We start from the raw sequence: 57,671 nt of genomic DNA, 5'->3' as shown, positions 1-57,671 counted from the left end.
ATCACGTCTTATTATTAGGATGAGCCCATATTCCGGTCTTATTATTTATACGCACTAAAACCTAATGGATATCAACTTACTTATCGGCTATGAATTATTTAGGACATTTCTATTTAGCGAATCTAACCCATAGCTCCTACTGCGGTGCATTGTTAGGGGATTTCATTAAAGGGCGACAATGGCAACATTTTCCGCGTTCCCTACAAGTCGGCATTCTGTATCATCGTAAGTTGGATCAATGGATTGATCACTATAGCCTGCAATTACAACTCACCGAACTATTTAGCCCAGAGATCAGACGTTTTGCTCCGATTGGACTCGATTTATTTTGGGATTACTGTCTGGCCAATCAGTGGACCACTTGGCACCCGCAAGCCTTATCGGAATTTAGTCTGCAAGTGTATCAACAACTATCGACCCACCAGCTTCCGGATAATGCCCAGATCATCAGCCAAAAAATGCGGGACTTTGACTGGTTACAGTTTTACCAACACGACGTATTCATTGAGCGGGCTTTAAGATTTATTGCCAAACGACTAAAAAAACCCGATGAATTATCACAGCTTGGACAGGAAATCTGGCAATGTCAGGAGCAACTCAATGCCGCATTTCCACAAATCATGCAACAGTTGTTCAAACAGCTTCCTGACTGGAAAAACGCTGTTGCGAATCAAATTTTATTCCCCTTATCGAACTCTGCTAACGACACTTTTTTTCAGCCCCACTTGAAACGTTAAAACATTTGGAATCTCTCTGAGTCAGAATAAGCGTTCTAGCCCTCTTTACTTTATAGCCGCCATCTGGCGCACAAATTCAAGCATTTTTCTAAAAAAGACCTACATTCCCCATCACTTTGCAGAGGTTCTGGATAGCCTGCGAATCAGTCCCACATATTTACTTATTAATCAATAACTCAGATTGTATGACATTTTTATGACAATCGATGTTTCGGCATAGGATTGTCTTTTTAATTCCCATAAAATCAAAAGCAGCGTTATAAAAATCAGTATGTTAACTAATCGTGATTTTGTCACAATTTCGGAGTAGGCTAGCTTGATGAACAGCCGAGGATTCCAGATAAATACATTGAAACTGCTTTCATGATTTTCGGTTATTTTTTAAGGATAGCACCCCACTCGGAGCTCATATTAAGGGAGTATTTATGAATGATGAAAAGCTCTTTTTAGAAAAAGAGCTAAGTTGGTTGTCATTTAATGAACGGGTACTTCAGGAGGCGCAGGATAAAACAGTGCCCTTGATTGAGCGTATCCGTTTTTTAGGGATTTTCTCTAGTAATCAGGATGAATTTTTTAAAGTTCGAGTGGCCGATGTTAAACGCCGGATCCTCTTAAACCGCTACAGCAATGATGATGATGGCTCAAAACACTTACTGAATAAGATTCAGACGAAAACCGCCCAATTGGACAGTACCTTCGACGAAACCTATCGGGAAGTGATTATAGCGCTGGCTAGACGGAACATTTTTTTAATTAACGAAACTCAATTAAGTTTATTTCATCAAAAATGGCTGACCGGATATTTTCAAAATAAAATTTTACGCCATATCACACCGATCCTACTGAATGAAGAAGTCAAACTCCTTAACTTTCTTAAAGATGATCACACCTATTTAGCCATTAAAATGCAGCAACAGCGACCCGATGGCAGTTGTGTTAATCAACGCTATGCTCTGGTTGAAATTCCAACAGATGACCTGCCTCGCTTTATCGTGCTCCCCGCCGAAGGAAGTCGTAAGAAAAAATCGTTAATGATTTTAGATAACATCATCCGATTCTGTTTAGATGATATTTTCCGGGGCTTTTTTGATTATGATGAAATCAGTGCTTACTCACTGAAGATGACCCGGGATGCTGAATACGACCTGACGGATGAAGTCGATTTAAGTATTCTGGAAAAAATGTCCGAAGGTTTAAAACAACGTCTAACCGCTGAACCCGTTCGCTTTGTTTATGATGAAAAAATGCCATCTGACCTGCTGAAATTGCTAAAAGCGAAGCTGCATATTTCATCTTATGATCATATCCGCGGGGGAGGACGCTATCATAGTTTTAAAGACCTTATGGGGTTTCCCAATGTAGGTCGAAAATATTTAGAGCATCCTAAATTGCCCGCGCTTAATTGTTCCCAATTTGATCGACACCGCACCGCGTTCGATGCAATCAGTGAACAAGATATTTTACTGCACTACCCCTATCAAAAATTTAGTTATCTGACTGAACTCGTTCGCCAATCTTGCTTTGATCCTAAAGTTCGTAGTATCAAAATCAATATTTACCGAGTCGCCAGTAACTCTCGGATCATGCATTCTCTGATAGAAGCCGCCCATAATGGGAAACGCGTCACGGTTGTCGTAGAACTTCGTGCTCGTTTTGATGAACAGGCTAATATCGAATGGGCCCAGCAGCTCACCGATGCCGGAGTACGCGTTTTATTTGGCCTTCCCAGCCTGAAAATTCACTCTAAACTATTACTGATCAGCCGGGAAGAAGATGAGCAATTATGCTTTTACAGTCATATCGGGACCGGTAATTTTCATGAGAAGACGGCTAAAATCTATACCGATTTTGCGCTCTTCACGAAAGATCAGGAAATTGGTAACGAAGTTAATAATGTTTTTAAATTCATTGAACGTCCATATCGTCGCTATAAATTTAAACATTTAATGGTTTCTCCCATTGAGTCCAGACGTCGCCTGTTCAGCCTGATCGACAATGAAATCAGTCAGGCCAACGCCGGGAAGCCCGCATCCATCATCGTCAAAGTCAACAACTTGGTCGATGTCGGGATCATCAATCGTCTCTATGCGGCCAGTAAAGCCGGAGTCAAAATCAAAATGATTATTCGCGGGATGTGTAGCCTTCTGCCGGGACTCCCAGGGATCAGTGACAATATTTCGATTATCAGTATTGTGGACCGTTTTCTCGAACATCCTCGCATCTTTATTTTTCATAGTGGTGGCGAGGATCGTACATTTATTTCCTCTGCTGACTGGATGACTCGCAATATAGATCAACGCATTGAAGTAGGATGTCCCATTTACAACCCTGCTTTAAAAAACTACATCAAAGAGTTACTGGAAATCCAGTTTGATGATACGACCAAAGCGCGAGTGATTGACGTCAACCAGTCAAACCAATATGTCAAACGCGGTAATCGTCGTAAAACCCGCTCACAAATAGAGATTTATAACTATATCCGCAATCGGGAATACCAATTACAACAAACTAATACGGCCAGTTAATGGCCGTATTTTCTGTTTCGAAATGACAATCGAATGCGTCTGAAGGGATAAAACTACGAAGAATATTCAGCCAACGCGGCTGGGGCTGTGGGTTGGTTTTTCACATTGACCAGCAACTCTGAGGGAATAATAAAACTAAAACGGCTGCCTTTTCCCACAACACTCTCAATCACCAGTTCACTCCGGTGATGCTGCAACGCATGTTTCACAATCGAAAGCCCTAATCCGGCTCCCCCCGTATTGCGGGAGCGATCTTTATCTACCCGATAAAAACGTTCCGTTAACCGTTGTATATGTTGTGGTGGGATCCCTGGCCCATTGTCACGAACTGCGAAACAAGCTCCCTGAGGGAGCAACTTCCAACTGACTTCAATCAAAGCCGGCTGAGAACAATATTTCACCGCATTATTGACTAAATTGGTGAACGCACTACGCATTTGATCTGCATTACCCACCATCCATAAATGAGGGTCGATATCAAAATCAAACTGAAATTCTCCTTCACCCGCCAGACTTTCGGCCTCATGATGCAGCACATCAAGCATATTCGGCACATCAACCTGTTGCATCGCATCGATTTCCGGAGCGGCTTCAATGCGAGCTAAAGTTAACAGCTGATTCACCAAATTATCCATTCGCAGTGCCTGTTCACTCATCATCCGATGGGCTTTATTCCAGACCACCGGTGATGGAAGATCATCATCTAACATTTCCAGATAACCACGCAATACCGTCAAAGGCGTGCGCAGTTCATGGGACACATTCGAAATAAAGTGCTTTCGCATCTTATCCAACTTCCGTTGTTGCGTCACATCCCGGACAATCATCAAAAATTGATCACCATAAGGCATCACCCGGCATTCAAGTTTCAAATCACTTCGGGATGGGCTGGTAATCTCAATCCCTTTATTGAATTGACGCTTGGTAATATACCGAACAAATTCAGGCTGGCGAACTAGGTTCGATATCGTTTGCCCCGCATCCGTCGGCCATTTTAACCCGATCAAATGCATCGCCAGACGATTGCACCACACGATTTCATCCTGCTGATTAAACACCACAATCGCATCTGGCAACGACTCAGCCCCCAAACGAAATGACTTCATGAGCTGGGCCAGTTCTCGTTCACGGTTTAATCGCCGTTTCACCAATTGATAAATACCATAAAAAACCGGCTGCCAAGTTCCAGCCCCTTCTGGAGGGGTTAGCCGTTTATCTACATAGAGCCAATTTAAAAGTTTACGTTGCTGGTAATAAAACCAGCCAATGTGAAGAAGACTACCGAGGAAAAGAAAAAGAAATATCTGGTGACAAAGCCACCCTGCCAACAAAAATGGTAGGTAGATGCGGAGCAACCGCCAAAACAGTTGCCCCCACGTATCGGGCATTAGCATCCGTTATTTTATCCTGGTCGAAAAGCGGTATCCTGAACCGCGGACTGTTTGGATGAGTTTATCATATCCGTAATCAGCAATGGCCTTTCTTAAACGACGAATGTGAACATCAACAGTACGATCTTCGACATAAACGTTCGTTCCCCAAACATTATTCAGTAGTTGCTCTCGACTATAAACCCGTTCCGGATGCGTCATAAAAAAATGCAACAAGTTAAACTCAGTAGGCCCCATATCCAACGGGATATTATCAATAAGCACCCGATGTGAGACCGGATCCAAATGCAGCCCCTGAACTTCAATAATATCATCCAGAGATGTTGGAGACACCCGGCGAATAACGGCTTTAACCCGAGCCATCAGTTCTTTCGGGGCAAAAGGTTTAGTCAGGTAATCGTCGGCACCCGCTTCCAGTCCCTGAACTTTGTCCTCTTCTTCTCCCCGAGCGGTTAACATAATGACCGGGATCTGTCGGGTCACATCATTACGCTTCATCCATTTTAACAATGAAAGACCACTTCCACCGGGAAGCATCCAATCGAGCAAGACCAGCTCCGGATAAGGTTCAACTAATCGCTCTTGAGCTTCCTCAACATCGTTCGCTTCAACCGCCTCATATCCATTCTGTTCTAAAACAAAACAAAGCATCTCACGAATTGGAGCTTCATCCTCTACGATTAAAATTCTTCTAGGCATTCCAATACCCTAGTTACATACGATTTTGACAATTATGCTGAGAATTAATGACACTTTTATGACAAGCGTAGTCATAACTATCCCTGCCGTCGATATAAAAGATCGATCCAATTTGCACTAATGAAGTGCATCCACGCGCAGTTATGTGGAAAACCGTTGACTTCACTTATTAATTCTAAACTATTGTTAAAACTGTAACTAACTGAATATTCGTGTAGGTTCCCTTATTGCGGAAAATAAAATGATTTTTGTCAAATATTTGGCATCGATACTGCAAACAACAGATTATCCTGTTCAATCAGAGTAGACCCAAATGAGAACAGATAAAATTGGGACATTCATGGAGTACCCTATGCGAAATCGCTCCGCTCATCAGTCATTGACGCTTACCAATGCTTTGGAAACCACGCACATCCGGCCTTCCCAAAAAGCATTTGCAAGTAAGTTACTTGTCTTCAGTGACTTGGACGGCACCCTATTAGATCATTACAACTACAGTTATGATGCAGCGAAACCCGCGCTTTTACAATTGTTTAGATACAATATTCCTTTGATTCTAAATACCAGTAAAACCTTCTCTGAAACAGTTGAAATTGAGAACAAACTGGGCGGTTTTCATCCGTTTGCTGTTGAAAATGGATCCGCAATAGCCATTCCTGAAAACTACTTTAATGAACTGCCTGAACACGATGAAATGATCACGGCCGCAGGGGGAAAGCGTTATTTCATCAAACGTTTCGGTCGTTCTTACGATTTTATCTGTCGGCTCCTGGGCGAACTTCGAGCCACAGGCCGCTTTGAATTTCGTGGATTTCACGATATGTCGACTCAGGAAATCAGCCAAATTACCTCTCTTGAATTCGAACAGGCCAAAATGAGTCGCCAACGACTCGCATCCGAGCCCATCCAATGGGAACGCGGCGATATTGAAGAATTTAAATACGAACTGGCAAAACAAAAGTTAATCTTGGTTGAGGGGGGACGTTTTTGGCATGTCAAAAGTACACATGACAAAGCGGACGCTATGCAATGGCTGAGTCAGTGCTATCAACAGCAATCCGCCCAACAAAGTTTTCTCACCGTTGCGCTAGGCGACAGCCCAAACGACAAAACAATGCTGGATGCAGCTGATATTGCCATTGCGATCCGCTCACATACCGGCCATCACAAATTAGATTTAGGACGAACACGCCCAAATCGCATATATACGCAACATATTGGACCAGCAGGATGGCAGGCTGCCCTGTTGCAGGTTATCGACCATTATATTCTGAAGGAGAGGTATTATGGCTGATTTTTATCAGAATGGCATTGTGACCACGTTACATAATCTAACTCGCAGGCCGATTGCACAACTAGAACAAGAATTAATGAGTTTTTCACGGGTACGCCCGATGACGCTGGTGCTCCCTTCGCTGTTCTCTGAATTGCAGCGTCCGGCATTAGCTCATATTGTTGATGAACTCAAACAGGTTCCTTATTTAAGTGAAATAGTGGTCGGCCTCGATAACGCAACTCACGATGAATATCTATATGCCAAAGAATTTTTTAGCGCACTTCCTCAGCGGGTCCGAATTCTATGGAACGATGGTCCTCGGCTACAGGAATTAGATCAGTTACTGGCCGAAGCCCACTTAGCCCCTCAAGAAGCGGGTAAGGGCCGTAACGTTTGGTATTGTATGGGCTATGTGCTGGCCTCCGGAATGGGTAAAGCTGTTGCATTACACGATTGTGATATTCTCACCTATTCCCGAGATATGCTGGCCCGACTCTTTTATCCCGTGGCCAATCCTCATTTTAATTACCAATTCTGTAAAGGTTATTACGCCCGCTATGCTGATGGGAAACTCAACGGCCGGGTGGCTCGGCTGCTCGTCACCCCGCTGATCAAGGCCCTGAAAAAAATGGAAGGTGCTGACGATTATCTAGAATATATGGACAGCTTCAAATATTCATTATCCGGTGAATTTTCAATGCAAACCAGTGTGCTGAACGATATTCGCATTCCGTTTGACTGGGGACTTGAAATCGGAATGCTTTCAGAAATTTATCGTAATTATGCCACCAATAAAATTTGTCAGGTTGATATCGCCGACGTCTATGATCACAAACATCAAGATCTAAGCATTGATAATCTTGATAACGGCCTAGCCCGAATGGCGACCGATATCAGTAAAGCCATGATGCGTAAACTAGCCACTCAAGGGCATGTTCTCAATCCTGGAAAACTGCGTACCCTCAAAGCCACCTACTACCGAATGGCACTGGATTTCATCGACAGCTATTACAATGATGCAATCATCAACGGTTTAACCGTGACTCGCCATGCCGAAGAAGAGGCGGTTGAATTATTTGCGCAAGCCATTATGCGGGCGGGCGACATTTTCTTGGACCGACCTTCCGAGGCCCCATTTATCCCCAGTTGGAATCGAATCACCAGTGCCATTCCTGATTTTCTTGAAAAAATTTATGATGCGGTTGAGGCCGATAACAGCTAATCCCTTCTTGAAAAGTACACGCCTCCCCCGGCCTTCGCATTATTTCTGCGCGAAGGTTTTGGGGTTGCACAATCGGCCCCATTCTGGCGGGCCGGCAAAAATGCTACACACCGCGGACATTACTCAGCCGGTTGTTTAATTAACAACCACATGACCTGATAAGGTGCCAACTGAATATTTCGAATATCAATCCATTCTTCACTAATTAAATCCCAAATCTTCAACGCTGGGAAAGGATATTCTGATTCAGGCACATCATGGGGATGCCGGGTTAAATTATAGAGAGCCACAATCCGTTGCCCACCTTCCGGGCTAACACGTTCTATCGCAAAAAAATGATCATCATTGATCGATAGCACTCGAAATGCACCTTGCGGATGAAAAGCTCGCTGCTGACGTCGAAGTTGAATGAGATAATTTAACCGGAAAAAAATCTGATGTTGATCGCTACTGGCATTCGCCAATAATGTTTCAAATTCTGAAAGATCCCAGCGATGACGATTGATCGATCGCGTTCGTCCGGTTTGTTCCACCAGTTGCACATCATTCGGCGTTGCCGTCAGTGAATGAATATAAATTCCCGGGATCCCCGGCATCGCTAACATAATCAACTGGCAACACAGATAGCGACTCAACTGATACATATCCGGCCCCAGACGTGTTCCCTGTAACGCCTCAAATAATGAGATATTCAGCTCATAAGGGCTTTTGCTACCATCCGGATTTGATTTCATACTGACGAACCCACCAAAGTCACGAATACTTTTCACCAAATCATCAATTTCATGACTTGGGATCAGACTCTCCACCGGACGGACACCAATCCCATCGTGCGAAGCCACAAAGTTAAAGTAGCTACAACCTTCTGGTAATGCTTCTAAATTCCGAGCCCAATGATTCAGATATTGACCATTTCCCCGATTCAACGCATGCAACAACAGCGGAGGCAATGCAAACTGATACACTAGATGTGCTTCATCGCCTTCACCAAAATAACTGATATTCTCCTGATGCGGCACATTCGTTTCGGTAATCAATACCAGATTTGGATCGATGGCTTCCATCACCACCCGAATTAATTTCACCAAAGCATGGGTTTGCGGCAGATGAATACACGTTGTTCCCAGCTCCTTCCAAGCAAAAGCCACCGCATCCAAGCGAATGTAACGGGCCCCTTGATGGATATAAAATAAAAGGATGTCCAAATACGCTAATAACACTTTAGGATTTTTAAAATTGACATCGATTTGATCATCACTGAATGTCGCCCAGACATGCTTCACACCTTGCCGGGTGTAGACATCAACGATCAACGGCGACGTCCGCGGACGGGTCACCTGGCTGAAATCTTCTGCCGGATCAGCTTCAATAAAAAAATGATGTCCCGAACCTTCCCCATTAATAAAATCGATAAACCATAAACTCTGACGAGAAGCATGATTCATGACTAAATCGACCATCAACTCTTTATGCTGAGTGATCCGTTCTACATCCGACCAATCCCCGAGATGATAATTAACCTGATAGTAATCAATCACCGAGAAACCATCATCAGAACTAAATGGGAAAAACGGCAAAATATGCACGGCACTAAATGTTTGTTCTAAATAACGTTGAATAAAATAGTTGAGGGTCGCTAAAGGTGATTGCCCATCCGAGCACATTGAATCACCATAAGTGATCAAGATCACATCTTCATTGCTCCACGGCTGTGCGTTATGCTGACGGTCCTGCCTGGCCCATTCCACCCGTGTTACAATAGAATCTACTAACGACATATCGCCATAGAGTGATAAGACAAGTTTCTGTAACTGTTGAAGTTGCAGATTAGTCATAGGCTTCTCCAGCAAATTTTGTTAATTTAAAAATTTCTGATTAATCTATCTATAGGAATAGCGCAATCATGACTCTATGGGTTTTCCCTGCCAGTCGAATTTGTAACAGCATGTTATGCTTTATGATGTGATTAAAGTTAAGCAGATGTTATGCCAAGTAAATTTTGACATTCCGTCGAAATTTTGTTGTTTTAATATAAAACAACGCTTTTATTTAGCCATAAGAGGCCTTTTAAATGAAAATAAAAAAATGCTTATTTCCAGTTGCCGGCTATGGGACACGTTTTTTACCAGCGACTAAATCAATGCCAAAAGAAATGCTTCCAGTCGTCAATAAACCGATTGTGCAATACGGGGTTGAGGAAGCAGTAGAAGCAGGTTTAACGGATATGGCATTTATTACAGGCCGAGGGAAACGCGCCATTACCGATCATTTCGATATCAGCTATGAGCTGGAAAATGAAATTGCCGGCACCTCTAAAGAAGCCTATCTGGCCGGAGTACGGGAACTCATGGAAAAAACCACCTGTACCTACACTCGCCAGAAAAAAATGATGGGATTGGGGCATGCCATTTTATGTGGTGAAACGCTCATCGGTAATGATCCATTCGCGGTCGTGCTCGCCGATGACTTGTGTCTGAATAACGGTGATGATGGCGTGTTAACACAAATGGTGAAACTCTATAATCAGTTCCGCTGTTCTATTGTTGCCATCATGGAAGTCCCTGAAGATCAAGTCGATAAATATGGTGTGATTGCCGGGGATGCTTTAAAAGATGATCTTTACCGCGTCACCAATATGGTCGAAAAACCCCACAAAGATGATGCCCCATCCAATTTAGCGGTCATTGGTCGTTATATCCTCACCCCAGATATCTTTGATATTCTACGTAACACCAAACCCGGTAAAAATGGTGAAATTCAATTAACCGATGCGTTATTGGAACAAGCCAAAAACGGCTGTGTTATGGCTTATAAATTCAAAGGGAAACGCTTCGATTGTGGGAGTGTCGAAGGTTTTGTACAAGCCACCAACTACTGCTATGAAAATATTTATCTGAAAGAACATAGTTAATCAGTCAAGTCACTCCCATTTCAAACGCCAGATGTCCGCAAAATCTGGCGTTTTTTATAACAACAACCGTGATTCGTTTTCATCACATTCCCCTCACAGACATACCTCCATCACAGTTTTCATAAATATTCCGGTGATTTCTCATTGAACACCTATATTAGAAGTATCTAATAAACATCTTATAGAGATGCAGCCATATGGAAATCATAGGCTACCTGTCTGCAAGCCTCATGGGCATCGTACTAGGCGTTATTGGGGGTGGTGGATCCGTGTTAACGGTCCCCATTCTGGTTTATCTTATGGGGATTGCTCCCGATATTGCTACCGGCTACTCACTCTTGATCGTCGGTCTTACCGCTGCATTTGGTGCGATTCGCTATTTCCGTCAAGGGCTAGTTGATATCCCAGCATCTATCGCATTTGCTATTCCAGCCATCTTAGCGGTCTATGGCTCGCGAGCTTATCTTATGCCGAACATTCCTTCCCAGTTTGAAATTGCATCCTTATCCTTCGCCAAAAACGTAATCATCATGGTGGTATTCGCTATTTTGATGCTGCTGTCAGCCATACTTATGCTGAAAAAAGCCTATCAACATACGGATAGCCATTTAACCAGCGCCTCTACTTTTCCCACTGAAGCCCCCATTCACATCAATTGGTTTCTAATCATAATAGAAGGCGCCGTCGTCGGTGTCATAACCGGTATCTTGGGCGCTGGGGGCGGATTTTTAATTATCCCGGCGTTGGTCTTATTGATGGGGATGCCGATGCATAAAGCCGTAGGCGCCTCACTATTTATTATTGCCCTAAAATCATTAATCGGTTTTATCGGCGACCTGCAAAATGGAATAGTGATCGAAATGCCAATGATCCCACTACTATTGATCGCCACCGGGATCGGCATGTTCTTATCTACTCATATTTCATCTCGGCTTGAGAGTCAAACACTGCAAAAGATATTTGCGTTTTTCACGCTGATTATCGCGGTTGTCATCATCAGTAAAGAACTACTTTAACGTGAGGCTAACCATGCAAGTCAAAACATTCTATGATACGAATACAGCAACCTTCACCCACGTTGTGATCGATGAAGCCACCCAGTCTTGCGCTATTATCGATTCGGTCCTTGATTATGATCCGTACTCCGGCCACTGGAGTACCACACATGCCGATGACGTCATTCATTTTGTCAAACAGCATTATCTGCAATGCCAATGGATTTTGGAGACTCATGTCCATGCGGATCACATCACGGCTGCCCACTATCTTAAAGAAAATTTGGGTGGAGAGATTGCAATGGGATCCGCCATTGTTAAAGTGCTCAAATTTTGGGTTCCAATCTTCGATAACGAAGCCGACACCCCAATCTCTGGCGAACAATACGATCGGCTATTCGATGAAGGTGAAACCTTTCTCATCGGCTCACTTCCCGTCACCGTTTGGCATACTCCCGGACATACCCCCGCCTGTGCCAGTTATCTCATTGACGATGCCATTTTCGTGGGAGATACCCTATTTGCGCCACATCTGGGGACAGCTCGCTGTGATTTTCCCGGCGGGAGTGCCGCACAGCTCTACCACACGATTCAGCGCTTTTATACTCTAGATGACCACACCCGTGTTTTCTTAGGGCATGATTATCCGCAAGAGGGTGAGCAACCGATATGGATGACCACCATTGCTCAAGCCAAACAAGACAACACCCAAATAAAACCAGATACGCCGATCGATGAATATATCCGAATGCGAGAAACCCGCGATGCCACACTAGCCGTTCCCAAGCTGCTGCTTCCTTCCATTCAGGCCAATATGCGCAATGGACAATTTGGCGCTCGCGCTAAAAATGGCCATCAATTTATAAAAATCCCGGTAAATTTCATCTAAGAGGTGTGATATGGAGATTAAAAAAGTAACGTCCGATCTTTCTGTCAGCCCTCAGCTTGAAGTATCCGAGATTGCCGATATTCAGGCCATGGGATTCAAAACCATCATCTGTAACCGCCCAGATGGGGAAGCGGTCCATCAACCGCTCTTTGATGAAATTAACACCGAAGCAAAACGTTTAGGTATCACCAGTCATTACTTACCCGTAATCAGTGGCAACATCACAGCGGCTGAAATCACCCAGTTTAGTGAATTATTCAATGCAGCTTCGCCACCAGTACTGGCCTATTGTCGGACCGGAACCCGCTCCATTACCCTCTGGGCGCTGTCTTGTACCCAAGTCTTAACGCCTGAAGAGATCCTTCAGTACGCAAAAAGTGCCGGCTATGACTTGAGTGCCATCATCCCCAACAGGTGACGGCCCCCATTATTCACATGTGCACACCAACGCCTGAGGGATGTCCTAACCCACTGAGTTTATTGGGTTATGAAGAGGGCCGCCGCTTAGCAGATGCTCAAGTGCAAAACCAACCATCACGATGAAACGGCGCAACGATGAGTCTAATCTTCCCGAGTCATTCTCGGGAAGCGACTGATCAATCGATTTGTGTGAGTAGCTGACTCACCCCTGAACCTTGCGGCAACAACCGGATCTTGGCACTAATACGTTCAACCATCGCCTGCACATGCGAGATTGCCGTCACCTGACGGCCACTGGCCTGCAATTTATCCAAACAGCCCATCACAATATCGAGGCTATCCGGATCCAAAGAGCCAAATCCTTCATCAATAAATAACGATTGGATCTGCAAATTACGCGACGATACCGCCGAAAGCGCCAATGCTAACGCCAAAGAAACTAAAAATGTTTCACCACCAGACAAGCTCGCTAGCGCCCGAATTTCATCGCCCATATCTAGATCGACAATCTGCAATGCCAGTGAACTTCCCGGCACACGCTGCAACTGGTAACGTGGTGCAAGCTCAAGCAACTGCCGATTCGCCTCAAACAACAATTTATCCAGTGTTAATTGCTGGGCAAAGGTTCTGAATTTTGCACCGCTTGCCGAACCGATAAGCTGATTGAGCTGTTCCCAAACAGCACTTTCTTGTTGCTGTTTCAGGTAGTCTGCATGCAACTGCTGAGAATGCTGGCGAGCCTGTTCATCCCCATCCAACTGCTTACGCAATTGGTAAATTTGTTCATCGAGCTGTTCTTTAAGCGTATTCAGGGCCTGTACATCTTCAAGCTCCAGCATGTTCAACTGACGCTCAAGTAGAGACTGGTGCTGCTCCACCTGATGCACGAGCGTCTGATAACCTTGCTCGCGATTTTTCAACTGTTCGTTCAATACCAACTGCTGCTGCTCGTATGCATGCACTTGTTGTTGCATCTGGTCGATACGCTGAGGCTCAATCTGGAACAAGGGTTCGCAGCTGGCCTCCTCTAGTTGATAATCGTTCAATACTTGCTGCCAACGCTGCGTTAATTCTCGCTGCGCGCTCTTTAACTGCGCCTGCCGGTTAGCCTGCGTATGCAACTGACCTTTCAACGAAGCCAAAGCTTCCCCGGATTGCTGACGCTGCACGCTAATTGTTTGTTGTTGCTGCTGTAATTGTTGACGTTGTGCCTGCTGCCGTGCCAACCATTGCTCAACCGATAAGCCATCGAGTAAGGTCTGGCGCTGTTGTTGCTGCTCGGTCACTCGTTCATGCAGGGTGGTCAATTCCTGACGCAGTACCTCATAGCTTTTTACGGCATAATCTAACTTAAGTTGTTGCTCCTGCAACTGCCCATGAAGTTGTAGTTGATGCTGTTCTAAAGCAGACTGCTGCGCCACAACCTGCTGGTATTCCTGTAATTCACTGTGGACCCAATGTAATACGCCATCGACTCCCATTTGCGCTAGGTAATCCAGCCAAGGATAATCAGAAAACAGTTCATCAAGTTGTTGTTGAAGCGCTTCAACATGATGACTCTGATGACTCTCATCCAACTGACCCAAAGACTGACGATGCTGAACTAACTGGGCACAAACTAACTGTTGCTGCGCTTCCAAATCACGTAGTTCGTTATAACGCTGTTGGTAATACGAGTGCTGCGGCTCTATTTCTTTACGCAGTTGTTCCCATTGCTGCCAGCGCTGCTGAATAGCCTGCAGCTGTTGATAGAGCTCATCAGCTTGTTGTTCACTCTGTCGTTGCTGCTGACTAATCCATTCCAATCCGTCCGTTTGTTCAGTCAATTCAGGGAATAAGGGGAGCCAAGTCTGATAACGCTGCTCTCCTAGTTGCCATTGTTCCAACAGCTGGCGTTCTTGCTGCTGCAACAACCGCTGTTTTTCAACCAGCGCCCGCCGTTGTCCCTCCAGATTGATCTGCTGAGAAGCAAGCTGTTCACCTCGCTGCTGTAGCTGTTCCAAAATAGTCGCGACCGGTTCTAACACCGTATCATTCAGATACGGATGTTGTTCACTGCCACACAATGGACAAGGGGTACCAGGTTGCAAATGTTGACGGTAATGCGATAAATCAACCACCTGTCGAGCATTGGCATATTGCTCACGCGCCTCAGTCAAAGCACTTTCAACCTGCAACAACTGCTGTTTTAATGCTTGCTGCTGAGAAATCAGTTGCTGTTGCAACTGTTGTAATTGCTGGAGCCCACTATGGCACTGCTGCTGAGAGCGGAGCTCATTTCCCAACTGTTCCAAGCGGTTATAACGTTGCAACAATTGCTCTCGCTGCTGAGTCAACCGTGTAAATTGCCCTTGGAAGTCGATCCCTTCATTGAGTTTTTGCTGCCGTTTATCCAACTCGTCTTTAAACTGACTCAATGCCGGTTTAAGCTCTCCGATGGCGACATCAATTTGATGCTGCTGACGCTGAAGCTGCTCAATTTCACCATGGAGTTGTTCCCGATAGTGAAGCTCTCGCGCCTGTTTTTGATAACCGCTCAACAGCGGTTCAATACGTGCCTGTTCACTGTTCCAACGGGCCTGTTGCTGATGTTGCGCTAGCCATTTTTCCACAGCCTGTAACGATGTTTGTAGTTCATCACGCTGATGTTGCAGATGCTGCAGTTGATGTTGCTCTCGCAGCTGCTGCTCATGGCTTTGAGCTAAGCGAGTTTCTAACTGTGCACTCTGCTGCTGACGCAGTTTGATTTCACCGTCCAATTCCCGAGCCTGCTGCAACGCTCCAGCCTGCTGCGCAACGGCTTGCTCAAATTGTTCCAGGGCTTTTTGACCTGTAACAACCTGTTGTTCTAGCTGTTGCTGATGCTGTTGCTGCTCATCAAACTGATGTTGCAACGATTCTTGCTGCTGTTGCAACTCATCCAGTTGGTGCTGATGATCATGACGTTGCTGCCATAGCGTTTTTACCGGGGCTAACCGGGTTAACTGTGTTAATTGTTGCCGAAATTCACCAATAGCGTCCCCCTGCTGTTGATGACTGTCGAGCGCTTGCCGAGCCTGTTTTTGCTGTTGTAACGCTTCATCTAAACTGGTGAGCAATACGGCCAGCTGGCGCTGAGTCTGCTCAGCCTGAACCAGTTCATTCTGTCGTTGCTGCTGAGCGTGTAATTGCTGACGTAACTCGCTGCGACTCTCTTCATCCAGAATGGTCACCTGGTCCAACTGTTCTTGCAGTTTATCCAATTGAGCCAGCTGCTCTTTATGATGCTCATAGACCTGCTGTGAAATCTGGCTATACAGCTCAGTACCGGTCATCCGTTCCAATAATGCGGAGCGCTGATCTTCGGGCGCTTTTAAAAAAGCCGCAAAATCTCCCTGAGCCAACATAACCGAACGGCGAAACTGTTCGTAATTCAAGCCAATCAGTTCATCGATATGCTGCTGAAATTCGCGTTTATTAGCACTAAAAGGCTGATTGGTTTTTAAATCAATCAGTTCACGACTACTCGCTTGCCAGCGACCACTCACCTGATTACGTGCTCGACGAACCTGCCAGCGCGCCAGATAGCGATGCTGATCACTGGTTTGAAACAACACTTCCGCAGTTGCCTCGGCTTTACCGCGACTAACGAGGTTACGGATGTCGTTCGCTTTCAAACGCTCCGTTTGTACTTCTGAGCCAATCTCAACGGTACGTGATTCACTATCAAAACGCGGCACTTGTTCATAAAGCGCCAAACATAAACAATCTAAAAGTGTACTTTTACCAGAACCGGTCTTCCCAGTAATCGCGATCAGCCCCTGATTATTAAGTGGAGGCTTTTCAAAATCGACCGAGAACTCACCCGCCAGGCTGGCAATATTTTCACCACGAATTGCTAAAATTTTCATTGTTGTGCTTCCACCTCATGAACAACTTGAGCAAAAGCCTTCAGTAGTTCAGCGCTCGGTTGCTGCTGATATTGCTGCTGATAACACAAGTTAAAGACATCATTCGGAGTCAGTTCATCGAGATCTTTACCGGCGAATGGATGCGCTTGTTGCGAACGCTCAGGATAAACGGTTCGGATCCGGGTCAAACGATAATTTTTTCCATCCAGTGCTTGGATAACCTGTTCCCGAAGCTGAGCCTGTGGCGCGTCTAAACGCACCTGTACTTCCAGATAAGGGGATTGTTCTACTTCACCTTCGAAAACAGAAAGTGTGGCTAACTCGGTTAAAACTTCAGCTAATGGCGCGGGTTGTGCCGGCACCTGTAACATCTCGCAACAACGCGGTATGGCTATCGAATCCACACTTAATTGATTATCCTGCCAAGTCAATAGCTGAACATGATGATGATAACGCTGCTCAGACAGTGATAGCGGCATCGGGGAACCACTATAGTAAATCGGAATATCGGCATTCAGATGTTGCCCTAAGTGCAAATGCCCCAACGCCACATAATCACAATTTTTAGGAAAAATATCCGCAGGCAATGCATGTTCACCTCCGAGCATAATTTGTCGCTCAGACATTTCAGAAACAGTGCCGCCCCGAATATGGCCATGCCCCATCGCCATCAGCAACTGTCCATCCTGACGAACACTATCGGCCAATTCACCTAGCTGATGATACAAATCATAAATCGCTTGCTGCCAGCGTTGTTGCCCATCTTCAATGGAACTATCCAACACTAAATCACCCGCCCGTAAAAAAGGAACAGCCAGTCCCCAGCCTAAAATTTCACCCTGACGATTTTTCAGCGGGACCAAGAGCCGATTCAACTCCAGTCGGCCCTGCTCATCTTTTTGCACGTGTCCGATAAGACGCAAATCAAAACTCTCAAGCAATTCACCGGGCGCATTAATTTTACTCGGTGAATCATGGTTCCCCGCTGTCAGGATCACTTGCAATCCGGGACAATCACGTACGGCCTGAGCCAAAAATTGATAGAGCTGGCGCCAGCTAGTCGCTGAAGGATTGGCGGTATCAAACAGATCACCACTGACACAAAGGACATCGATCTGTTGCTGCACTAGCTGTGTTAACAACCAGTCTAAAAAAACCTGATGTTCATAATAACGAGAATAACCATGTAACTGATGGCCCAGATGCCAGTCAGCACTGTGTAAAATTTTTAGCATCGACCCCATAGATCTTAATTCCAGTTTCTAAATATAATTATCGATGAACATATTGCCCGGGTGTCAGGCCAAAGAGCTGCCGAAACGCGGAAACAAAGGCCGAAAGCGACTCATAGCCACAGGCGAAAGCGACCTCGGTGACGCTCTGCTTTTGCTCCAACAAATCCAGCGCATGAAATAATCGTAGCCGCTGCCGCCACTGACGAAAACTGAGCCCCGTCTGTTCGACAAATAACCGACTGATACTCCGTGAAGAAATCCCAAACTGGCAGGCTAGCTGCGCCATTGTAACGCGGCTATCCGGCTGATTCCGTAAAAATTGACACAATTGCAATAGCCGGCGATCAACCGGCATCGGCAGTTGCATCCGCGCCGCTTCCAGTTGCCGAATTTGATCCACCAATACCATAGCCAAACGCTGTTCAGCAGACTTCTCATCCCACAATGGAGACTGCTGACTAAATTGCTGGATCAGTTCCCGGACCAGTGGCGTCACTTCCACAACCTGACTGTGCATCCAGATATCATCGGCCAGCCAGTTCGGATCAATGTAAAGACTACGCATCAACGTCGCCGAATTCGATACCACTTGATGTCGGATACCGGCCGGCACCCAAATGGCGAATTGCGGAGGTGCCACAAACCGACTTTGTTCGGTCAGAACCGTTAAGACACCAGCGATGGCATAAGAAAATTGCCCCCACTGATGCAGATGCCAATCGGTCGTACTGCCTTGTTCGCCCCACTGCTCATTACGCGCAAAAACCGGACGCGGCAGCGCGTTAAAATCAGGGATAGAGCGATAATGGCTTATTTTCGACATTTATTAGCACTTTAACGATAGAATGCAGAAAGCATACTCTCTAAGCTTGGCACATCAAACCCCGAACGAGAGATTTATGCGTATTTTGAACTTAATTAAAAAGGAATGGTTTCTGGTCGGTATGTTACTGGCCATCATTCTAGCTGTTTTCACGCCGACTGTCGGCCAGTCCCACGGCGTGTTACATCTAGATGAAGTCACTCAAATTGGAATTGGTGTCATCTTTTTCCTCTATGGGGTTGGTCTATCACCCAGTGCCATTAAAAGCGGCTTAAGTAGCTGGCGTTTACACATTTACACTCAGGCGGCCACCTTTGTGATCTATCCGTTGATTTGGGTTATTTTAAGCAGCTGGTTCAGTCGGATCATGCCGCAAGCCCTTGCATATGGATTCTGTTACCTGTTGGTTTTACCCAGTACAATCTCGTCATCGGTAACCATGACCGGGATCGCCAAAGGCAATATTCCAGGAGCCATTTTCAACGCCTCGTTGTCGAGCGTGCTCGGAATTTTTCTCACCCCGCTCTTTGTACAAATTTTTATGGGTGTACATGGTGGCAGTATGGATATCAGTGCCACGATCATTCATATCGCTGAAATTTTATTATTACCGATGATCGTAGGACAAATTGCCCGTCCGCTACTCAGTAAATGGGTTCAACGCCATAAAAAAGTAACCGGGAAAATCGATAAATGCGTCATTATTTTGATTGTATATAACGCTTTTTGCGACTCCGTGATCAAAGGGATCTGGCACAACTTTAATCTATCAACACTGATTTTAGCGATTGTGCTCTGTGCCGTGATTTTATTATTCATGATTTCATTACTGCTGATGCTGGCAAAAGTCTGCCATTTTAATCATGGTGACAAAATGGCCGGATTGTTCTGTGGTACCAAAAAAACTTTAGCCGCGGGAGTTCCAATGGCTAAAGTCATCTTCGGTACCAATCCAATGCTGGGGATGCTATTACTGCCTATTATGATCTATCACCCGATGCAGATTTTTATCTGTGCGATTCTGGCGAACCGTTACGCCAAAATTGCCCCGGAATCAGATACGCATCACTAACCTTAACCTTTTCATTCATTTCGTCGCCTCTCAAGCAGAGGCGACGAACATCGCCTCATTGCGCAGTCTAGATTCCATGTTAAAGTATATCTTTCTCAACTGCGGACACCTCTATGATCCGTTTAGCCAAAGCAACGGACAGTATCTCTATTGCCCATCTAGCCACTGAGCTGGGTTACCCCGTCAGCCCCGAACAAATCCAATCGCGTCTCACTGCGCTCGCAGCAGAAACCCAGATCTGGGTATATCAGGCAGCACAAAATGTCGTAGCCTGGATGCAATTATCCCGAACCTTTCATCTGACAACGGGCTCTTCCCTAGAAATCGTTGGATTAGTTGTCGATTCTCACTACCGCAGCCAACAGATCGGTACCCAACTGCTCAATCATGCCAAACATATCGCCACTCACGAACAACTGGAATTAACCGTTCGCAGCCAACAAAAACGCACCCAAGCCCATCGTTTTTATCAAAACAATGGCTTTATCTGGCAAAAAACTCAGTTACTCTTTCGACTTGATTCCCAATCAGAGAGCACTGAAAAATAATGAATGACTTAAGATTTATGTGAATCATTCGCCGCTTGATAACTGGGTTGGTGCAGGTAATAAGCCATCTGCAACAAATTAATCAAAACCAGAACGGCCGTTACGACAAACACCCAACGAAAGCCAAACCAAGCCGATACGGATGCGCCTAACAAAGGTCCGACTACATTACCTAAATATAAAAATGATTGGTTATAGCCAAATACCCGTCCCAATACTTTGGGCGGTGTTTGCTGCGCGAGTAACGTCTGCACTGCCGGCATTAACGCGCCATCGGAAAATCCCATGAAGAAGCGAAGCACTCCCAGCTCTACTACATTTCCAACCATCGAAATCATAAGCAATAATATGGCTGTCATCAGTAAAGCGGCCAACAAGACTTTGCCACTCCCAATCCGATCACCCAGTCGCCCTAATCGCGGGGCACATAACAAAGCCGAAACACCCGGCACTGCTGCAATAAAACCACTGACAAAAGCAATATTATGTTGATCCGGACTCAACTCAGTCACAAAGAGGGTCAGAATCGGATTAATCGAACCATTGGCCAGCTGGATCATCATCGTCGCAATAAACAACCCGATCACAAATCCAGGTGCTTGCAAAGAAGCAAACACCTGCCGCCGGTTCAGAACTGGCTGCCCTTTTTGAGGTTTTTCAAACTGCTCATGGACCCAAAGCCAAGTGGCTAAAAAACAGCCGAACAACATCAGACCGGTCAGGATAAAAACAACCCGAAATCCCATTTGGTCCGCCATTGCCCCTCCAATCAAAGGGCCAATAATCACCCCACTGATTTGCCCGGTCGTTAAGGTTCCCAATGCCCAGCCCGTTTTTTCTCGTGGCATTTCAGCGGCAGCCAAAGCCATCGCATTCGGAATGTACCCCGAAGTTAATCCCATCAACATCCGCAACATCAAAAGCTGCCAGGGCGCACTCACAAATCCCTGTAATGTCACAATGATTGCCATACCCAAAGAAGCGCGTAGTAACATTAACTTACGCCCCTGCTGATCCGCTAATTTTCCCCAGAACGGCGACACAATCGCAGAAACAATAAAAGAACCACTAAAAACTAAGCCGGACCACCAGCTTAGATCAGCCTTATCTGAAATACCCAGTTGATAAAGATACAGCGGTAAAAACGGCAGGATCTGGCTCATCCCTAATCCGACTAGGAAACAACCCAGCCACATAGCCAATAAATTCAATTTCCAAGAGCGACGTATCACAACAACCCCACCTACAACAAAACCAACCAGAATGAGACGCTTCAGCAACCATTAAACAGGAGCGTTGAATCGGATAATAAATACATGGCTCAACCCTGTTAAAACTGACTCAAATACACAGTCTTCGAAAACTCAATGAGCATATTACTTCATCAGGGCAAACTTGATACCATTCACGAACGCCAAGCGCTACGGCTTAAATACAGACCAATTAATAAATCAACAAGCGAGGAAATCACTGAATAGATAACGCATACAAAATGCGTTTCATTTGCACAAAATTCAGCCATAAACGTTTAATAGGCTTTAGTCTAATTCTACGCTTTAATCAGTTTAAAAACAGCCTGCTGAGAGTTTTTAGTTGCCGTATGACAGCCACACAAATATCACTATTTTCCTTTAAATAAGGACTATCTAAACTATCCCGATATCGCTATTCTATGAACTCAATAGTCATGATTTATATCAACATGAGGGTCTGTTTATGAGTCAAATTAGTGTTGTATTTCATTCCGGTTATGGTCATACCAAAAAAGTAGCGCAATCCATCGCTCAGGGTGCAACCGCTCAATTAATCGAAATCGATAATGATGGTGAAATCAGCGAACAGGACTGGGAAACACTGAATCAATCAGATGCCATTATCTTTGGTAGCCCAACTTATATGGGAGGCCCTAGTTGGCAGTTTAAAAAATTTACCGATGCCACCTCAAAAATCTGGTATAACCGGGGTTGGCAAGACAAATTATTTGGCGGTTTTAGTGTCAGCGCCAGCCTTAATGGTGATAAACAAGTTACTTTGATTTTGTTGCAAACATTAGCATCCCAGCATGGGGGATTGTGGGTCAGCCTTGGACAACTCCCTTCCAGTTCTACAGCAGCAACTCGTAACGATTACAATTCACTAGGCGGTTCTGTTGGGGTTTTAGTGCAGGTTCCATCAGATGCTGATGCCGATGCTATTCCATCCGGGGATCTAAAAACAGCAGAAGCTTACGGTAAACGGATGCTTGATATCGTCAATCGATTTAAAAAATAACAGCATTTCATTCGTAATATATCATCTGTTGCAAACCGATGGCCTTTGGCAACACAAGGCCATTATCATCGACCAACAGACATTTATAATTTGGGGTTTAACAACTCGGCGATATGTGCTAAATCAGAGCGCAAGCTCTGACGAATCTGAGGGTTATCCCCTTTTTGCCACTGGATCAAATGCGACTGAGTGGCCAACAGCGTTGATGGGGCTACTTTATTCAGCACCGGCGTCAGTATGTTGACCAATTGTGTCATATCACTTAACAATCCTTGCCACGGAGTCCCTTGCATGGGGCTTTTAGCTAAACTCTGCTGCAGTTGTGTAATAATCTGAGATAAAGTCAAGGTCTGCTGAGTCAACATCGTATGCCAAGCATCAATCTGCAGGATTAACGCCTGAATATCATCGGCATCTCCCCCTAATTTATCCGCTGAATCAGCCTGTTCAAAGGCACCCGCTAATTGAAAAATACTATAATAAGTCGTCGCGAATTCAGCTGAAATGATCCCCCCCTGCCACTGACTGGCATAGGTTTTCAAGTGCTGACTCTGTGACACCAAATATTTTTTATACTGCATGCTCACAGCATCAATATCAGCCGCGCTAAACTTCGGCACAGCTGGTGTCTGGGCCGTGGCAGTTACATCTGAAGCGGTCGGAGCCACATCACTCGTCGGAGCATCGGCAGCGATACATCCCCAACTTGAAATCACAGCCATGAGCGCGATTCCCCATAACCCGAGCGGCTTATTCATTATTATGCCTCTTATACATTCCCGAAGCTTTTATCAACAGGCTGACTTCATTGAGAGCACCCGTCTGTTTCAAAAGCGTCCGATATGATGCATCGACTTTACAAAAGATCGATCCACGATTAAAAAACCTTACCCGAATGAGATTCGTGGTAAAGCTCATACATTCATCAACAACATCAAGTAAACAATGTCTCAATAGATCCTATGACACCCGCTTAAGACATGCTACCTACGCTGTCACATCTGTACATTGAATGGGTGTACTTTCAACGATTCCCCCCTACTTTTCAAGTTAGTAAAAACCCATAATCGCCGTAGGTGGTATTTTTTGTTTACACAATAGTGGCTTTTCAGACTTGATAACGTCATTAAATCTAATATTCCCTATCAAGCAGGCTTCATATTCCTACATCTCATCTATAATTTGTATTGATGAAAATATCGTTATCTACCTATCAACTTTAAAAGATTTCGTACTGATCCCACAACTTATATCTATATTTGTAAAGTGGGCAAAATTCACTCAATTACAGGCACTCTGGATTGGAATGATAAACATATATGCACCGGGTCAAGAAAACAAAAAATGAGATCCGCATTGATACCCTAAAAAAACTCCAACCCGTTTTAGCACTCATATTAACGGTTGGATTGTTGTTGATGAGTATCAGTGTGATATGGGGATGGTTTGTAGGCCATTATCAAGTAACACACTTGCTCCCCAATTACCCTTCAATGACAGCCAATACCGCTGTGGGCTTCTTATTGTTAAGCATCGCTCAAATCAGCTTATGGACCCGATTTGCCAAGGGATGTTCTCTCGTAATTGGTGCCATTCTCATCATTGTTTTTAGTACCACCTTAATTGAGTATTGGGCTAACCTGAACTTAGGTATTGATAACTGGATCATTACGAATACGTTTGATACAGTCCTTCCTGGAAGACCCGCTCAGGGCACCTCCATTAGCTTTATTCTGGCCGCTATTGCGCTGATAGCTAATCAGTATCGTCTCTCCTATATGCCACTGAAAATGGACTTTTTAATGGCGATCGGTGGATTACTCCCCCTGATTGCCATCTCCGGTTACTTTTTTAATCCGGAAGGGTTATTTAAGTTTTCACCGATGTCGACGATGGCCGTTCATACAACCACCGGATTTATCCTGTTCTGGGGCGGATTTGCATTAACTCACAAGAAAAGTTACATCTTTCAACTGCTATTCGAACGAACTCCCGGAGGCCGACAAGTTCGTCGACTCATTATTCCGGTTATCGCCATTCCGCTACTGTGTGGTCTGGCCTACAAAGAACTGGTCTCTCACAATATTCTCGATCCATTGTTGGCACTGGCTATTTTTGCAACCAATTTTATTATCTTCAGTCTGGCCACATTGGTCTGGAATGCCATACTACAAAATAAATGGTTCGCCGACTTACATACGATCACCGAAGATAATCTCGAAACTAAATTACAATTAGCGATTGTTATGGACTCATCCATGGGCGCTATTTTTCTATTCTCAGAAAAGGGAGATGTCATTTCGGTCAATCAGGGCGCAACCCATATTCTGGGATGGTCCTATCCTGAACTGCAAAATATGAATGTAATGCAATTAGTTCCGGAATACGCACACCGTCGCCTACTCAGAATCGTCACTGGCTTTCGACGACATGCTTCCAGCTCACCGTTACACCAATCCCCAATCCGGTTAATTGCCCGTCGCAAAGATTGCTCAGAAGTTGCCATTCAAGCTTCCGTGAGTCGCCATAAATTACATGGTCAATGGGTTTATGGTGTGTTACTGCTAGATGCTCAAAGTTTGGTCGATCACATCAAACAACTGAGTCGAGATATCCATTTAGATCCACTGACATTAGCGTATAACCGTCGGGCTCTCGATTATGAATTGAAAAAAATGCGTGATTTTGGCCTGCGAGAAGGTCAGAAATTTGCGATCATCATGGTCGATATCGATCATTTTAAAGAAATCAACGATAAATATGGTCATGAAGCTGGCGATATCGCTATTAAGACCTTTGCCCGGCGGATCAGACTCTGTCTACGTTACCATGACCGGCTCTATCGATACGGGGGCGATGAATTCATTATCATCGCAGAAGCCACCGAATTCGGGCAGGTTCCTAAACTAGCACAGCGTATCGAACATGCCATTTCGGATAAACCCATTCATTACCAACGCGATCAAATTCATCTCACATCCAGTATTGGGATCTGTGCGATCGATGGTGGAGGCGATTTAGTAGATATTTGTATGCGCGGTGCCGATCAGGCCCTTTATAAAGCCAAGCAATTAGGGCGAAACCGGATTGAAATTTGTGATGATATTCCATTTTCAGCCTTATCTTCGTCACCTTCCCCCAAACAAAAATCACAGATGAACCGTTAAACATTTGACACTGGCAGGAAATACAGGCTCTGCTAGAATGCACCATCTTTTGACCGAAAGCAGGACTTATCATGTGGTTTAAAAACCTCTTGGTGTACCGGTTTACCAAACCGTTCAGCCAAACCCAACAGCAATTAGAAAATGCGCTTGAAGCTTTTTCATTTAAACCTTGTGGCAGCCAGGACTTAAGCCAGCTCGGCTGGGTAAGCCCTCTAGGGAAATCAGGACAGACGCTCTCCCATAGTGGCAACAATGAACTGCTCATCTGTGTAAAAAAAGAAGAGAAAATTCTACCTGCAACCGTTGTAAAAGATGCTTTACAGGAAAAAGTTGAGGAGCAAGAAATCGCCCAGCAACGCCCACTCAAAAAAGCAGAAAAACAAGCCATTAAAGACGATATCGTGCAACAATTATTGCCGCGAGCCTTTAAACGCCACTCACTAACCTTTGCCTGGATTAGCCCTGATGGCGGCTTTATCGCCGTGGATGCCTCCAGTGCCCGCAAAGCGGATGAACTCCTCGGGCTATTACGCAAATCATTGGGGGCATTACCAATTGTTCCCGTCACCTTAAGCACACCGGCTGATGTCACTATGACCGACTGGCTCAATGAAGGTCAACTTCCCAAAGGTTTCGAATTAGGGAATGAAGCGGAACTGCGCAGTGCTCTGGAGCATGGCGGTATTGTCCGTTGTAAAGAGCAGGATCTACTCAGTGATGAAATTGCTGCGCATCTGGCCGCCGACAAAATGGTGACTAAACTAGCCCTACACTATGCTGATACGATCGAATTTGTATTAAGTGATGATATGAGTCTGAAACGATTGCAATTTGCAGACAGTTTGCATGAAGAAAATGACGACATATCCAGTGAAGATCCATTAGCTCGCTTTGATGCCGATTTCACGCTATTATGCGGTGAATTGCGCCAGTTTATTCCCGCCTTGCTGGACGCTTTAGGCGGTGAGCAAACCGCTGAATAATCATTCCCCGGGCAGACCACTCGCTGCTCTGCCCAGACTCCCCAATCACATGAATTGATGTTATAAATTTGTAAACATTGAAAATCACATCAATCCAGCGTAATATTCGCGGCCGAATTTTGTACTCTCTTGGTTAGGAGTCCCACTATGTTTAAACCCGAGCTATTGTCCCCCGCAGGGACCTTAAAAAATATGCGCTATGCTTTTGCCTATGGCGCCGATGCCATCTATGCAGGACAACCCCGTTATTCATTACGGGTAAGAAACAACGAATTCAATCTGGAAAATTTACAAACCGGGATTGATGAAGCTCACGCTCAGGGAAAAAAACTGTATGTGGTTTCTAACATCGCACCGCACAACAATAAACTTAAACATTATATCCGGGATATTGAACCGGTAATCCAGATGCAGCCTGATGCTCTGATTATGTCGGATCCCGGTCTCATTATGATGATTCGAGAAGCATTCCCCGACCAAACCATTCATTTGTCGGTTCAGGCGAATGCGATTAATTGGGCTACCGTTAAATTCTGGCATCAACAAGGAATTAAACGTGTCATCCTCTCCCGCGAATTATCACTTGATGAAATCGAAGAGATCCGAATGAAAGTTCCGGACATCGAGTTGGAAGTATTTGTACACGGGGCCTTATGCATGGCCTATTCTGGTCGCTGCCTACTTTCAGGATATATTAATAAACGCGATCCCAATCAAGGGACTTGTACCAACTCCTGTCGTTGGCAGTACAATGTTCACGCAGCTAAAGAAAACGAAACCGGTGATGTGATTGCTGTAGAACCCACATTAGGGATCGGTCGCCCTTCAGATGAAGTCGTTCTACTTCAGGAAAAAGGCCGTCCTGACGAATATATGCCAGCCTTTGAAGACGAGCACGGCACCTACATCATGAACTCCAAAGATCTAAGGGCCGTACAACATGTTGAACGCCTGACGAAAATGGGGATCCACTCGCTAAAAATCGAAGGTCGGACGAAATCGTTCTACTACTGTGCCCGAACTGCACAGGTCTATCGCAAAGCCATTGATGATGCCGTAGCCGGACGCAGTTTTGATCCAACACTGATGAGTTCTTTAGAAAATCTGGCCCATCGTGGTTACACCGAAGGTTTCCTACGTCGTCATGTACATGATGAATATCAAAACTATGATTACGGCTATTCCGTTAGTGATACCCAGCAATTTGTCGGTGAAGTCACAGGGCGAACCACAGATGGCATGGCTGAAATTGCCGTAAAAAATAAATTTCTGGTGGGGGACTCCATTGAACTGATGACCCCACAAGGGAATCTCTCGTTCACACTGGAAACGCTACGTAATAAAAAAGGTGAAACGCTAGAAGCCGCCTTAGGCAGTGGCCACACAGTTTATATGCCGGTCCCTGACAATGTTGATTTAGATAACGCCCTCATTATGCGGAACTTAACCAGTGGTACCGATACTCGGAATCCACACAAAAAATCAGCTTAATCGCATCGTTTCAAAGAGGCTGAATGCCTCGCTCAAAAGGTGAAGCCCAGCCGCTTCACCTTTGTACTCGAACGAGCCATTTAAGTGCATTATGCATGCTTTCCTGCACCAAATGATTTCACTTCCTTCCACATCTGTCGTAAAACTAATTTCTAATCAATCAGGTTGTGATAAATAACACACTAAAACCCGGTCAATTCGATAGGATGAATAATTATCCGTGCCACCATCGGATCAGACTGTCTGGCACGAGTCTTGCCATTTTTAAAGCGGATCGATGATTACAGAACAGTTATAATTGGAGACATTGATGTTAGAACAAGCCATTGCGGTCATTCTTGCGGGTGGAGTCGGTTCTCGGTTAGCGCCTTTAACTCAGGATCGCGCAAAACCAGCTGTTCCATTTGGTGGAAAATATCGCATTATCGATTTTACACTTGCCAACTGTTTACACTCAGGCCTTCGCCGGATTCTAGTGCTGACTCAATACAAATCACATTCGCTCCACAAACACATCCGTGATGGATGGTCAATTTTTAATCCCGAGTTGGGGGAATATATCACGCCAGTCCCCCCACAAATGCGTGATGGTAACAGCTGGTATCGGGGAACCGCTGATGCAATTTACCAGAATATCTATCTGTTACGCCGCAGTGAAGCTAAATATGTTGTCATATTATCAGGCGATCACATTTATCGGATGGACTATGCGCCGATGCTAGCTCAGCATATCGAACGCCAAGCTCAACTCACTATTGCCTGTATGCCCATACCGGCCGAGCAATCCGAACGATTTGGGATCATTTCGATTAATCAGCAGCGCCAGATTATCGACTTTAAAGAAAAACCGTCTGCTCCGGCCCCATTGCCCGACCAACCCGATCAGGTTCTGGCCTCAATGGGGATTTATATTTTTTCAATCGAGAGTCTGATTTCTATTCTGGAAGCTCATGCCCAAACCGTCGGTCAAGAGGACGATTTCGATTTTAGTCACCATATCATTCCCAAACTTATTCCAGAGGGAAATGTCTACGCCTACCTCTTTGGTGGACAAGAAGGACGCGTGAGCCGAGACTGTTACTGGCGTGATGTAGGAACAATCGACTCTTTTTATCAAGCCAATATGGATCTATTGCAGCCGATTCCCCCCATTAACCTCTACCAACACGATTGGGCGATTCGGAGTTATCAAAAACAGGTCGCTCCGGCCAAAATGGTCTCGGGGATATCGGGAACTGAAGGGATTGTCATTAATTCCATTGCTGGCGGTGGTGTCGTTGTTTCCGGAGGATGTGTACAGAACTCAATTCTGTTTCAGAACGTGCAGGTCCTGGACGAAGCGACCATCGAAAAAAGCATCATCTTTGATGATGTCATTGTGGGTGAAGGTTGCCACCTGCGAAACTGCATCATCGATAAGCATGTGACATTGCCACCGGGAACAGAAATAGGAATCAACCTGTATCAAGACAAACAACGCTTTACCGTATCAGATAACGGCATTGTTGTGATCCCTAGAGGTTACCGATTTGAATAGTTCTAAAAGCGCCACATCCGTGGCGCATATCTGAATCGATGCTTATTCAGGCAAAATAGCATTGTGATAAACGTTCTGCACATCATCATTGTCATTCAGAACGTCCAGAAAACGCTGGAATGTTTCAGCATCATCACCACTGATCGGCGTTTCAGTCTGAGGAACATAGGTAATCTCATCGATTTCAAAATCTACATCAGCAATCGCATCGGATAAAGCTGTACGGGCTTTATCATATTCAGTATACGGTGCAAATACCGTGATTAAGCCCTCTTCGTTTTCAATGTCAGCCACATCGACATCGGCTTCCATCAAAATTTCCAAAACGGCGTCTTCATCATCATATTTAAATGACAAAACTGCCTGATGCTCAAACATATGAGCAACCGCACCTGGACTACCTAATTTAGCATCATTTTTCACAAAAGCCTGACGTACTGAAGCAAAGGTACGACTGTTATTGTCAGTTAAACAATCCACCAGCACCATACAACCGCCAGGACCGAAACCTTCATACAGAGTCGGTTCATAGTCTTCACCACCGCCCCCAGTAGCTCGTTCAATAGCCCGGTCAATCACATGAGACGGAACCTGGTCTTTTTTCGCTTTATCCATTAATCGACGCAAAGACAAGTTTGTGTCGGGATCGGGACCGCCACGTTTTGCAATCACATAGATCTCTTTACCATATTTCGAATAGACTTTCGTTCTTGCTCCCGCAGTCTTCGCCATTGCGACTTTGCGGACTTCGTACGCTCTTCCCATTGGATTAAACTCTAATTGATTTACAAAAGTGTCCAGATTTTACCAAAAATATGCCTCAGCACTAGTCCGAAGCGCAATCAACCCGCATTTTGCTGATCAGAATCAGATAAATTGCTATCGTGATAACGTATTTTTAACAGTGACATCGTTATCCGAGGGTGCGATAACATGATAAAAAGTCAGTGTAAATCAGAAAAATGATTAATTTCTCATCAATCAAAAACGTTACCAACTAAAATAAATAATGACATCTGAATAACGTTTTATTGGAGTGACATTCCATGCCAGAATTCGCATCAATCAAACCAGACATGCTTAAAAGCCATTGGCAGAAGGATACTCTATGTTATGTGGTCGCCTTGTGTATCATTGCTATTTTGGCGTTATTTTCACACTATCTGGTTCAAAGCATTGTCAGCCAACAAGAAGCAACAGCCCGTGTCGTCAATCTGGCGGGACGACAACGCATGCTATCACAGCGAATTACCCTATTTGCAAAAGAGATCCAAGATAACCCATCATCCTCTCAAAGAGTCCAGTTGATCGAAGAATATAAAAAAAACATTCAAATCATGACGCAAATGCACCAGGCGCTGATGCATGGCTCACCGGAACTGATGATCCCGGCACCGACCTCCGTTAAAATTCAACAAATTTTTAATGCCGCTCCGGTATTTCTCGATCAAAAAATCCAATCGTTTCTTAAAAATGCCCGATTCATAGAACAGCGGATTGATACGAATCAGCCCTTTAGCGTCATTTTTAGACAGTTGGATAACTCAGCCCATCACGATATTTTAAATGCACTGGATACATTGGTGTTTCAATTTCAAAAAGATAGCGAAACTGCCATTGCCAAACTTCAGACTTATAACCAGATATCACTCATCGGTATGCTCATCACGCTGATTATGGAAGCCTTTCTGATCTTTCGGCCTTTATTGATGTCACTTTATCGCAGGGAAAATCAATACCTGAAGCTTTTAAAAGAGATGGAAGACGAAATTTCCGAACAGGTTCGGGATCGAACGTTTAATGATCTTCTGACCGGATTACCCAATCGGGTTTCAATGCTGGAAAAAATACGTACCTGTATTCAACTGGTGAAACAGGGAAAAGCTCATCTGGTCATCATATCTATCGGTCTGGATCGATTTAAAGATATTAACAATAGCTTAGGCCATGATCGAGGTGATGAACTCCTGCTACAGATATCTAAACGTCTCTCACACTTTGCAGGTCAACACGATGGCTTCATTGGTCGAATTACCGGTGATGAATTTGTGTTACTGCTAGATAAACGAAAAGAACATCTTGAAATCGTACATCTGATGCAGCAACTCTCAAACCGCATTGCAATGCCATACCGTTGGGATAAGTACAACGTACAACTCACAGCATCAATGGGATTAGCTTTTTATCGAGAAGACGGTTCAAATGCCCGTCGGCTACTGTTACATGCGAATCAGGCGATGCGTACCGCTAAAGATGAAGGGGGACACTGTTTTCGATTTTTCCAGCCAACGATGACGACGCAAATGACTCGTCGCATCATGTTAGAACAAGATCTGCGTAAAGCATTATTAGCCACAGATCAACTGATTCTCTACTACCAACCCAAAGTTCAGCTAGAGACAGATAGAATCGTGGGGATGGAAGCCTTAATTCGCTGGGAACACCCCGAACAAGGGCTACTTCCCCCGGATGAATTTATCCCGATTGCTGAAGATTCCGGACTGATCATTCCTCTGGGCGAATGGGTCATTAAAGAAGCGTTTAGGCAGATGAAATTATGGCATCACCAGGGATTTCCCATCAATATGGCCATTAACATTTCAGTCAAACAACTGTTGGACGAAAATATCATTCATCATATTGCCGTCGTCAGCCAAAAATTATCCGTGGATCCAGCCGACGTACAACTTGAAATCACCGAAAATAATATGATGGATAATCTGGATTATATTTTGTCCCAACTCCGCATTTTAGAGCAATGCGGGTTCACATTAGCCATCGATGATTTTGGAACCGGTCATTCCAGTTTAGCCAACCTACGCGATCTGCCAATGAACGTTCTGAAAATCGATAAATCATTTGTAACCAATGCCATGCTGGATAAACGAGACCGGCAAATTGTGGCGGCCATTATTGAAATGGGCCATTCACTGGATAAATTGATTATCGCCGAAGGGATTGAAACCCCTGATCAAATGGAATTTTTAAAACAATTAGGCTGTGATCAAGGTCAAGGCTACCTCTTTTCCAAACCCTTGCCCGCATTAGATATGACACACTTATTAGTTCGGTATAATTCAGAAAAAATCACCATAAACAGCTAATCATGACGCACTGTTTTTAATTCGGCGGCCCTAAGCGAACTTTTTCCAATACCTCGGATAATGCCCGAAATATCCCATAAATTTTCATTTTAAATACACATAAATTATTTTCAATAAACCTGTCACAAAAATTTCATATAGCAAGCTTATTCCCGTTCAACCCCCGATTTACAACGATATTAGTACGGTCACAGATCACATTACGCCAATCTATCGTATGTACATACCTCAATTAATAGGTATCTCTTAAGTAAAACTTCAGAAATGTAGATTAAACTATTTTTTAAATAAATTAATTATTAAATTTCAACAGGTTATAAATGAATATCTATAAAAAAATAGCCCTTAAAAATCGCTTTGAGTTGCAAACTATACTGCGAAAATTTGATAATTTTCGAAAAAAACAAATATCACCGCTATTAATTAACCTATTAAAAATAATTCAAAGAAAGGACAGCCTTCAGACAACGCTACTAACCCCAAAAGATATTCATCGAATCATCATTGTTCGAAGTAATCGTCGCATTGGTAACACGATGTTTTTGATTCCATTTGTCCGGCAAGTTCGCACTGTTTTCCCACATGCTCATATTACTTTGCTATTGAATGAACCCTGGCAACAACAATTTTTTAATCAACTCAATATTGACCAGTTTCTCTTCAGCCAATTTTCTCTTAAAAAAGTCAAACCATGCCTTCAATCATTAATCCATCTTGCCAAAGAACCTTATGACCTTTGTCTGACACCTTTTGGGTCATCACAAGATGCCATCTTAACGGCACTCATTGATGCTAAAAACAAAGTGGCTTATACCAGGGCCCGCTATAACGACGTATTCACCCATACGTTTTCTGCCGACACAGCCCAACGACATGCCGCTCTACACGCTTTAGCACTTTTACCACAATGGGTCGGATCCGCACCGAAAACCGTTTCCTATCAGCTCCATTTAACACCGGAAGAAGCACAATTAGGACATCAAATCCGTTCAAGCATGGCCTCGACATCGGAATACTGCATTGCTTTTTTCCGTGGAGCCCGGGGTAAAAAACGGTTAAGTGATGAAACATGGTTAAAGTTACTTTCTCGCTTTGAACAGGCAAGCCCACATCCCATTACCTGGATTGAAGTGATGGAACCTGGAATGGCAGTCCCATTAAGACCGGAATTGAAAAGCTATCAAGCAGGCAATTTGCAAGAACTCACATACTTTTTAAGCAGTATCGACACTTTCATCAGCTGCGATACCGGGCCACTGCATTTAGCCGATGCCGTGGATACCCCCTGCATTGGGCTCTATACACAGACCAATCCACAAGTATACGGATTATTAAACAAATACAGCGTACATATAGAGGATTTGGAGCATTTTGATGCTCGCTCTGTACTCAATATCACACGTGGCAATGAATACTATAAACCACTGCACATACAAACCCAGCGACCGATTAAAGAGGCAGAGCCTAAATTATTAACCTATACCAAATCACCTATTTACTGAATATAAATAAGACATCTGAAATATCAACACAACAAATAACATATGGATAAATGTGTGATTCCCATGTTAGAACATAAAAAAATATTATTTATTTCTGTTACTTTATCTCTTGCTTTTATTTTAATGGCTATTACCTATATTCCATTATTTCCTATTGATCAAACCCGATATATATCAGTTGCCTGGGAAATGTGGACCAGTCACAATTATTTGGTCCCACATTTAAATGGTTTACCTTACCCAGATAAACCTCCTCTATTATTTTGGATTATTAATATTTTTTGGAGCATTTGGGGGCCATCAACATTTTTAACACGACTGATTATCCCTTTATTGTCACTTTTTAATTTAATTGTCGTTTATCAACTTAACAAAAAAATTTATCACTCATCTTACATAGTATCGCCCCTTATATTAATGTCATTTGGTGGATGGTTACTCTACAGTAGCTTAACAATGTTTGATCTACTTCTAACCTTATTTATTCAGCTAGCCATGTGGTTCACGTTTAAATATTTTGAAAAAGAACATAAAATATGGATGATCATGACAGGCCTCTGTATTGGGTTAGCTCTCTTAACGAAAGGGCCCGTGACCTTTGTATTCATGCTCCCCTTTTTCACGTTTGTAAAACTATTTAAACTAACTGAGATAAAAAATTTAACCTGCTATAAATTTTTTATCATCACAAGTCTTATCGGTATCGTCATCATCTTGTTATGGGCTGTCCCTGCTGCGGCAGTTGGGGGGGAACACTACGCAGATGCCATTTTCTGGAAGCAAAGTGCCGGCCGAATCAGCCATTCATTTGCCCATAAACGACCATTTTACTGGTATCTGTTAGTCCTCCCTCTCTTATTATTTCCATTCACTTTTTTCAAATCATTATGGACCAATAAACCCTGGCTAATCACTCACTCAGGAGACAAATTTTGCTTAACTTTAATAGCCACTATCATTTTTATATTTAGTTGCTTTAGTGGTAAACAAATTCACTATTTATTTCCTATTTTCCCTATTATTGCTATCTGGATTTCTTCTAAACTAACTATAGAAAAGGCAACTATTGAGCCAATCATTATTTTACTATTAATCATAGCACCTATCCTTGTTATAACTAGTCCCATGTGGACTGAACATTTTCTTCATCAACACTATATCAGCAACCTACGAAGCTACCTTTCAATTATTCCAGAGTTAATATTGATATTGTCATTTCTGTTAACTTCAAAAATAAAGACGATTATTCTCAATACTGGAACGATTCCTGTTTGTATCAGTACCATCTTGATAGCACTCTCTCCTATTCTCTATAAATATTATAATGTACAACCTGAAGCCAAACTTATCGCAACATTACAACAAAAAAATATTCAAGTGAACTATATTGGTAAGTATCCCAATACTTTTGGATTCCTAGGTCATTTAAAAGAACCTCTAAATATTTTAAATACAGGTAGAGCCTCTTTAGCTGATTATCTGAAATCACATCAAGGGTATACGGTCTGGATAGAAAACAAAGCCATGCCAACATTAACCAATAAAGCTATTCTGTCATCGCCTTATCGAGGCCAATGGATTTATATCATTAAGAATAAGTTTTTATATCAATATCTAACGTCTTAATATTAAAAACAGGGTGCGGATAATCAAAGACCGTCATGGATCATTTGACGACCCGCACCATACTGACGTGACTAATCACTTGTACCTTGCTCATTCAAACGTTCATTTAAAGCGACTCATGCCAAACCATACGTATATACCGTCGTTAATCGCTCTTCAACGCAACATTTTAAGTCTCTAAACGACTGAAGGCGGCTGACCATTTACAACCAGAATCCCCGCCACTATTCATCTTTGGCTTGTTCTTGTTTGAGCCGGTCGCTCATTCCCGGACGCTCATATCCATAAACTTCTTTAGACCAAGTAGCAGACCAATCGGCAAGAGGAACAATATATGAACGAAGCTCTTTTCCTCTAGCCGTTAATATGTATCCTTCAAGGCTTTTCGCTACAATTTCAGCATGCCGTAAATCTTTAAGACGACTATTCAGAACTGAAGGAGATACCCCTCCGCAACATTTTTGGAGCTCTCTAAATGTACTGGGACGTTCTCCAAGATACCAGAGGATCCCCAATGCCCAACGTTGACCCAAAAGATCAAAGAGGGCATTAAGCGGTGAGCCAGAATTTGATCCTCTGACTTTTTTACCGGGTTGTGACACAGCCATTCTAAAGCGTAGCCTCAGCCATAATTTCAGCACGAGTCTTTCCTGCCAGGCCGATAGCATCATTGTCATATTCATCAATAAAAACGACAAATTTATCGACAGGAACCTTCGTTATCGCTGCTGCGGTTTGCGTCATATCGTGAATTAAACGAGCTTTCTGATCTTGATCGATAGGGTGAATCGCTACTGTAATAACAGGCATACATATCTCCTTTATAAAATAAAATTCCCAATTGCTACTAAATTAATAGCATGCTACTGAAAAGATAGCAAGCCGTGTTGATCGCTTTTTAATCCCCGCATTCGTCTCAAATGCAGATAACCCACTATTCACTCAACTCGTTTGAATTTTATCAGCCCAATGAGCCCCTAACATCTCAGACAGACGACCCGTAATTTTTTCCATCGTGACTTGTGAACGTTCGAAACCATACACCGTTAAAGGGAAATTTAACGGTTCCTGAATTTGCCAAATCTGTTCATATTGATCCGCAGGCAGGATTTGTACCGGATCCCCCACCGCGACCCAACCAATCGGAACCGTCGCGCCAGCGGGTAACACCGTTTTCAGATGAACTACACCATTGATACGAACTTCACTCCCCTTTCCAAGTTTGGATGAATGAAATACAGCCGCCCCCGTGGCAATAAACACTTCACTTTCAACAGTACAACCAACAACATGGGCATTAGGGCCAATTAAACAATGATCGCCTATCGTTAATTGATGCTGTTCCGAGCTACGCAGTACTGCGTTTTCCATAATGATGCATTCACAACCAATGGATATGCAGCCACTTTCCGCAATAATCTGAGCGCCATACATAATGCGACACCCCGGTCCAATTTTGACGTTTCCACATACCACGGCATTGGGGGCAACCCAGGCTTGCGGATCGATATCAGGTACCATTCCATTATGACTGACAAGCATCTTCATCCCCTTTAATCTTAATAAATCACCATATACCCAGTTCAATCAGTAATAACAGGCATATCACAGAGATATAAAATTTACAGTAATACGAGCTTGATCAGCATCATGCATCCGGCGTTTTCTGTATATTTGAATCAAAGCGTCATACAGTTTTAGCTCGATACCACGAATATTAAAACGATTTATCCAGAAATCTAAAAGCCCTTGCTCTTGAGCATAAAATTGACCATTTGAAAAGATGATTGCAGATAGCTTTCGTATATATTACCGATACTTATCGTTCGCAAAAACGCTTTTTGATTACGCCGCTACCGCTATATTGAATCGTAGAACATCGTCTAACTTATTGGAAATAGCTATTTTCGAAGAAAGAAGAGCCACCCTTTATCACTAACTTAAATCGTCATAAAGGATGACTCAGGACTCACGAGACCAAAGTGCTCGGTTATTTAAAGATGGGCTTTAACCATCTGCCGCAATGACTGCGTCGGATGATCAATTAAGCTACTGAGTACGTGGCTATCATCAAACAAGCCCCCTTGTGAAGCCCCGGTATCAGAATTGCCCAAGACTCCAGCCAGCGGAGCCGGAAGACCAGCCCCTTCAAGGGCCTTCACAAACTGGCTTTCTTCCATATCTATATACGGAATATTTTTTCCAGACTCTTTACTGATGATGGCACATAACTCTGCTAGGGTATAACTTTCATCCCCCGCGAGTTCATAAACTTTCCCACTTTGCGGCTCCTCGCTGGTCAACACAGCAACGGCAGCTTCAGCATAATCCTCACGAGCGGCTGAACTGATTTTGCCATCTTTCGCACAACCAATGAATCCACCATTTGCCAAAGCCGGAGCCACACTGGCCAGATAATTTTCCGTATACCATCCATTACGTAATAAAACATGCGGAACATTCGCTTGTTTTAAATACGCTTCAGTTTCGATATGCTCCTGTGCCAGAAGAAGCGGTGACGTGTTAGCATGCAATAAGCTAGTGTAAGCAATTAATTCAACACCAGCCTGTTTAGCGGCATTAATGACATTTTGATGCTGAACAATACGTTGCCCCACTTCACTTGAAGAAATCAGCAAAAGTTTTGTAACCCCCTGCAAAGCGGCTGTTAACGTATCCGGTTTGGTATAGTCAGCCTGACGAACTTGAATCCCCAATGCCTGAATTGATTTGGCTTTTTCAGGATTCCGCACTAATGCGATCACACGATCTTTTGGTGTTTTCTGAAGAAGATGCTTAATCACGAATTGACCTAACTGACCTGTTGCACCTGTTACAGCAATCATATTTTTATCCTCTGTTAACTCTAAATAACTCGATTTCATGTAGCTTGCCATATATACTTACTTTTTGTAAGTACGTACCTTTTAGTAAGTGTTGATTTTAGAAGAGGATATCGCATGAGCGAAATACAGCCGCTTACCTTAACCGATAAACTGAGTCGTGGTAATGTGCTTGCTAAAGAGTGCCCATCACGCGAGATATTGCAGGATGTCACCAGTCGATGGGGAGTTCTGATCCTATTTACCTTACTTAAAGGCACTCATCGATTTAGTGAACTCAGAAAAAAAATCACAGGGATCAGTGAGAAAATGCTATCTCAAACACTGCAATCACTTGAAGCCGATGGATTTATACTGCGCATTGCCCATCCCGTTATTCCTCCCCATGTTGAATATCAACTCACTGAGCAAGGGGGCATTGTGGCCCAAAAAGTAACGGAATTGGTCAATTGGATTGAACTCAATATCAGTGATATTTTGATTTCAAAAAATCATTATGCTGAAGGCAAATCTAAATAAAATCCGGTCAAAATAGCCTGTGTGGGCAAACCAACAAAAAAAGGCCAGTGAAGAAACACCGGCCCTTGCCATCATGATGGGTGACTAATCCTGCTGTGTAGCTTCCTTCAATGCCGCATTATATTCAGCATCCGTCACTTTCTGACCCCAAATCACATTTTTACCATCTTTAGAAGCGGTAATCACCAAATGCGTCATAGCTGCATCGGCCGTCGCACCATGCCAGTGTTCCACACCTGGTGGGCACCAGATTGCATCACCTTTATGAAACTTAAACACTTTACCATCTTTAGTCACTGTCAGTGCCGTTCCTTCAGTGACGATCATATGCTGCCCAGCCGGATGTTCATGCCACGCACTACGTGCACCGGGCTCAAAAGTTACATAAGCCCCTGAATAGTGAGAAACAGCGGTTTCAGGAAACAACTTTTGTACGTAGACATCACCGGTAAAATATTTTTCCGGTCCTTTAAACGCACCTTGAGTCCCCGCTTTATAGTAAACCTGTTCCGTTGGTATTTGCTGTCCATGATCATCAGCAGCATTAGCAACACCCGCCAGTCCGGTGAACATCACCGCTGCAATAGCCATTGAACTTCCCATCTTAATCATATAATCCCCCAACAATGATATTTGCTTAAAATCAGCGGTTATGGTTATAAAAAACGACTAGTCAGCCTCGATCAGCGCGATTCCAGACATGCGTCCGATTTCATCTTTCCCCGTTACAGAAATGCCAAGCCGATGCATTTCATCACCTGCGTAAAAATCATGATACAGCATAAAAACATCGCCCCAAGGCGCGTAATAGCTTAATTCCCCCTGTTGACCATCGTGATAAGCTTCATTAGCTTGGACGGGTAATCTTTGAGGTGGATAAAACATCCATTGCGCATCACGAAAGTTAGAAAGTTCCAATGAGAGAGGAAGTTGCTGGAAAAATATATGAGCCGCTTGAGTATCATAGAGTCGAAAAGTAGCATGATGGCCATTCGCAGTAACTTTAACCTGCATCGATGACAAGCTGAGGCCGTTCAGCTCACCGTTTTCTGAATTCATGGTTGCAGCATTTCCTTGAAAAGACATCACGACAATAAGCAGTAACCCACTAAAAAAACAAAGCGGTAATCGAATAAACATCCCGTCCCCTTTATTTCAATCAATGAGCGACTCGCCGACCCATAATTTTCAGAGCAAGCCATACAATGTCACTAGAGAATAGCCACACCGCTTTATTACCCTTGCTCAGGTTATAAACCTAAACCATATTGAGTATTACGATAATATAAAACGACAATTTGATCAGCCTTTTGACCTGCATAAGCTCAGCAAAATAACTCATAAATCTAGTTTTATAAGGGTAATATTTTCGGTTTTTCCGAGAATAACTCGCAACAGAGAACAGAGCTTAGAACAGCCCTGTTCTTGGCCGCTCTTATTATTTCAATCGATTTTGTTTTAGAGAAGCGAATGTAGCTATCATAGCAACAATCATCACCAATCCTGTTGTTTCAAGGTTGGCACTGATACCAATATGATCGATCAATGCTCCACTGACAATAGCGCCCAAAGTTGCCGCAATTTGCAAACAAGCAGAAAACAAACCGCCGGCACTATCCGCTGCATCAGGTAACGCACGTGTGATCCAAGTTGACCAGACAATCGGTAAAACAGCGCCCACGAATCCCCAGCTAGCAATTAATGGGTAAACAGCCAGACTTAAACCATGCCCGGCTAACATGAGAAGACTCACCGCGATCATAAGCAGTGGCATCCCTATCAAGATCTGTTTTAACGCTTTTTGGGCCAAAACCCCGGTGAAAGTGGCCCCCATAAAACTAGCAACGCCAAAAAATACCCATGAAATGGCAACCTGACTAATATTAAAGCCCAGATAATTTTCCATATAGGGGCGCATATAGATGTACAACATCTGATTCGCAGTGAAACTTAACAACATGGCTAAAAATGCCAATTTAGCGCCGGGGCGGTTTAAGGTTGCCAATAAACCACTATGGTTCTCTGCTGTATGATTTGGGACTGATGGTAAAGAAAACCACTGCATAAACAATACAAATGCAGAGATTACTGCCACGCCGACAAATACGATTCGCCAGCCAAACTGCCCTCCCAAATAGCTCCCCAGCGGAGCAGCCAGAATCAGTGCCAACGAAACTCCTGAGAAAATTATCGATAGCGCTGAAGCCACCATTTTTTCAGGGACTAGTTGCATGGCTACAGCCGTCATAATGGCCCAGAAGCCACCGATAGCAAGACCCAACAAAATTCGGGCGCATAATAACAAGGTGAAATTCGGAGCAATAGCGGTTAACACACAGGCAACCACTTGCATCACACTAAATCCCAAGATCAGATTACGCCGATCCATCCGCTTAAGAAGCGATGGCAAAAACAGCCCGGAAATCATCGCCATGATAGCGGTAGACGACACCATTTGTCCGGCTGTTCCGGTTGAAATATTTAATTCTGCAGCAATTTGAGTCAACATGCTGACAGGTAAAAGTTCCGCCGAAATCAACGAGGCCACCCCTAACATCATTGCCATGATGGCCCACCATGCAGACCCCATCGAAGGGTTCTGGGAAGCAATGGATTCACTCGAAATGCTCATGATTGTACTTCTACTCCTTAGATAAACCGACAGACCTTATCAGGGCTCAATCAGCCTCATAAATAAGGGAGCATTAGTATATCGGCTCGGCTTTGGATCTGATTGCCTTATCTGCGTTGATTATTGCCTGATCCTGCCATCCATCTAAAAAATAGGTAACCAAGTTCCCAATCTATCACGCCAGAAAAAAACCACTTCCCCTTCTTTAGCCCATATTCAAATAAGGCTTTCCAATGGGAAATGAGTTAAAAAAGGCGATTATTCTCAATGAGATAAATAAAGAAATAGGTATAGATAAAATGAATAATAGTCATCTTAAATAGAGATGCTCTGTCCACATTCCCATTAATGAGACAGCTCTAAAGTAGAGTTTTCCAGTTGTTTCCGGTAAGCCGCCGGTGGCAGATGACCAATACTTTCATGCGTTCGTTCTTCGTTGTAATCCAGTCGCCAGAACCACGCCATTTCTTGCACCTGCTCCAGTGATTCAAATAAATAGGCATCTAAAAATTCTCTCGTTCCTTCATCAACAATGTTCAATGTTCGGAAACGCTTTCCGCAGGACAATCCATCATGCATGAAATCTAATACCCACTGATGATTGGCCCTGGCTTCAACGTGTAATGGATGGGCCATACGCTTCGGTAATACTCGTTTAACCTGTCGCAGTTCTGATGCGTCCATTCCGCCATATTTTGATTTCCATTTGTAATAGGTGGCCGAACTCATGCCATGTTTGCGACATATATCTTCCACCTTCATCCCGGCATCTACTTCTCTGAGGATATTGACGATCTGAGTTTCAGTAAATCGTGATTGTTTCATGGTTCTCTCCTACATCTATCAGTGTAGAAAACTCCATTTAATTTTGTGTCAGTTTAGGGGAGGTAGACAGCCAGAATTCTGGCCTTGGTCAAATAGATAATTATTAATACTAATTAATGATTTTGTCTTTATCCAAAAGAAACAACTTGTTACATACACATAACCTCGCTAGACTCGCCCGCTTATTTCCCTCACGAATTCATTTTATAAAAAGGAATTAACTCATGCAGAAAGTCGTCATTGGTGGTCTTCTGTTTTTATCTGCTAGTGCCTCTGCAGCGACAATGCCTACAGGGCTCTACGGCAAAGTAGGTTTCGGTCAGAATTTCGGTTTTAATAAAGATACAACTATTAATCAAAGCTTCGGTGGAACTAGCGAAAAATTCAAAGATCACCTCGATTTTAAACGCAGCAATAGTTATGAAATTGCTCTGGGTTATCGCTATCCTCAACTATCTTGGTTGACTACTGAAGTAGCATTAAGCTACCACTCTAAAATGGATATGCGCGGTAAAACAATGGTTGGCAGCTCCGAAACATATGATCAACCTAGCCAGACTTCTATAAAAAGCACAACCTTAATGTTTTCTGGCCAAATCGATTTAGCGACTTACTTCGACCAAGACAAATGGCTGTTGCACCCATATGTCGGTTTAGGCGTTGGTGTTAGTCATAATAAATTGGAAGATTCCCGCGTTCACTACCGCACATCATTCGTCCGTTTAAATACCAATGATAGTCATACAGACTTTGCTTGGCAGGCTAAATTAGGCGTTACTTATGCCGCAACCCAGCATATCGTATTAGATTTATCCTATGCCTATAATGATTATGGTAAAGCAACCTCAGACAAGGCTAATTATTTAGGTTCAACAGTAAAACTGAGCGATATTGATTACCGTACCCAAGAAGTAATGCTTGGTATGCGTTATTTCTTCTAGTCAAAAGTTTAAAGATAGACAGATATAGCAATTGGCTATGTTATACCAAGGTCAGGATTCTGCCCCTGGTTAAATTTACAGCTGCTGCCATATTTGGCATTTAATCCCAACCCATTGTCATCACCGTTCTGGCCGTAGGCAAACGTGAACCAAGCGAAGTATCTCAAGCGATTAGACATTAACCATGTTTAAGGTCTGATTTTCCCTTCTATTGGAGGGAAAATCAGAAGCGAGCGGCTTAAAAATTACAAGCAGCTTTTTCTAGTGATGAATACAGTTTGGCAACGGATTGCCAAATAAAATAAGACCCGCAATCAATAAATACACTGCTATTCGGTTAAACAACCCAATAGCAGTGGCTTAATTTATTCTAACAAACTACGCAGCATCCACGCTGTTTTTTCATGTAATTGAATACGTTGAGTCAAGAGATCAGCTGTTGCTTCATCATTTGCTTTGTTAACCACTTCATAAAGAGAACGAGCAGTTCTAACAACAGCTTCCTGACCAATAACTAGATTTTTAATCATATCTTCAGCTTTTGGCATAGATGTATCTTCATCAATCACCGTCAATTTCGAAAATTCGTGATATGTTCCAGGAGCGAAGACACCTAATGCTCGAATACGTTCGGCGATCAAATCAACCGCTAATGCCAGTTCATTATATTGGGTTTCAAACATGAGATGTAATGTGTTGAACATTGGGCCAGTCACATTCCAATGATAGTAATGCGTTTTAATATAAAGCGTATAAGTATCAGCTAAAAGGCGCGATAATCCTGAAGCAATTTCAATACGATCTTTTTCATCAATACCAATATTAATTAGAGATGAGTTCATAACACAGTTCTCCTTCAGTAGTAGGTGTACAAATCAATTCCCTTTATAGAGGAAATTTTTTCTAAAATCAGATTTTTTCCTAATCATTATTTGATATTTATCAGTAATATGATGTTTAAATTTCATACATTATTTTCGCACTTGATTGCTGATGCTTGACCCTCATTCCAGAAGAGAGAATCGAAAATGGTTAGAATGGCCTAAGTAACATTGAGCTGGCTGATATAATCACGGATCAGTTTAGGGAAAATGGACACACGCTTTTAGTGGATTAAATATGACATAAAGCTAATGATATTTATCCCGAATGTCGGTAAAACAGCCCCCCTATATGTCATTCACAGAAATGATGCTATCAGTAATTTTTACATAAAATCAATCAGTTATATTTTATATATACACCTATTCAAGTCACCGGTACCACAAAATCAAATTGTAATACGACAAACTCTCTGTAAACCGTCCCCACGCAAGGGATTTTAAATTTCTCGTTCAAGTGAGAAATATCAGACACTTAACTAGCCATTTCATAATATAGAATGCTTTTATCGAATCTAATCCCATGATTTTAAATAATAAAAATCATTATATTATGAAGGATTAGAGTATTTTAGTGAGCCTTATACCACTTATTCTTTCTCATACCAACACAACCGATTTTCGCATTACACGCAGGCTTGCCTTATATCAACCGGCCATCTAAAATGACCTAATTAAAGACCATTTAAAAGGGCTATCTATGGCATCAAGAATCTTAACTGATGTTGCTGCGAGTATCACTGAACTAAAAGCAAATCCAATGAAAGTTGTGCAGAGTGCACACGGCGAACCAATTGCAGTTTTAAACCGTAATGAACCCGTATTTTACTGTGTCCCTGCTGAAGTTTATGAAATGATGATGGATAAACTTGACGATCTTGAGCTGGTAGCAATCGCTAAAGAACGCATAGAGGAAGAAAGCATTCCGGTTAATCTCGATGACTTATAAACTCGAATTTAAGAAAAGTGCTCTCAAAGAATGGAAAAAGCTCGGGGCAACTGTTCAGCAGCAGTTTAAAAAGAAACTTTCAGAGCGCCTGATTCAGCCGCGAGTGCCATCAGCAAAACTTTCCGGTGCAGAAAGTTTATATAAAATTAAACTCCGTCAATCTGGATATCGACTTGTTTATGAAGTTCAGGATGACATCATTGTCATCACTGTTCTGGCCGTAGGCAAACGTGAACGAAGCGAAGTCTATCAAAAAGCTTTTAAACGATTGGACGATTAGCCAAGTATTGAACGCCTGAATTCCCCTCCTTTAGGAGGGGAAAATCGGAAGTGGTTAGTGGCGGCCTAGGTAGCGCTGGGCTTGGGTTGCGTAATCTCGGGTAAGTTTGGCTAGGTTCTCTAACTTCTGCTCTTTCATTTCTAGGTGATAGCGGTGCGCCTGCAGTTCGAAGTGGGCGGATTGGAGACGTTGAAGCCGGCTTTTTCTAGTTCGAAGAGTAATTAAGAGATCGCAGAGGGTGAATCAGAGGCATCGCCATAGAGCAATGGCTAAGGAAGTTCCACGGTTTGTCGAGGTCTACATGATTAAGTCCCCTCACCTCAAATATTTTCCGGTATTGGTGCCACCAACTCATCGGGAAATTCAGGTTGAGTTTTGGCGCAGCCAGTGCGGCTTGTTTGCCGATAAACTCCCCTTCTATGGCATCGAGATAATCAACTGCTTCACTCACCTGCTCTGGCAACAGCTGGTTGATGTGTTGAACATCGAAGCGTTGATGAACGAGTTTCCAGATATCCGGATAGATATTGGCCACGCCTGTGGTAATGAGTCGTTCGGCGGTTTGGCGCAGAGGTGTTAATTGTTCGGCGGTGCATTGGCGCAATTTAGGTTGTGCTTGTTCTGTTGCCGAAACGAGGGCATCGTATGCACGGATCACCTTTAATGCGAAAGCAGCACTAATCCACATCGCATATGAATAAACCAATTCTTTGCATACATACGTTCCACCATATCGACCTTTGCGAGAGCTCACAGGGTTAATAACTTGAGCCGGATTATTTTCAAATACACAGATCTGTGTATTTAGAATTTCCTGAATAAGGTCATTTGTTTGATCAAGTCGAAGCCATGCTGCTGGCTCATGTTTACGCTCGCCACCAGAGGCTTTATGAAGATCATTAAGTGAATAGCGACCACGAGGATCTTTGTGGATAGAAATATCGGAGATAGTGATATCAGTTGGCATGATAGCCTCCTATTGAGATGCTTATATCACCACCTAACGAGACCAATCATCGGGTGGTGAGCTGAGTAAGATTGGTCTTACCGCTCAATAGGATACGGCGCGCCGAAGCGCTCTCACCCAGCCCACCATAGAAACGAGCCGAATCGCACATATAAAAAAACCAGCACAAAGCTGGAACTATGCGCCTATTGATAGCGGGAGACCAATCCCGACACCGGATTTTGCCAGTAGCTTACTACTATCGCACAAAACCAAACCAATAGCAAATACAGCTTGACAGCATTAGAATTTAATGATCTACTACGCAGTAGATTGAGTATTCTTACCAAAGCCCTATATCCCGTATAGGCAATATAAATGTTACACGTTTAAGCTTCAGTCTTGTCAACGAACAGTTCTCAATCACACAGATTTAAAACTCAAATTGTAAATGAGGATTAATGGATGGAAAAATCTATTCCGATATAGCTAGAAATTTAACTCTAATTGACTTGGTGAGGGCTAATGTCATGTGAGTTAATAATAGAAATTATTGTTCATATTCTAATATCATCAATACTTACTTCAATATTCCCACTTGCAGATCCTTTTACTATCGAAATCATATCTCATATGATAATTATTTGTATAAAGAGAATCTATAAAGCCTATAAAAGGAGAAAAAATAACAAATAGGTAATTTTATCGAGTGTGTATATTACACACTCGTAATATATATTCATCGTTCAAATTTATATATATTATTTGCAATGAATTTATTAGTTTTACTATTTTCTACATTGTTTTTCTTGAATGTAAGTAAGTTATCTACATCAATATTGTCACTAAAGAATCCTTTTGGCAAATCTGCGAACTCTTCAATCATCGATTCCTGTAACCCGAGTATTTCAAGCAAATCAGCTTTACTCATCCCTGCATTCACAAGCATATCTACAGCTCGATGAAGTAGTTTTGGTTTTTCTGGTCGCACTTGCTCATCGTATGGCTCTTTTGATCGCCACCCTTTGGCAGAGAGATTTTTGTACAAATTAGAGTATTGAAGATCTGTCAAAATACCTAATGAATGTGCTCTAAAAATCATTGCAGCCATTGAAACTTTCCATCTCGGTTTTAGAGTTAGAAATGTTTCTAATGTTGGCGAGTTTAATTCTTTAGCAAAACCTGATTCAGGTAATAACAAGCTACTTGCAAATAAATTAGCTTGTCTTTCTATTTCTTTATGATTTTGAATCGTTAATTTCTCAACAGGCATAGAACGATGAAGTACCATATGACCTATCTCGTGCGCTAAATCAAAGCGGCTACGAATCCCATTATCTTTATCTGAAGCTAATAAAATATAAGCTCGTTGATCATCAAAGTTCCAATTCGATAATCCATCCAGTTTATCGTAACCTATTTCGCTTCGAGCACAAATAACACCTGAACTTTCAGCTGATAGCATTAAATCCTTAATTGGTCCGGAACCTAAACCAGCTACATTTCGATACTCTAACGCCATTTCTTCGATTTCTTCATCAGAAATGGATGTAAAGGGTTTGTCTAATGCTGGCAATTTATATTTTGGCCAATCAACAAATTTTTCTAAGCTTTGGCTCAGTTCAATAATCCAATTAAGCTTAGTTTTTGTGACTGTACGACCACCTTTTGTCGCAGCAGAAAGAGCTCGATAAAAATAAGCTCCGTTTACCAACTCATGAACGGGTTTTAAAAACCAATGGGATGCTTGCCCTAACGCAGATGCTAGAGCCTGTAATTTATCCTCTTGCGGGTTTTGCTTACCACTTTCCCACTGCGTCACCGTTGCGCTAGAAACATTCACCAAAGTTGCTAATGCAACCTTGGTCAGTCCTAAAGCTTCTCTAGCTTGCGTCAATCGCTGCGGTTGAAATCCACCCACACCCGTTTTCATTATTCACCGTTACCTTGTTTGTTTTCTTGTTCCTGAAGCACAATTTTTAAGACAGGCCATGCAGCATCCGCTTCTTGAACATCTTCTGATTGATACTGTTCAATCATCTCGTCAATTGAAAGCCACGCATGATAATCCGACCAATCAGAAAATGGAACAGCTATAAAGATTCCTTGAGGGACTCCTTGCTGTGCTGCTTGGGACTCAGGCTGACTTACAATGATTACAACATGCAGTTTGCCACGTATATCTTCATTGTCATCACGAAACATATCTGGGGTATATGGTTCTAAAATTGTATTTCCCATAGCGAGGAGTTTTCGATGCGCTGCTGCTCGGACACGTCCATTAGCCTTTACTGCCACGTGAGAAATGACAATATTTTCGTGCTCCGAAACTAAATAGTGTTCTCCTAACGGTCTGGTCTGACGAACTTCTCCGCCTACTTCAGCTAAAACTTCATCAGTAAGATAACGCAGCATTTGCGGTCTTAACCGACCTTTTGGGGTATGGGTAATTTGTTCTGTGAGGAAGTTTTCAGCAATACCATAACGAATATAGATCTGTTCGCGGATGCACTCAAAGAAGCTACATTCAATATTCTTCGCAATGAACCCCATAAGCTGCGTGTTAACACTTGCCATTAACCATTCCTCACATATCAACTTTAGCTATCCCGAATTATACTACAAAAAATTAAGTTTTAAAGGGAATGGTTGGTATTCTTTAATTACACTGGGAAGAAGATTCTAGATTGTGTGACACGTCACGCCCCCTACCTCAACCACCATTTTGCTAGTTTTGGCTCTGCCGTTGGTGGTGACTTAGGGGGCTAAAAATTTTTTTATCGCGCGCTGTGCATTCGTATAAAGCATTTAGAGGCAAGAAAGGACCCGCTACACGTTCATGCAGATGTAAAAATGACTCACAAGCGCTGAGTATTTAAATGGGTTCTGATTGAATGCTTTTTAGTAATGATATCGACACTGAGCTATCAGAACTTCGCTCTCTTTAACTTTATAAACAAGCCGATGTTCCTTATTAATTCGTCGTGACCAATAGCCTGTCCATTGATGTTTTAATGGCTCAGGATCGCCAATGCCTTCAAATGGTTCTCGACTTATTTCTTTAATGAGCTGATTGATGCGTTTTAATATCTTTTTATCGGTTTGCTGCCAGTATAAATAATCTTCCCAGGCACTGGATGCCCACACTAACATCATTCTTCAATCAGCCCCTTTTCACTACCATGACCACTTTCTAATTCAGAAATGGCCGCGTTAAGCCGCTGTGCGTTCTTAGGGCTCGCCATGAGATAAGCAGTCTCTTCATAGGCTTTGAAATCTTCCACGCTCATGACAATCGCAGGCTTGCCATTTTGGCGAGTGATCATCACCGGCTTGTGATCATCATTTACATCATCAAGCGTTTTAGCTAACTGCGCTCGAAATTGTGAATAGCTCATTACATCCATCATACACCTCATTATAAGTACGGATTTTTGTACTTGTACGTATTATGGTACGGATATGATTTTATCACAAGCCTTCAATAAAAAACTGATAGCGGTATTCCATTCCTCCCATCGACCGATGCACACCCACCCGACTCACATACTTTTTGTCATAAAGAACTCTAATCAGGTGGCCAAATTCACTTGGCCACTACACACAGGAGGTCAATAATAGGATAGTCAGAAGAGTGAGAAATTTTTTTAACATATAAAGTCCATACCATAAGATTATCGATAGTAACCATATCGGACTTTACCACATAACCTAATGATTTATTGATATTTTCAACATATTGATGTAACCATCCATTCTGGATCTACAATTGCCGAACTTGCGTTCGAGTCGCCGTGTGTTGGCTGATTTGAAACACATCGCGCTTCACGTTGCCAAGGTAAACAGTATACTGCTCGCCTTTGGGCGGAATACCGTCAATATCCGATGAATTAATAGTGAGTGAGAGCGAATCGCCCTCAGTGCCGTTGCCATCTTTTAGATGCCACGACTGAAGCCGATCCATCATTAGATCGGCATTTTTTCCGGTTAGTTTGAACATGGGAAGGTCTCAGAAATGAAAAAGGCCACCGAATGGTGCCTAGGGGGAATGAATGATAAAGAGAAAAACTAAAATTTATTCATTTTTTGGTAAAAAAAATGCAGACATTTTTTTTCGCCATAGAAGAACAATAACATTCCTAAAAAAACGTGCAAACCTAACATTAAATATTTATGAGCAATGACATAATCTGCAAATGCATATAATTTTAGATAAACGACAATAAAGAAAACTGTTACGGAAAAAACCAGAACAACAAATGTCGAGGAAAGCATCACACAAGTTTCCACGCCACTTACAGTGATTCTTCCCCGCTTAAGGAAGCAATAAATATTAAAGAAGATCTTCCACATACTCTAAGACGCCTTTAAGTTCATGTTCATAAAGATAGATTAATGGATTTTGATTTATCCCTTCATACTCCATACCCATCTCTATACCATAATAGATTAATGATGCAGCGACTCCCCATGGGCCTAAGAATCCAACAACAGTAGCTATAATGTCAAATATACCACTCAGCGCTCGAATTTCTAACTGCTGTGTTGATGCACCTTCCTGCCACATTGTATATTCATCATTAATAGTGCTACCAATAATAATAAGCAACCCTGCTGTGCCAGCAACCCTACTCCAGCGTTCACCCTGTAAAACAACCGTTCTATAAAACCTTAACTCGTCAGTGAACATTACACGTTCTGTTGCCAATTTGTTTTCAGCTTTTATTTGAGCCGCACTAGCAATAAACCCAACTGGACTATTTATATTATTATTAAATATATTTAATTTTTGTTCTAACTGATTTATATCTTTCTCCCAAGGTTTTAAACCTGATCGGTCTGAATCCGTACCCATTTCATTATTGATATCAGGAATCTGTGTCCCATGAACAACATTGGTTTGGCTATCTTTTGCCCAGTGAATCGATGGGATATCATCCTCAGGGTCAACTTGCTGAGTATGAAGAATACTTTCGGCTGTATATTTAATCGCAGATAATTGCCCTCCTACCATCGAAAGCTGGGTCGCTTTATGTCGAAGATGAGAAATAATTGCCTCTTTACTGGCTTGAGGTGAACGCTGATAACGGTCAACTAACTGAGAACACCATACCTGAGTGCCATACAATAACTGCTCTCTTAACAATGGAGCATCAACACATTGAGCCCCATATGTCATCATTTGCGAAACCAATGCATCACTGTGCATCTTTAACTCTTGAACATCTTCAACTTGAGGATAATTAGCTGACATATTAAAAACCTACTTGCTTAGGTTAATCAATAATGACAAATCGATTAATAAAATACATCTAGCTATCATCTAATAGAACTAATCCCAACTCCTCGTCACTTTCGTTTCTTTCTGGACACCTGCCCTGTTCGGCAAGATCACAGTCATGGTTTTGGGAAAGATCGCTTGGCGGATTTGCGGATTAAGCTCATAGAACTCCGCTTCAAGCTGGTCATTATCATCACCGAGTTGTTGGTAAAGCAGATCCGTGACCAGTTGCCCTTGTTTGGCTTGAACCTTCATTGGCGATACTCCTCAAGCTGTAAATCCACATCGGTCACCATCGCTTGGCCATTGTGGATCAAATGCGTTTTGCCTTCGTGCAGGCTCTTGATGGTCCATTGGCCTAAGTTGTGGCCCGTTCCGGTGCTCATTTGCTGTGGCATGTCAACTATCGCGCAAATCCGTCACATGATCGGCGGCGCTGAATGGATGCTCTCTGACATTCATCTTAACCTTGTGCTTTCTCAACGTTGACTAAGCTTCGTAAAAAAGTATTAGTTTCATATTTCTCTAACCGCTTTTGCCCTGTATGATCAAACATATGTTTGTAGCAATCCCATTGTTTAGGAATTGTGATACACATCTATGAAAACTACGGTATCGAGCTTCAGAACGATCACCGAGAGAGGATGTGAATTAATCCGGCAATTTACCAAATTTTATAGGTTATTGAACTAGTTAATCGATATGGCATTACTCATTAAAGACAACTGCATCGACTGTGATATGTGTGAACCTGAATGTCCCAATCAGGCCATCAGTTATGATGGGGAAAAGACCCGAATCGATCCCAATCGCTGTACGGAATGCCAGGGACATTATCCTGAGCCAACCTGTATGAAAGTTTGTCCTATCGATTGTATTATCGTCGACCCTGCACATCAGGAAACAGAAGAAGAGTTACTTGAAAAATTCGTGATACTGCATGTTAAAGATTTGCAGTAATCTTAATTTATTATTTTGACCATAGGGAATGGGTCCTATGCTGGTGCGTCGTTTATTTTGGCCTCTGCTGATTCTGATTGTTTTTAGCATCATCATTACTGTTGTTTTGCCATTTGCCAATGGTTGGGCGAGTCATCGGCTGTTAACACAACTCAGCCAGTCCCATCTGGTCACTGAAGTCAAACCCTATCAATGGGGATATTTAAGCAGTGAGGGGCACTATCAGGTCATATTGGCCGATCAGATCCCCCGTGATATCACGATAAAAGTTCATCAATGGGGATTTACACCTTCAGCCGTTGTTCAACTTGATCAACAAACTATATTGACAAGCCAATGGCAATGGCACCCGTTTTCACTCTCGATTAGCGGGCAACATCGAATCCATTCTGACTATAAATTATTTCAGGCTACTCGCCTGAATACACAGATGAACCTGTCACAAATTACCAATCAGATAGCAATCCCTGATTATCAAGGTGATTTATTTACGATCCACCAATTTCAGTTCACTTCGGTGATGAAACTCGATCAGCCAAAAACGACTAAAAATGGTCGATTACAATGGAAACATCTATTCCAGCTGGCACAATTACGCTTTCAAGATAAAGAGAATCAATTTGAGGTAGATGGGATCAAGGGGCAGATTCAATTAACCAATGGGCAACCATTATCAAACTATCACACGCAGCTATTTTTAGATAAATTACATTGGCGTAATGGGGGCCTCCCCCTCGACCTTAAACAAAGTGAAGCCCAAATCACGATGCAGGCCTCTGATAATGCCATTACTCGTTTTAACGATTTACGGTCTGATTTATCTCATTGGCAGGAACAGCTCTCACCGCTGGTCGCTCACGGGCTCACGATTCATATTGATCCGCTCCATCTGGCAAACAGTCAGGGACATTTAGATCTACAAGCTTCTTTGGCGATCAATCCAACCAACATCGGTCACTCGACACTAGACAGTGTCTTGCTTTTGCAGAACAGCACCGCAGAGCTGCATGCCACCGCAGATGCTCCATTTTTAGAAAGCATTATCCCGAGTCAGTTTATGGGCTGGATCGAACAAGGGCTACAGAACCACCTAATTCAGCAAAAGGGCCACCAGCTATCGGCTGATTTAAGCTATCAGCGCGGCGAACTTAAACCCAAAAGTTAAACTACCGCGCTTGAGGTCGTATGCTCAGGCCGCATGTTCCGGAACTGGAGTCGCTTCTGCAGCAGTGGAGGCAACCCAGCCCGATGCTAAATCCAACACTTGAGAAATAAGATGCGGTAACTGATCATAATCGATGTTATCCAGTAGATTTTTGACCTCTAATCCTAACTGGGTATCCCCCTCGATCACTAAGCGACGATGGAAAAATAACGTATCAGGATCTTCCTTACGCCCCATCATCAGCACAAAGTCATTTAATTCACCTGAAAACAAAACATCATAACGAACTGTTTTATCGGCAACGACAATTTGCCCATTTTTGCACGTAATGAACCAACGCCCACCGATATCACTAATTTGCAGAGCAACCCAACGCCCCTCCAGAAAATCGAGTTCGCCTTCATTTATGGACTCTTTTAATAACTGATTGAGCGCCAATTCAAGCACTGGACGCTGCAAACTAAAAGGTACTAAAGTCACTGGAACACGTAACATACGAGGCATATTTTCAACAACCCGATGTTTAAGTCGTTGCACGAGCGATAGCGGCATTATGGTCCCTCTATTCATTTATAAGTCATATAACTTAGCTTATATTATCTAATTATCGGGCACTGAAACCTGAACTGAATCAAAACAAAATCAGCTCGATCTCATTACAATAGCGCCATGATTCAAATAGTAGTTTATTATTATGGAGTTATTGTGTCCTGCGGGAAGTCTGCCTTCCGTAAAAAAAGCAGTCGATGAAGGGGCGGATGCCGTTTACATCGGATTCAAAGATGCAACTAATGCTCGTAATTTTGCGGGACTCAATTTTACGGGGAAACGGCTAGTTCAAGCGGCGGATTACATTCATCACCACCACCGCAAATTGCATGTAGCCATCAATACCTTTGCGCATCCGGGCCAGCAAAAAATCTGGAATCAAGCGGTGGACAGTGCGGTCGACTTAGGAGCCGATGCAGTAATTCTGGCTGATATCAGTTTGCTGGAATATGCCGCGACTCGATATCCGGATCTGGAAATCCATCTATCGGTACAAGCTTCTGCCACCAACACGGCGGCCATCGACTTCTACCATCATCTATTCAACATCAAACGAGTGGTGCTGCCTCGGGTACTATCCATCCATCAGGTTAAACAATTGGCGCGGCTTCGTCCGGATATCGAATTAGAAGTCTTTGCCTTTGGTAGCCTGTGTATCATGTCCGAAGGTCGCTGCTATCTATCCTCTTATTTGACTGGAGAATCGCCGAATACAGTAGGGGCCTGTTCACCGGCAAGTTTTGTTCGGTGGCAACAAACGGATCAAGGGCTGGAATCACGCCTTAATGAGGTATTGATTGACCGCTATGATCAAAATGAGTCAGCGGCCTACCCCACTCTGTGTAAAGGCCGTTTTGATGTGGATGGTCAGTGCTTTCATGCGTTGGAAGAGCCGACCAGCCTCAATACACTCACCATGTTACCAGAGTTATTTGCCGCCGGTATTTCCGCCGTCAAAATCGAAGGTCGCCAACGTAGCCCGGCCTATGTCGAACAGGTGACCCGAGTCTGGCGTCAGGCGATTGATCGCTATCTGGCTGATCCGGAACATTATCAAGCTCCAGAAGAAGGTATGGCCACACTTGGAAAATTAAGTGAAGGCCAGCAAACCACCTTAGGCGCATACCATCGTGCTTGGCAGTAAGGAAAAATTCATGCAATACGCCATTGGGCCAATTCTGTATTTTTGGCCGCGAACTGAAGTTGAAGCATTTTATCAGGAGATTGCAAAAAGCGATGCGGATATCGTTTACTTGGGGGAAACGGTTTGTAATAAACGCCGCGAACTCAAAGCAAGCGACTGGATTGCACTAGCCAAAGCGGTGGCCGCCTGTGGGAAACAGGTGGTTTTATCCACTCAGGCTCTGCTACAAGCGCCATCAGAGATCAATGAACTACAACGTTATTGTGATAATGGCGAGTTTATGATCGAAGCTAATGATGTGGGCGCTATTGAACTGATCCGTGCGCAAAAACTGCCTTTTGTCTGTGGTCCAGCGATTAATGCCTATAATGCAGCAACGCTTAAAGTGCTCATTGGCCAAGGGATGCGACGTTATGTTATGCCGGTTGAACTCTCTCGTGATTGGTTACAATCACTGCTAAATGAACTTGAAGCGCCCTTGCGAGAGTCTCTGGAAGTGGAGGTTTTTGCTTACGGGCATCTGCCGTTGGCCTACTCGGCCCGCTGTTTTACAGCTCGGTCACTCAATCGGGGTAAAGATGACTGTCAGCTGTGTTGCCTGGATTATCCTGAAGGACGGCTAGTCAAAAGCCAAGAAGGACAACCCGTTTTTGTATTGAACGGGATCCAGACCCAATCCGGGCAGTGCTACAACTTAAGTCAGGACCAAACATCAATGGAAGAACTGGTTGATGTGATCCGAATCAGCCCAAGCTACCAGCAAACCCTTCAGGTGTTAGAGCGCTTTAAACAAGCGGCTCAGGGAGAAAAATCGCCATTAGGTGATGATGTAAATGGATATTGGCATCAGCTGGCTGGGCTCAAACAGCAGTTGTAACGTGATTGCCATACAGTCACATTTAGCTCTTACATCAAAGATTGAAGTAAGCTGAGCATAAAAAACACCATCATGGGCTCTCTCTTAAACCCAAGTTTTGCTCATAAGATAGCCGCCAAAGGCGGCTGTCTTTTATACAGAAGTCCCTCACATGATGTGAGGGACTTTTTTTGAACTAAATTCTTGCTTCACGATCAGAGCTTCAACGGATGGGCTTAGTTGAGGATACCTGAAATGATAAAAAGCAATAATGATTGGGCTGAAGAACAATTTGGGCATGCTAAACTTGGAGACCCAAGAAGAACGGCTAGACTCGTAAAAATGGCTTCAGACTTAGCTCAGCATCCAGGCAAATCGGTAGTCAAATCTTCCCCTTCACCAGCAAGCATGGAGGGTGCTTACCGGTTTATTCGCAACGATAATGTTTCCTCAGACGATATTGCTGAGGCCGGTTTTAATGCAACAGTCAATCAAGTTCACCATTACCCTATAGTGGTTTAATGATCCCGGACACCAATTAAGATGGTAAAGTACGTGCCATAGCAAGAGGTGTTCTATGACAAAA

54 protein-coding genes and 1 pseudogene are annotated in these 57,671 nt (G+C 43.3%); 27 read left to right on the top strand and 28 right to left on the bottom strand.

Annotation, left to right across the window (positions count from 1 at the left end; translation table 11 throughout):
* Positions 1 to 89 precede the first annotated feature (89 nt).
* Entirely contained in the window at positions 90 to 737 is a 648-nt protein-coding gene (locus ABUE20_RS09375) for an acyl carrier protein phosphodiesterase (RefSeq protein ID WP_408619642.1), read from the top strand.
* 425 nt (positions 738 to 1,162) lie between these two features.
* Positions 1,163 to 3,262 (top strand): polyphosphate kinase 1, encoded by a 2,100-nt coding sequence (gene ppk1, locus ABUE20_RS09370; RefSeq protein ID WP_408619641.1) that lies wholly within the window; start codon positions 1,163 to 1,165, stop codon positions 3,260 to 3,262.
* A 53-nt stretch (positions 3,263 to 3,315) separates the two neighbouring features.
* Here ppk1 and phoR read toward each other — a convergent pair whose 3' ends face one another.
* On the bottom strand, positions 3,316 to 4,656 hold the full coding sequence (gene phoR, locus ABUE20_RS09365) for a phosphate regulon sensor histidine kinase PhoR (RefSeq protein WP_408619640.1): 1,341 nt from the start codon (positions 4,654 to 4,656) through the stop codon (positions 3,316 to 3,318).
* A 3-nt stretch (positions 4,657 to 4,659) separates the two neighbouring features.
* Positions 4,660 to 5,352 (bottom strand): phosphate regulon transcriptional regulator PhoB, encoded by a 693-nt coding sequence (phoB, locus tag ABUE20_RS09360; RefSeq protein ID WP_408619639.1) that lies wholly within the window; start codon positions 5,350 to 5,352, stop codon positions 4,660 to 4,662.
* 352 nt (positions 5,353 to 5,704) lie between these two features.
* Here phoB and ABUE20_RS09355 point away from each other — a divergent pair, with 352 nt between their 5' ends.
* Positions 5,705 to 6,646 carry an HAD-IIB family hydrolase gene (locus ABUE20_RS09355; protein WP_408619638.1) on the top strand — a complete coding sequence of 314 codons (942 nt, stop codon included), beginning with the start codon at positions 5,705 to 5,707 and terminating at the stop codon, positions 6,644 to 6,646.
* Complete coding sequence (locus tag ABUE20_RS09350) at positions 6,639 to 7,850, top strand: glycosyltransferase family protein (RefSeq protein ID WP_408619637.1); 1,212 nt, start codon at positions 6,639 to 6,641, stop codon at positions 7,848 to 7,850. Before ABUE20_RS09355 ends, ABUE20_RS09350 begins: the two co-directional genes overlap by 8 nt.
* 119 nt (positions 7,851 to 7,969) lie before the next feature.
* On the opposite strand, the gene ABUE20_RS09345 is transcribed toward ABUE20_RS09350, so the two are convergent.
* A complete protein-coding gene (locus tag ABUE20_RS09345; RefSeq protein WP_408619636.1) occupies positions 7,970 to 9,685 on the bottom strand; it encodes a sugar phosphorylase in 1,716 nt (571 codons plus the stop codon).
* 236 nt (positions 9,686 to 9,921) lie between these two features.
* On the opposite strand from ABUE20_RS09345, the gene galU reads away from it, so the two are divergent.
* The 4 genes from galU to ABUE20_RS09325 all read left to right on the top strand — a co-directional run bounded on the left by galU (position 9,922) and on the right by ABUE20_RS09325 (position 13,063).
* Positions 9,922 to 10,761: a UTP--glucose-1-phosphate uridylyltransferase GalU gene (gene galU, locus ABUE20_RS09340; RefSeq protein WP_408619635.1), complete on the top strand. Its 840-nt coding sequence runs from the start codon at positions 9,922 to 9,924 to the stop codon at positions 10,759 to 10,761.
* A 197-nt stretch (positions 10,762 to 10,958) separates the two neighbouring features.
* Positions 10,959 to 11,777 carry a sulfite exporter TauE/SafE family protein gene (locus ABUE20_RS09335; protein ID WP_408619634.1) on the top strand — a complete coding sequence of 273 codons (819 nt, stop codon included), beginning with the start codon at positions 10,959 to 10,961 and terminating at the stop codon, positions 11,775 to 11,777.
* Between the two features lie 13 nt (positions 11,778 to 11,790).
* On the top strand, positions 11,791 to 12,645 hold the full coding sequence (locus ABUE20_RS09330) for an MBL fold metallo-hydrolase (RefSeq protein WP_408619633.1): 855 nt from the start codon (positions 11,791 to 11,793) through the stop codon (positions 12,643 to 12,645).
* A gap of 10 nt (positions 12,646 to 12,655) precedes the next feature.
* Complete coding sequence (locus tag ABUE20_RS09325; RefSeq protein WP_408619632.1) at positions 12,656 to 13,063, top strand: protein tyrosine phosphatase family protein; 408 nt, start codon at positions 12,656 to 12,658, stop codon at positions 13,061 to 13,063.
* 178 nt (positions 13,064 to 13,241) lie between these two features.
* On the opposite strand, the gene ABUE20_RS09320 is transcribed toward ABUE20_RS09325, so the two are convergent.
* The 3 genes from ABUE20_RS09320 to ABUE20_RS09310 are packed head-to-tail and all read right to left on the bottom strand — an operon-like array spanning position 13,242 to position 19,013.
* The gene (locus ABUE20_RS09320; protein ID WP_408619631.1) at positions 13,242 to 16,955 is read right to left on the bottom strand and encodes an AAA family ATPase; all 3,714 of its coding nucleotides are present in this window, start codon (positions 16,953 to 16,955) and stop codon (positions 13,242 to 13,244) included.
* Positions 16,952 to 18,199, bottom strand: coding sequence for an exonuclease SbcCD subunit D C-terminal domain-containing protein (locus ABUE20_RS09315; RefSeq protein ID WP_408619630.1), 1,248 nt, complete (start codon positions 18,197 to 18,199; stop codon positions 16,952 to 16,954). Before ABUE20_RS09315 ends, ABUE20_RS09320 begins: the two co-directional genes overlap by 4 nt.
* A 28-nt stretch (positions 18,200 to 18,227) precedes the next feature.
* Positions 18,228 to 19,013 (bottom strand): AraC family transcriptional regulator, encoded by a 786-nt coding sequence (locus ABUE20_RS09310; RefSeq protein ID WP_408619629.1) that lies wholly within the window; start codon positions 19,011 to 19,013, stop codon positions 18,228 to 18,230.
* Positions 19,014 to 19,089: 76 nt separating this feature from the next.
* Here ABUE20_RS09310 and ABUE20_RS09305 point away from each other — a divergent pair, with 76 nt between their 5' ends.
* Both ABUE20_RS09305 and ABUE20_RS09300 read left to right on the top strand, forming a co-directional pair.
* Positions 19,090 to 20,085, top strand: coding sequence for a bile acid:sodium symporter family protein (locus tag ABUE20_RS09305; protein ID WP_408619628.1), 996 nt, complete (start codon positions 19,090 to 19,092; stop codon positions 20,083 to 20,085).
* 113 nt (positions 20,086 to 20,198) lie between these two features.
* Positions 20,199 to 20,633, top strand: coding sequence for a GNAT family N-acetyltransferase (locus tag ABUE20_RS09300; RefSeq protein WP_408619627.1), 435 nt, complete (start codon positions 20,199 to 20,201; stop codon positions 20,631 to 20,633).
* 8 nt (positions 20,634 to 20,641) lie between these two features.
* Here ABUE20_RS09300 and ABUE20_RS09295 read toward each other — a convergent pair whose 3' ends face one another.
* Entirely contained in the window at positions 20,642 to 21,829 is a 1,188-nt protein-coding gene (locus ABUE20_RS09295) for a multidrug efflux MFS transporter (protein ID WP_408619811.1), read from the bottom strand.
* Positions 21,830 to 22,349: 520 nt separating this feature from the next.
* On the opposite strand from ABUE20_RS09295, the gene ABUE20_RS09290 reads away from it, so the two are divergent.
* Positions 22,350 to 22,904, top strand: coding sequence for a flavodoxin family protein (locus ABUE20_RS09290; RefSeq protein ID WP_408619626.1), 555 nt, complete (start codon positions 22,350 to 22,352; stop codon positions 22,902 to 22,904).
* A gap of 83 nt (positions 22,905 to 22,987) precedes the next feature.
* On the opposite strand, the gene ABUE20_RS09285 is transcribed toward ABUE20_RS09290, so the two are convergent.
* Positions 22,988 to 23,662, bottom strand: a complete 675-nt coding sequence (locus ABUE20_RS09285) for a hypothetical protein (RefSeq protein WP_408619625.1) — start codon at positions 23,660 to 23,662, stop codon at positions 22,988 to 22,990.
* A 561-nt stretch (positions 23,663 to 24,223) separates the two neighbouring features.
* Between ABUE20_RS09285 and ABUE20_RS09280 the strand changes: the two genes are divergently transcribed.
* The 4 genes from ABUE20_RS09280 to glgC all read left to right on the top strand — a co-directional run bounded on the left by ABUE20_RS09280 (position 24,224) and on the right by glgC (position 30,082).
* Positions 24,224 to 26,071 carry a sensor domain-containing diguanylate cyclase gene (locus ABUE20_RS09280; RefSeq protein ID WP_408619624.1) on the top strand — a complete coding sequence of 616 codons (1,848 nt, stop codon included), beginning with the start codon at positions 24,224 to 24,226 and terminating at the stop codon, positions 26,069 to 26,071.
* Between the two features lie 71 nt (positions 26,072 to 26,142).
* The gene (rdgC, locus tag ABUE20_RS09275; protein ID WP_408619623.1) at positions 26,143 to 27,054 is read left to right on the top strand and encodes a recombination-associated protein RdgC; all 912 of its coding nucleotides are present in this window, start codon (positions 26,143 to 26,145) and stop codon (positions 27,052 to 27,054) included.
* 147 nt (positions 27,055 to 27,201) lie between these two features.
* Complete coding sequence (gene trhP, locus ABUE20_RS09270; RefSeq protein WP_408619622.1) at positions 27,202 to 28,545, top strand: prephenate-dependent tRNA uridine(34) hydroxylase TrhP; 1,344 nt, start codon at positions 27,202 to 27,204, stop codon at positions 28,543 to 28,545.
* Between the two features lie 310 nt (positions 28,546 to 28,855).
* Entirely contained in the window at positions 28,856 to 30,082 is a 1,227-nt protein-coding gene (gene glgC / locus ABUE20_RS09265; RefSeq protein ID WP_408619621.1) for a glucose-1-phosphate adenylyltransferase, read from the top strand.
* A gap of 42 nt (positions 30,083 to 30,124) precedes the next feature.
* Here the strand turns inward: glgC and ABUE20_RS09260 are convergent, their stop codons facing one another.
* Positions 30,125 to 30,847 (bottom strand): YebC/PmpR family DNA-binding transcriptional regulator, encoded by a 723-nt coding sequence (locus ABUE20_RS09260; RefSeq protein WP_408619620.1) that lies wholly within the window; start codon positions 30,845 to 30,847, stop codon positions 30,125 to 30,127.
* 281 nt (positions 30,848 to 31,128) lie between these two features.
* On the opposite strand from ABUE20_RS09260, the gene ABUE20_RS09255 reads away from it, so the two are divergent.
* The 3 genes from ABUE20_RS09255 to ABUE20_RS09245 all read left to right on the top strand — a co-directional run bounded on the left by ABUE20_RS09255 (position 31,129) and on the right by ABUE20_RS09245 (position 36,314).
* Complete coding sequence (locus tag ABUE20_RS09255; RefSeq protein ID WP_408619619.1) at positions 31,129 to 33,186, top strand: EAL domain-containing protein; 2,058 nt, start codon at positions 31,129 to 31,131, stop codon at positions 33,184 to 33,186.
* A gap of 536 nt (positions 33,187 to 33,722) precedes the next feature.
* Positions 33,723 to 34,688, top strand: a complete 966-nt coding sequence (locus ABUE20_RS09250; protein WP_408619618.1) for a glycosyltransferase family 9 protein — start codon at positions 33,723 to 33,725, stop codon at positions 34,686 to 34,688.
* 63 nt (positions 34,689 to 34,751) lie between these two features.
* The gene (locus tag ABUE20_RS09245) at positions 34,752 to 36,314 is read left to right on the top strand and encodes an ArnT family glycosyltransferase (RefSeq protein WP_408619617.1); all 1,563 of its coding nucleotides are present in this window, start codon (positions 34,752 to 34,754) and stop codon (positions 36,312 to 36,314) included.
* A 224-nt stretch (positions 36,315 to 36,538) separates the two neighbouring features.
* Here the strand turns inward: ABUE20_RS09245 and ABUE20_RS09240 are convergent, their stop codons facing one another.
* From ABUE20_RS09240 to ABUE20_RS09225, 4 genes are all read right to left on the bottom strand, one after another.
* Positions 36,539 to 36,955, bottom strand: coding sequence for a winged helix-turn-helix transcriptional regulator (locus tag ABUE20_RS09240; protein WP_408619616.1), 417 nt, complete (start codon positions 36,953 to 36,955; stop codon positions 36,539 to 36,541).
* Positions 36,924 to 37,124: a tautomerase family protein gene (locus ABUE20_RS09235; protein WP_408619615.1), complete on the bottom strand. Its 201-nt coding sequence runs from the start codon at positions 37,122 to 37,124 to the stop codon at positions 36,924 to 36,926. The genes ABUE20_RS09240 and ABUE20_RS09235 overlap by 32 nt, the downstream gene beginning before the upstream one ends.
* A 132-nt stretch (positions 37,125 to 37,256) precedes the next feature.
* Positions 37,257 to 37,856, bottom strand: coding sequence for a gamma carbonic anhydrase family protein (locus tag ABUE20_RS09230; RefSeq protein WP_408619614.1), 600 nt, complete (start codon positions 37,854 to 37,856; stop codon positions 37,257 to 37,259).
* Between the two features lie 452 nt (positions 37,857 to 38,308).
* Positions 38,309 to 39,160: an SDR family oxidoreductase gene (locus ABUE20_RS09225; protein WP_408619613.1), complete on the bottom strand. Its 852-nt coding sequence runs from the start codon at positions 39,158 to 39,160 to the stop codon at positions 38,309 to 38,311.
* A 114-nt stretch (positions 39,161 to 39,274) separates the two neighbouring features.
* Here ABUE20_RS09225 and ABUE20_RS09220 point away from each other — a divergent pair, with 114 nt between their 5' ends.
* On the top strand, positions 39,275 to 39,676 hold the full coding sequence (locus ABUE20_RS09220) for a winged helix-turn-helix transcriptional regulator (protein ID WP_408619612.1): 402 nt from the start codon (positions 39,275 to 39,277) through the stop codon (positions 39,674 to 39,676).
* An 84-nt stretch (positions 39,677 to 39,760) separates the two neighbouring features.
* Here the strand turns inward: ABUE20_RS09220 and ABUE20_RS09215 are convergent, their stop codons facing one another.
* The 4 genes from ABUE20_RS09215 to ABUE20_RS09200 form a co-directional block, all read right to left on the bottom strand.
* On the bottom strand, positions 39,761 to 40,288 hold the full coding sequence (locus ABUE20_RS09215) for a (R)-mandelonitrile lyase (protein WP_408619611.1): 528 nt from the start codon (positions 40,286 to 40,288) through the stop codon (positions 39,761 to 39,763).
* 57 nt (positions 40,289 to 40,345) lie between these two features.
* Positions 40,346 to 40,816, bottom strand: coding sequence for a cyclophilin-like fold protein (locus ABUE20_RS09210; RefSeq protein ID WP_408619610.1), 471 nt, complete (start codon positions 40,814 to 40,816; stop codon positions 40,346 to 40,348).
* A 298-nt stretch (positions 40,817 to 41,114) separates the two neighbouring features.
* A complete protein-coding gene (locus ABUE20_RS09205) occupies positions 41,115 to 42,308 on the bottom strand; it encodes an MFS transporter (RefSeq protein ID WP_408619609.1) in 1,194 nt (397 codons plus the stop codon).
* 345 nt (positions 42,309 to 42,653) lie between these two features.
* Positions 42,654 to 43,133 (bottom strand): transposase, encoded by a 480-nt coding sequence (locus ABUE20_RS09200; protein ID WP_408619608.1) that lies wholly within the window; start codon positions 43,131 to 43,133, stop codon positions 42,654 to 42,656.
* Between the two features lie 224 nt (positions 43,134 to 43,357).
* On the opposite strand from ABUE20_RS09200, the gene ABUE20_RS09195 reads away from it, so the two are divergent.
* On the top strand, positions 43,358 to 44,074 hold the full coding sequence (locus ABUE20_RS09195; RefSeq protein WP_408619607.1) for an outer membrane protein: 717 nt from the start codon (positions 43,358 to 43,360) through the stop codon (positions 44,072 to 44,074).
* A 365-nt stretch (positions 44,075 to 44,439) separates the two neighbouring features.
* On the opposite strand, the gene ABUE20_RS09190 is transcribed toward ABUE20_RS09195, so the two are convergent.
* A complete protein-coding gene (locus tag ABUE20_RS09190; protein WP_408619606.1) occupies positions 44,440 to 44,916 on the bottom strand; it encodes a Dps family protein in 477 nt (158 codons plus the stop codon).
* A gap of 739 nt (positions 44,917 to 45,655) precedes the next feature.
* Here ABUE20_RS09190 and ABUE20_RS09185 point away from each other — a divergent pair.
* A complete protein-coding gene (locus ABUE20_RS09185) occupies positions 45,656 to 45,904 on the top strand; it encodes a type II toxin-antitoxin system Phd/YefM family antitoxin (protein WP_408619605.1) in 249 nt (82 codons plus the stop codon).
* Positions 45,894 to 46,184: a type II toxin-antitoxin system RelE family toxin gene (locus ABUE20_RS09180; protein ID WP_408619604.1), complete on the top strand. Its 291-nt coding sequence runs from the start codon at positions 45,894 to 45,896 to the stop codon at positions 46,182 to 46,184. Before ABUE20_RS09185 ends, ABUE20_RS09180 begins: the two co-directional genes overlap by 11 nt.
* Before the next feature lie 205 nt (positions 46,185 to 46,389).
* On the opposite strand, the gene ABUE20_RS09175 is transcribed toward ABUE20_RS09180, so the two are convergent.
* The 9 genes from ABUE20_RS09175 to ABUE20_RS09135 all read right to left on the bottom strand — a co-directional run bounded on the left by ABUE20_RS09175 (position 46,390) and on the right by ABUE20_RS09135 (position 52,809).
* Positions 46,390 to 47,151, bottom strand: a complete 762-nt coding sequence (locus ABUE20_RS09175) for a KilA-N domain-containing protein (RefSeq protein ID WP_408619603.1) — start codon at positions 47,149 to 47,151, stop codon at positions 46,390 to 46,392.
* A 718-nt stretch (positions 47,152 to 47,869) separates the two neighbouring features.
* Positions 47,870 to 49,063 (bottom strand): helix-turn-helix domain-containing protein, encoded by a 1,194-nt coding sequence (locus ABUE20_RS09170; RefSeq protein WP_408619602.1) that lies wholly within the window; start codon positions 49,061 to 49,063, stop codon positions 47,870 to 47,872.
* The gene (locus tag ABUE20_RS09165; RefSeq protein WP_408619601.1) at positions 49,063 to 49,707 is read right to left on the bottom strand and encodes a hypothetical protein; all 645 of its coding nucleotides are present in this window, start codon (positions 49,705 to 49,707) and stop codon (positions 49,063 to 49,065) included. Before ABUE20_RS09165 ends, ABUE20_RS09170 begins: the two co-directional genes overlap by 1 nt.
* 324 nt (positions 49,708 to 50,031) lie before the next feature.
* Complete coding sequence (locus ABUE20_RS09160; RefSeq protein WP_408619600.1) at positions 50,032 to 50,286, bottom strand: Txe/YoeB family addiction module toxin; 255 nt, start codon at positions 50,284 to 50,286, stop codon at positions 50,032 to 50,034.
* Positions 50,283 to 50,537 carry a type II toxin-antitoxin system Phd/YefM family antitoxin gene (locus ABUE20_RS09155; protein WP_408619810.1) on the bottom strand — a complete coding sequence of 85 codons (255 nt, stop codon included), beginning with the start codon at positions 50,535 to 50,537 and terminating at the stop codon, positions 50,283 to 50,285. Before ABUE20_RS09155 ends, ABUE20_RS09160 begins: the two co-directional genes overlap by 4 nt.
* A 356-nt stretch (positions 50,538 to 50,893) precedes the next feature.
* On the bottom strand, positions 50,894 to 51,130 hold the full coding sequence (locus tag ABUE20_RS09150) for a hypothetical protein (protein ID WP_408619599.1): 237 nt from the start codon (positions 51,128 to 51,130) through the stop codon (positions 50,894 to 50,896).
* A 333-nt stretch (positions 51,131 to 51,463) separates the two neighbouring features.
* Complete coding sequence (locus ABUE20_RS09145) at positions 51,464 to 52,384, bottom strand: hypothetical protein (RefSeq protein ID WP_408619598.1); 921 nt, start codon at positions 52,382 to 52,384, stop codon at positions 51,464 to 51,466.
* Between the two features lie 78 nt (positions 52,385 to 52,462).
* A complete protein-coding gene (locus ABUE20_RS09140; protein ID WP_408619597.1) occupies positions 52,463 to 52,666 on the bottom strand; it encodes a hypothetical protein in 204 nt (67 codons plus the stop codon).
* Entirely contained in the window at positions 52,663 to 52,809 is a 147-nt protein-coding gene (locus ABUE20_RS09135) for a phage tail protein (RefSeq protein ID WP_408619596.1), read from the bottom strand. The genes ABUE20_RS09140 and ABUE20_RS09135 overlap by 4 nt, the downstream gene beginning before the upstream one ends.
* Before the next feature lie 304 nt (positions 52,810 to 53,113).
* On the opposite strand from ABUE20_RS09135, the gene ABUE20_RS09130 reads away from it, so the two are divergent.
* Positions 53,114 to 53,371 carry a YfhL family 4Fe-4S dicluster ferredoxin gene (locus tag ABUE20_RS09130; protein ID WP_408619595.1) on the top strand — a complete coding sequence of 86 codons (258 nt, stop codon included), beginning with the start codon at positions 53,114 to 53,116 and terminating at the stop codon, positions 53,369 to 53,371.
* A gap of 37 nt (positions 53,372 to 53,408) precedes the next feature.
* Positions 53,409 to 54,536 carry a DUF945 family protein gene (locus ABUE20_RS09125; RefSeq protein ID WP_408619594.1) on the top strand — a complete coding sequence of 376 codons (1,128 nt, stop codon included), beginning with the start codon at positions 53,409 to 53,411 and terminating at the stop codon, positions 54,534 to 54,536.
* Between the two features lie 24 nt (positions 54,537 to 54,560).
* Here the strand turns inward: ABUE20_RS09125 and ubiT are convergent, their stop codons facing one another.
* Positions 54,561 to 55,088, bottom strand: a complete 528-nt coding sequence (gene ubiT / locus ABUE20_RS09120) for a ubiquinone anaerobic biosynthesis accessory factor UbiT (RefSeq protein ID WP_408619593.1) — start codon at positions 55,086 to 55,088, stop codon at positions 54,561 to 54,563.
* 142 nt (positions 55,089 to 55,230) lie between these two features.
* Here ubiT and ubiU point away from each other — a divergent pair, with 142 nt between their 5' ends.
* From ubiU to ABUE20_RS09105, 3 genes and pseudogenes are all read left to right on the top strand, one after another.
* Complete coding sequence (gene ubiU / locus ABUE20_RS09115) at positions 55,231 to 56,229, top strand: ubiquinone anaerobic biosynthesis protein UbiU (protein WP_408619592.1); 999 nt, start codon at positions 55,231 to 55,233, stop codon at positions 56,227 to 56,229.
* Positions 56,230 to 56,239: 10 nt separating this feature from the next.
* Positions 56,240 to 57,106 (top strand): U32 family peptidase, encoded by an 867-nt coding sequence (locus tag ABUE20_RS09110; RefSeq protein ID WP_408619591.1) that lies wholly within the window; start codon positions 56,240 to 56,242, stop codon positions 57,104 to 57,106.
* A 234-nt stretch (positions 57,107 to 57,340) separates the two neighbouring features.
* A pseudogene (locus ABUE20_RS09105) lies at positions 57,341 to 57,604 on the top strand (IS4/Tn5 family transposase DNA-binding protein); the annotation flags it as partial.
* Positions 57,605 to 57,671: the final 67 nt, after the last annotated feature.

Source organism: Celerinatantimonas marina (genome assembly GCF_046054165.1).
In the GTDB taxonomy this organism is placed as follows: Bacteria; Pseudomonadota; Gammaproteobacteria; order Enterobacterales; family Celerinatantimonadaceae; genus Celerinatantimonas.
This window is presented reverse-complemented; position numbering and strand designations above follow the sequence as displayed.

Excerpts from the sequence above, each read along its gene's own strand:
- ABUE20_RS09320 (WP_408619631.1), bottom strand. The coding sequence starts at position 16,955 with ATGAAAATTTTAGCAATTCGTGGTGAAAATATTGCCAGCCTGGCGGGT.
- ABUE20_RS09325 (WP_408619632.1), top strand. The coding sequence starts at position 12,656 with ATGGAGATTAAAAAAGTAACGTCCGATCTTTCTGTCAGCCCTCAGCTT.
- ABUE20_RS09140 (WP_408619597.1), bottom strand. The coding sequence starts at position 52,666 with ATGAAGGTTCAAGCCAAACAAGGGCAACTGGTCACGGATCTGCTTTAC.
- ABUE20_RS09260 (WP_408619620.1), bottom strand. The coding sequence starts at position 30,847 with ATGGGAAGAGCGTACGAAGTCCGCAAAGTCGCAATGGCGAAGACTGCG.
- rdgC (WP_408619623.1), top strand. The coding sequence starts at position 26,143 with ATGTGGTTTAAAAACCTCTTGGTGTACCGGTTTACCAAACCGTTCAGC.
- ABUE20_RS09170 (WP_408619602.1), bottom strand. The coding sequence starts at position 49,063 with ATGAAAACGGGTGTGGGTGGATTTCAACCGCAGCGATTGACGCAAGCT.
- galU (WP_408619635.1), top strand. The coding sequence starts at position 9,922 with ATGAAAATAAAAAAATGCTTATTTCCAGTTGCCGGCTATGGGACACGT.
- ABUE20_RS09205 (WP_408619609.1), bottom strand. The coding sequence starts at position 42,308 with ATGAGCATTTCGAGTGAATCCATTGCTTCCCAGAACCCTTCGATGGGG.
- ubiT (WP_408619593.1), bottom strand. The coding sequence starts at position 55,088 with ATGCCGCTATCGCTCGTGCAACGACTTAAACATCGGGTTGTTGAAAAT.
- ABUE20_RS09235 (WP_408619615.1), bottom strand. The coding sequence starts at position 37,124 with ATGCCTGTTATTACAGTAGCGATTCACCCTATCGATCAAGATCAGAAA.
- ABUE20_RS09155 (WP_408619810.1), bottom strand. The coding sequence starts at position 50,537 with ATGGATGTAATGAGCTATTCACAATTTCGAGCGCAGTTAGCTAAAACG.
- ABUE20_RS09220 (WP_408619612.1), top strand. The coding sequence starts at position 39,275 with ATGAGCGAAATACAGCCGCTTACCTTAACCGATAAACTGAGTCGTGGT.
- ABUE20_RS09200 (WP_408619608.1), bottom strand. The coding sequence starts at position 43,133 with ATGAAACAATCACGATTTACTGAAACTCAGATCGTCAATATCCTCAGA.
- ABUE20_RS09150 (WP_408619599.1), bottom strand. The coding sequence starts at position 51,130 with ATGTTCAAACTAACCGGAAAAAATGCCGATCTAATGATGGATCGGCTT.
- ABUE20_RS09345 (WP_408619636.1), bottom strand. The coding sequence starts at position 9,685 with ATGACTAATCTGCAACTTCAACAGTTACAGAAACTTGTCTTATCACTC.
- ABUE20_RS09125 (WP_408619594.1), top strand. The coding sequence starts at position 53,409 with ATGCTGGTGCGTCGTTTATTTTGGCCTCTGCTGATTCTGATTGTTTTT.
- ABUE20_RS09195 (WP_408619607.1), top strand. The coding sequence starts at position 43,358 with ATGCAGAAAGTCGTCATTGGTGGTCTTCTGTTTTTATCTGCTAGTGCC.
- ABUE20_RS09230 (WP_408619614.1), bottom strand. The coding sequence starts at position 37,856 with ATGCTTGTCAGTCATAATGGAATGGTACCTGATATCGATCCGCAAGCC.
- ABUE20_RS09255 (WP_408619619.1), top strand. The coding sequence starts at position 31,129 with ATGCCAGAATTCGCATCAATCAAACCAGACATGCTTAAAAGCCATTGG.
- ABUE20_RS09165 (WP_408619601.1), bottom strand. The coding sequence starts at position 49,707 with ATGGCAAGTGTTAACACGCAGCTTATGGGGTTCATTGCGAAGAATATT.
- ABUE20_RS09335 (WP_408619634.1), top strand. The coding sequence starts at position 10,959 with ATGGAAATCATAGGCTACCTGTCTGCAAGCCTCATGGGCATCGTACTA.
- ABUE20_RS09375 (WP_408619642.1), top strand. The coding sequence starts at position 90 with ATGAATTATTTAGGACATTTCTATTTAGCGAATCTAACCCATAGCTCC.
- ABUE20_RS09350 (WP_408619637.1), top strand. The coding sequence starts at position 6,639 with ATGGCTGATTTTTATCAGAATGGCATTGTGACCACGTTACATAATCTA.
- ABUE20_RS09355 (WP_408619638.1), top strand. The coding sequence starts at position 5,705 with ATGCGAAATCGCTCCGCTCATCAGTCATTGACGCTTACCAATGCTTTG.
- ABUE20_RS09180 (WP_408619604.1), top strand. The coding sequence starts at position 45,894 with ATGACTTATAAACTCGAATTTAAGAAAAGTGCTCTCAAAGAATGGAAA.
- ABUE20_RS09145 (WP_408619598.1), bottom strand. The coding sequence starts at position 52,384 with ATGTCAGCTAATTATCCTCAAGTTGAAGATGTTCAAGAGTTAAAGATG.
- ABUE20_RS09280 (WP_408619624.1), top strand. The coding sequence starts at position 24,224 with ATGCACCGGGTCAAGAAAACAAAAAATGAGATCCGCATTGATACCCTA.
- ABUE20_RS09135 (WP_408619596.1), bottom strand. The coding sequence starts at position 52,809 with ATGCCACAGCAAATGAGCACCGGAACGGGCCACAACTTAGGCCAATGG.
- ABUE20_RS09110 (WP_408619591.1), top strand. The coding sequence starts at position 56,240 with ATGCAATACGCCATTGGGCCAATTCTGTATTTTTGGCCGCGAACTGAA.
- ABUE20_RS09130 (WP_408619595.1), top strand. The coding sequence starts at position 53,114 with ATGGCATTACTCATTAAAGACAACTGCATCGACTGTGATATGTGTGAA.
- ABUE20_RS09185 (WP_408619605.1), top strand. The coding sequence starts at position 45,656 with ATGGCATCAAGAATCTTAACTGATGTTGCTGCGAGTATCACTGAACTA.
- glgC (WP_408619621.1), top strand. The coding sequence starts at position 28,856 with ATGTTAGAACAAGCCATTGCGGTCATTCTTGCGGGTGGAGTCGGTTCT.
- ABUE20_RS09305 (WP_408619628.1), top strand. The coding sequence starts at position 19,090 with ATGCGTATTTTGAACTTAATTAAAAAGGAATGGTTTCTGGTCGGTATG.
- ABUE20_RS09290 (WP_408619626.1), top strand. The coding sequence starts at position 22,350 with ATGAGTCAAATTAGTGTTGTATTTCATTCCGGTTATGGTCATACCAAA.
- ABUE20_RS09225 (WP_408619613.1), bottom strand. The coding sequence starts at position 39,160 with ATGATTGCTGTAACAGGTGCAACAGGTCAGTTAGGTCAATTCGTGATT.
- ABUE20_RS09300 (WP_408619627.1), top strand. The coding sequence starts at position 20,199 with ATGATCCGTTTAGCCAAAGCAACGGACAGTATCTCTATTGCCCATCTA.
- ABUE20_RS09285 (WP_408619625.1), bottom strand. The coding sequence starts at position 23,662 with ATGAATAAGCCGCTCGGGTTATGGGGAATCGCGCTCATGGCTGTGATT.
- phoR (WP_408619640.1), bottom strand. The coding sequence starts at position 4,656 with ATGCTAATGCCCGATACGTGGGGGCAACTGTTTTGGCGGTTGCTCCGC.
- trhP (WP_408619622.1), top strand. The coding sequence starts at position 27,202 with ATGTTTAAACCCGAGCTATTGTCCCCCGCAGGGACCTTAAAAAATATG.
- ABUE20_RS09315 (WP_408619630.1), bottom strand. The coding sequence starts at position 18,199 with ATGGGGTCGATGCTAAAAATTTTACACAGTGCTGACTGGCATCTGGGC.
- ABUE20_RS09310 (WP_408619629.1), bottom strand. The coding sequence starts at position 19,013 with ATGTCGAAAATAAGCCATTATCGCTCTATCCCTGATTTTAACGCGCTG.
- ABUE20_RS09295 (WP_408619811.1), bottom strand. The coding sequence starts at position 21,829 with ATGTGGCTGGGTTGTTTCCTAGTCGGATTAGGGATGAGCCAGATCCTG.
- ubiU (WP_408619592.1), top strand. The coding sequence starts at position 55,231 with ATGGAGTTATTGTGTCCTGCGGGAAGTCTGCCTTCCGTAAAAAAAGCA.
- ABUE20_RS09215 (WP_408619611.1), bottom strand. The coding sequence starts at position 40,288 with ATGATTAAGATGGGAAGTTCAATGGCTATTGCAGCGGTGATGTTCACC.
- ABUE20_RS09210 (WP_408619610.1), bottom strand. The coding sequence starts at position 40,816 with ATGTTTATTCGATTACCGCTTTGTTTTTTTAGTGGGTTACTGCTTATT.
- ABUE20_RS09190 (WP_408619606.1), bottom strand. The coding sequence starts at position 44,916 with ATGAACTCATCTCTAATTAATATTGGTATTGATGAAAAAGATCGTATT.
- ABUE20_RS09160 (WP_408619600.1), bottom strand. The coding sequence starts at position 50,286 with ATGATGTTAGTGTGGGCATCCAGTGCCTGGGAAGATTATTTATACTGG.
- phoB (WP_408619639.1), bottom strand. The coding sequence starts at position 5,352 with ATGCCTAGAAGAATTTTAATCGTAGAGGATGAAGCTCCAATTCGTGAG.
- ABUE20_RS09330 (WP_408619633.1), top strand. The coding sequence starts at position 11,791 with ATGCAAGTCAAAACATTCTATGATACGAATACAGCAACCTTCACCCAC.
- ABUE20_RS09175 (WP_408619603.1), bottom strand. The coding sequence starts at position 47,151 with ATGCCAACTGATATCACTATCTCCGATATTTCTATCCACAAAGATCCT.
- ABUE20_RS09245 (WP_408619617.1), top strand. The coding sequence starts at position 34,752 with ATGTTAGAACATAAAAAAATATTATTTATTTCTGTTACTTTATCTCTT.
- ABUE20_RS09250 (WP_408619618.1), top strand. The coding sequence starts at position 33,723 with ATGTTTTTGATTCCATTTGTCCGGCAAGTTCGCACTGTTTTCCCACAT.
- ppk1 (WP_408619641.1), top strand. The coding sequence starts at position 1,163 with ATGAATGATGAAAAGCTCTTTTTAGAAAAAGAGCTAAGTTGGTTGTCA.